The 56,244-nt window shown below is 59.0% G+C and carries 59 protein-coding genes and 2 tRNA genes (2 of these 61 only partly in view); 20 read left to right on the top strand and 41 right to left on the bottom strand.

The window, feature by feature from the left end; translation table 11 throughout:
* Window positions 1-784, bottom strand: partial view of a DUF481 domain-containing protein gene (locus tag KGB18_RS19485; protein ID WP_123719800.1) — the 5' portion only. It extends 224 nt beyond the left edge of the window; the window shows 784 of its 1,008 coding nt (coding positions 1-784); the start codon lies at window positions 782-784; the stop codon falls past the left edge of the window.
* A gap of 139 nt (window positions 785-923) precedes the next feature.
* Between KGB18_RS19485 and KGB18_RS19480 the strand changes: the two genes are divergently transcribed.
* The 4 genes from KGB18_RS19480 (at window position 924) to KGB18_RS19465 (ending at window position 5,735) form a co-directional block, all read left to right on the top strand.
* Entirely contained in the window at window positions 924-1,304 is a 381-nt protein-coding gene (locus tag KGB18_RS19480; protein ID WP_223570353.1) for an MGMT family protein, read from the top strand.
* 44 nt (window positions 1,305-1,348) lie between these two features.
* On the top strand, window positions 1,349-2,908 hold the full coding sequence (locus KGB18_RS19475) for an AmpG family muropeptide MFS transporter (protein WP_123719801.1): 1,560 nt from the start codon (window positions 1,349-1,351) through the stop codon (window positions 2,906-2,908).
* Window positions 2,909-3,048: 140 nt separating this feature from the next.
* Window positions 3,049-4,764 carry a proline--tRNA ligase gene (locus KGB18_RS19470; protein WP_123719802.1) on the top strand — a complete coding sequence of 572 codons (1,716 nt, stop codon included), beginning with the start codon at window positions 3,049-3,051 and terminating at the stop codon, window positions 4,762-4,764.
* A 17-nt stretch (window positions 4,765-4,781) separates the two neighbouring features.
* The gene (locus tag KGB18_RS19465) at window positions 4,782-5,735 is read left to right on the top strand and encodes a hypothetical protein (protein ID WP_123719803.1); all 954 of its coding nucleotides are present in this window, start codon (window positions 4,782-4,784) and stop codon (window positions 5,733-5,735) included.
* Window positions 5,736-5,835: 100 nt separating this feature from the next.
* Here the strand turns inward: KGB18_RS19465 and dinB are convergent, their stop codons facing one another.
* A complete protein-coding gene (dinB, locus tag KGB18_RS19460) occupies window positions 5,836-6,897 on the bottom strand; it encodes a DNA polymerase IV (protein ID WP_223570352.1) in 1,062 nt (353 codons plus the stop codon).
* 301 nt (window positions 6,898-7,198) lie between these two features.
* Between dinB and KGB18_RS19455 the strand changes: the two genes are divergently transcribed.
* From KGB18_RS19455 to KGB18_RS19435, 5 genes are all read left to right on the top strand, one after another.
* A tRNA-Met gene (locus KGB18_RS19455) sits at window positions 7,199-7,275 on the top strand.
* Window positions 7,276-7,495: 220 nt separating this feature from the next.
* Window positions 7,496-7,572 (top strand) — tRNA-Met (locus tag KGB18_RS19450).
* Between the two features lie 277 nt (window positions 7,573-7,849).
* Entirely contained in the window at window positions 7,850-10,492 is a 2,643-nt protein-coding gene (gene mprF, locus KGB18_RS19445) for a bifunctional lysylphosphatidylglycerol flippase/synthetase MprF (protein ID WP_123719805.1), read from the top strand.
* Entirely contained in the window at window positions 10,492-11,787 is a 1,296-nt protein-coding gene (locus KGB18_RS19440; protein WP_223570351.1) for a virulence factor family protein, read from the top strand. Before mprF ends, KGB18_RS19440 begins: the two co-directional genes overlap by 1 nt.
* A gap of 674 nt (window positions 11,788-12,461) precedes the next feature.
* Complete coding sequence (locus KGB18_RS19435) at window positions 12,462-12,788, top strand: DUF3077 domain-containing protein (RefSeq protein WP_123719807.1); 327 nt, start codon at window positions 12,462-12,464, stop codon at window positions 12,786-12,788.
* 238 nt (window positions 12,789-13,026) lie between these two features.
* On the opposite strand, the gene KGB18_RS19430 is transcribed toward KGB18_RS19435, so the two are convergent.
* Window positions 13,027-14,928: a potassium transporter Kup gene (locus KGB18_RS19430; RefSeq protein ID WP_123719808.1), complete on the bottom strand. Its 1,902-nt coding sequence runs from the start codon at window positions 14,926-14,928 to the stop codon at window positions 13,027-13,029.
* Window positions 14,929-15,218: 290 nt separating this feature from the next.
* Here KGB18_RS19430 and rimO point away from each other — a divergent pair, with 290 nt between their 5' ends.
* From rimO to tsaA, 6 genes are all read left to right on the top strand, one after another.
* A complete protein-coding gene (rimO, locus tag KGB18_RS19425) occupies window positions 15,219-16,556 on the top strand; it encodes a 30S ribosomal protein S12 methylthiotransferase RimO (RefSeq protein ID WP_048393845.1) in 1,338 nt (445 codons plus the stop codon).
* Between the two features lie 112 nt (window positions 16,557-16,668).
* Window positions 16,669-17,142 carry an acetyltransferase gene (locus tag KGB18_RS19420; protein ID WP_123719809.1) on the top strand — a complete coding sequence of 158 codons (474 nt, stop codon included), beginning with the start codon at window positions 16,669-16,671 and terminating at the stop codon, window positions 17,140-17,142.
* A 194-nt stretch (window positions 17,143-17,336) separates the two neighbouring features.
* The gene (locus KGB18_RS19415) at window positions 17,337-18,047 is read left to right on the top strand and encodes an rRNA pseudouridine synthase (protein WP_123719810.1); all 711 of its coding nucleotides are present in this window, start codon (window positions 17,337-17,339) and stop codon (window positions 18,045-18,047) included.
* A 75-nt stretch (window positions 18,048-18,122) separates the two neighbouring features.
* Complete coding sequence (locus KGB18_RS19410) at window positions 18,123-18,593, top strand: DUF1456 family protein (protein WP_123719811.1); 471 nt, start codon at window positions 18,123-18,125, stop codon at window positions 18,591-18,593.
* Between the two features lie 230 nt (window positions 18,594-18,823).
* Window positions 18,824-19,594: an SDR family oxidoreductase gene (locus KGB18_RS19405; RefSeq protein ID WP_123719812.1), complete on the top strand. Its 771-nt coding sequence runs from the start codon at window positions 18,824-18,826 to the stop codon at window positions 19,592-19,594.
* Between the two features lie 186 nt (window positions 19,595-19,780).
* Window positions 19,781-20,479: a tRNA (N6-threonylcarbamoyladenosine(37)-N6)-methyltransferase TrmO gene (gene tsaA, locus KGB18_RS19400; protein WP_123719813.1), complete on the top strand. Its 699-nt coding sequence runs from the start codon at window positions 19,781-19,783 to the stop codon at window positions 20,477-20,479.
* Between the two features lie 184 nt (window positions 20,480-20,663).
* Here the strand turns inward: tsaA and fpr are convergent, their stop codons facing one another.
* A complete protein-coding gene (gene fpr, locus KGB18_RS19395) occupies window positions 20,664-21,443 on the bottom strand; it encodes a ferredoxin-NADP reductase (protein WP_003443014.1) in 780 nt (259 codons plus the stop codon).
* A gap of 121 nt (window positions 21,444-21,564) precedes the next feature.
* Between fpr and KGB18_RS19390 the strand changes: the two genes are divergently transcribed.
* The gene (locus tag KGB18_RS19390; RefSeq protein ID WP_052966392.1) at window positions 21,565-22,491 is read left to right on the top strand and encodes a LysR family transcriptional regulator; all 927 of its coding nucleotides are present in this window, start codon (window positions 21,565-21,567) and stop codon (window positions 22,489-22,491) included.
* Here KGB18_RS19390 and KGB18_RS19385 read toward each other — a convergent pair.
* The 3 genes from KGB18_RS19385 to KGB18_RS19375 form a co-directional block, all read right to left on the bottom strand.
* Window positions 22,488-22,850 carry a diacylglycerol kinase gene (locus KGB18_RS19385; RefSeq protein ID WP_019580981.1) on the bottom strand — a complete coding sequence of 121 codons (363 nt, stop codon included), beginning with the start codon at window positions 22,848-22,850 and terminating at the stop codon, window positions 22,488-22,490. The genes KGB18_RS19390 and KGB18_RS19385 overlap by 4 nt on opposite strands.
* Before the next feature lie 75 nt (window positions 22,851-22,925).
* A complete protein-coding gene (erdR, locus tag KGB18_RS19380; protein WP_052966391.1) occupies window positions 22,926-23,576 on the bottom strand; it encodes a response regulator transcription factor ErdR in 651 nt (216 codons plus the stop codon).
* Window positions 23,577-23,818: 242 nt separating this feature from the next.
* Window positions 23,819-24,562, bottom strand: a complete 744-nt coding sequence (locus KGB18_RS19375; protein ID WP_123719815.1) for a tRNA-uridine aminocarboxypropyltransferase — start codon at window positions 24,560-24,562, stop codon at window positions 23,819-23,821.
* Between the two features lie 189 nt (window positions 24,563-24,751).
* On the opposite strand from KGB18_RS19375, the gene KGB18_RS19370 reads away from it, so the two are divergent.
* Window positions 24,752-25,177: a PA3611 family quorum-sensing-regulated virulence factor gene (locus tag KGB18_RS19370; RefSeq protein WP_123719816.1), complete on the top strand. Its 426-nt coding sequence runs from the start codon at window positions 24,752-24,754 to the stop codon at window positions 25,175-25,177.
* Here the strand turns inward: KGB18_RS19370 and KGB18_RS19365 are convergent, their stop codons facing one another.
* Window positions 25,178-25,372 (bottom strand): hypothetical protein, encoded by a 195-nt coding sequence (locus KGB18_RS19365; protein ID WP_007907277.1) that lies wholly within the window; start codon window positions 25,370-25,372, stop codon window positions 25,178-25,180. It lies immediately after the preceding gene.
* 489 nt (window positions 25,373-25,861) lie between these two features.
* Between KGB18_RS19365 and KGB18_RS19360 the strand changes: the two genes are divergently transcribed.
* Window positions 25,862-26,980, top strand: coding sequence for a TIGR00730 family Rossman fold protein (locus tag KGB18_RS19360; protein ID WP_123719818.1), 1,119 nt, complete (start codon window positions 25,862-25,864; stop codon window positions 26,978-26,980).
* Window positions 26,981-27,022: 42 nt separating this feature from the next.
* On the opposite strand, the gene recX is transcribed toward KGB18_RS19360, so the two are convergent.
* The 25 genes from recX to KGB18_RS19235 form a co-directional block, all read right to left on the bottom strand.
* Window positions 27,023-27,490, bottom strand: a complete 468-nt coding sequence (gene recX, locus KGB18_RS19355; RefSeq protein ID WP_048393833.1) for a recombination regulator RecX — start codon at window positions 27,488-27,490, stop codon at window positions 27,023-27,025.
* Window positions 27,491-27,498: 8 nt separating this feature from the next.
* Window positions 27,499-28,551 (bottom strand): recombinase RecA, encoded by a 1,053-nt coding sequence (recA, locus tag KGB18_RS19350; RefSeq protein WP_007907270.1) that lies wholly within the window; start codon window positions 28,549-28,551, stop codon window positions 27,499-27,501.
* Between the two features lie 83 nt (window positions 28,552-28,634).
* Complete coding sequence (locus KGB18_RS19345) at window positions 28,635-29,135, bottom strand: CinA family protein (RefSeq protein ID WP_007907266.1); 501 nt, start codon at window positions 29,133-29,135, stop codon at window positions 28,635-28,637.
* A gap of 80 nt (window positions 29,136-29,215) precedes the next feature.
* Window positions 29,216-29,734 (bottom strand): lysis system i-spanin subunit Rz, encoded by a 519-nt coding sequence (locus KGB18_RS19340; protein WP_123719819.1) that lies wholly within the window; start codon window positions 29,732-29,734, stop codon window positions 29,216-29,218.
* On the bottom strand, window positions 29,716-30,279 hold the full coding sequence (locus KGB18_RS19335; protein ID WP_123719820.1) for a glycoside hydrolase family 19 protein: 564 nt from the start codon (window positions 30,277-30,279) through the stop codon (window positions 29,716-29,718). The genes KGB18_RS19340 and KGB18_RS19335 overlap by 19 nt, the downstream gene beginning before the upstream one ends.
* Before the next feature lie 41 nt (window positions 30,280-30,320).
* On the bottom strand, window positions 30,321-30,767 hold the full coding sequence (locus KGB18_RS19330) for a phage tail assembly chaperone (RefSeq protein ID WP_123719821.1): 447 nt from the start codon (window positions 30,765-30,767) through the stop codon (window positions 30,321-30,323).
* Window positions 30,768-31,667 (bottom strand): gp53-like domain-containing protein, encoded by a 900-nt coding sequence (locus KGB18_RS19325; protein WP_123719822.1) that lies wholly within the window; start codon window positions 31,665-31,667, stop codon window positions 30,768-30,770.
* A 22-nt stretch (window positions 31,668-31,689) separates the two neighbouring features.
* Complete coding sequence (locus tag KGB18_RS19320; protein WP_123719823.1) at window positions 31,690-32,256, bottom strand: tail fiber assembly protein; 567 nt, start codon at window positions 32,254-32,256, stop codon at window positions 31,690-31,692.
* 7 nt (window positions 32,257-32,263) lie between these two features.
* Window positions 32,264-33,343: a phage tail protein gene (locus KGB18_RS19315; protein WP_123719824.1), complete on the bottom strand. Its 1,080-nt coding sequence runs from the start codon at window positions 33,341-33,343 to the stop codon at window positions 32,264-32,266.
* Between the two features lie 134 nt (window positions 33,344-33,477).
* Window positions 33,478-33,993 (bottom strand): phage tail protein, encoded by a 516-nt coding sequence (locus tag KGB18_RS19310; protein ID WP_123719825.1) that lies wholly within the window; start codon window positions 33,991-33,993, stop codon window positions 33,478-33,480.
* Window positions 33,990-35,138, bottom strand: a complete 1,149-nt coding sequence (locus tag KGB18_RS19305; protein ID WP_123719826.1) for a phage tail protein — start codon at window positions 35,136-35,138, stop codon at window positions 33,990-33,992. The genes KGB18_RS19310 and KGB18_RS19305 overlap by 4 nt, the downstream gene beginning before the upstream one ends.
* Before the next feature lie 11 nt (window positions 35,139-35,149).
* A complete protein-coding gene (locus KGB18_RS19300) occupies window positions 35,150-35,749 on the bottom strand; it encodes a YmfQ family protein (RefSeq protein WP_123719827.1) in 600 nt (199 codons plus the stop codon).
* Window positions 35,737-36,780 (bottom strand): baseplate J/gp47 family protein, encoded by a 1,044-nt coding sequence (locus tag KGB18_RS19295; protein ID WP_123719828.1) that lies wholly within the window; start codon window positions 36,778-36,780, stop codon window positions 35,737-35,739. The genes KGB18_RS19300 and KGB18_RS19295 overlap by 13 nt, the downstream gene beginning before the upstream one ends.
* Window positions 36,770-37,168 carry a phage GP46 family protein gene (locus KGB18_RS19290; protein ID WP_123719829.1) on the bottom strand — a complete coding sequence of 133 codons (399 nt, stop codon included), beginning with the start codon at window positions 37,166-37,168 and terminating at the stop codon, window positions 36,770-36,772. Before KGB18_RS19290 ends, KGB18_RS19295 begins: the two co-directional genes overlap by 11 nt.
* Complete coding sequence (locus KGB18_RS19285) at window positions 37,168-37,677, bottom strand: phage baseplate assembly protein V (RefSeq protein ID WP_038979176.1); 510 nt, start codon at window positions 37,675-37,677, stop codon at window positions 37,168-37,170. Before KGB18_RS19285 ends, KGB18_RS19290 begins: the two co-directional genes overlap by 1 nt.
* A 185-nt stretch (window positions 37,678-37,862) precedes the next feature.
* Window positions 37,863-38,906 carry a phage baseplate assembly protein gene (locus tag KGB18_RS19280; RefSeq protein WP_123719830.1) on the bottom strand — a complete coding sequence of 348 codons (1,044 nt, stop codon included), beginning with the start codon at window positions 38,904-38,906 and terminating at the stop codon, window positions 37,863-37,865.
* A 3-nt stretch (window positions 38,907-38,909) separates the two neighbouring features.
* Window positions 38,910-40,148: a DNA circularization protein gene (locus KGB18_RS19275; RefSeq protein ID WP_123719831.1), complete on the bottom strand. Its 1,239-nt coding sequence runs from the start codon at window positions 40,146-40,148 to the stop codon at window positions 38,910-38,912.
* A complete protein-coding gene (locus tag KGB18_RS19270; protein ID WP_223570350.1) occupies window positions 40,135-41,634 on the bottom strand; it encodes a phage tail protein in 1,500 nt (499 codons plus the stop codon). Before KGB18_RS19270 ends, KGB18_RS19275 begins: the two co-directional genes overlap by 14 nt.
* 130 nt (window positions 41,635-41,764) lie before the next feature.
* Entirely contained in the window at window positions 41,765-42,061 is a 297-nt protein-coding gene (locus KGB18_RS19265) for a phage tail assembly protein (protein ID WP_123719832.1), read from the bottom strand.
* A complete protein-coding gene (locus KGB18_RS19260) occupies window positions 42,058-42,405 on the bottom strand; it encodes a phage tail tube protein (protein WP_007907215.1) in 348 nt (115 codons plus the stop codon). The genes KGB18_RS19265 and KGB18_RS19260 overlap by 4 nt, the downstream gene beginning before the upstream one ends.
* Window positions 42,406-42,472: 67 nt before the next feature.
* A complete protein-coding gene (locus KGB18_RS19255) occupies window positions 42,473-43,969 on the bottom strand; it encodes a phage tail sheath subtilisin-like domain-containing protein (protein ID WP_123719833.1) in 1,497 nt (498 codons plus the stop codon).
* A complete protein-coding gene (locus KGB18_RS19250; protein WP_007907211.1) occupies window positions 43,969-44,151 on the bottom strand; it encodes a DUF2635 domain-containing protein in 183 nt (60 codons plus the stop codon). Before KGB18_RS19250 ends, KGB18_RS19255 begins: the two co-directional genes overlap by 1 nt.
* Window positions 44,148-44,732, bottom strand: coding sequence for a hypothetical protein (locus KGB18_RS19245; protein WP_123719834.1), 585 nt, complete (start codon window positions 44,730-44,732; stop codon window positions 44,148-44,150). Before KGB18_RS19245 ends, KGB18_RS19250 begins: the two co-directional genes overlap by 4 nt.
* 129 nt (window positions 44,733-44,861) lie before the next feature.
* A complete protein-coding gene (locus tag KGB18_RS19240; protein WP_123719835.1) occupies window positions 44,862-45,209 on the bottom strand; it encodes a phage holin family protein in 348 nt (115 codons plus the stop codon).
* Between the two features lie 489 nt (window positions 45,210-45,698).
* Complete coding sequence (locus KGB18_RS19235; protein ID WP_123719916.1) at window positions 45,699-46,433, bottom strand: XRE family transcriptional regulator; 735 nt, start codon at window positions 46,431-46,433, stop codon at window positions 45,699-45,701.
* A gap of 200 nt (window positions 46,434-46,633) precedes the next feature.
* Between KGB18_RS19235 and mutS the strand changes: the two genes are divergently transcribed.
* Window positions 46,634-49,213: a DNA mismatch repair protein MutS gene (gene mutS, locus KGB18_RS19230; protein WP_123719836.1), complete on the top strand. Its 2,580-nt coding sequence runs from the start codon at window positions 46,634-46,636 to the stop codon at window positions 49,211-49,213.
* Between the two features lie 142 nt (window positions 49,214-49,355).
* Window positions 49,356-49,679 (top strand): ferredoxin FdxA, encoded by a 324-nt coding sequence (gene fdxA, locus KGB18_RS19225; protein WP_003222178.1) that lies wholly within the window; start codon window positions 49,356-49,358, stop codon window positions 49,677-49,679.
* 486 nt (window positions 49,680-50,165) lie between these two features.
* Here the strand turns inward: fdxA and rpoS are convergent, their stop codons facing one another.
* The 8 genes from rpoS to KGB18_RS19185 all read right to left on the bottom strand — a co-directional run.
* A complete protein-coding gene (rpoS, locus tag KGB18_RS19220; protein ID WP_123719837.1) occupies window positions 50,166-51,173 on the bottom strand; it encodes an RNA polymerase sigma factor RpoS in 1,008 nt (335 codons plus the stop codon).
* Between the two features lie 106 nt (window positions 51,174-51,279).
* Window positions 51,280-52,137: a peptidoglycan DD-metalloendopeptidase family protein gene (locus KGB18_RS19215; protein ID WP_123719838.1), complete on the bottom strand. Its 858-nt coding sequence runs from the start codon at window positions 52,135-52,137 to the stop codon at window positions 51,280-51,282.
* Window positions 52,138-52,348: 211 nt separating this feature from the next.
* Entirely contained in the window at window positions 52,349-52,984 is a 636-nt protein-coding gene (locus tag KGB18_RS19210; RefSeq protein WP_173667553.1) for a protein-L-isoaspartate(D-aspartate) O-methyltransferase, read from the bottom strand.
* A gap of 41 nt (window positions 52,985-53,025) precedes the next feature.
* Window positions 53,026-53,775, bottom strand: a complete 750-nt coding sequence (gene surE / locus KGB18_RS19205) for a 5'/3'-nucleotidase SurE (RefSeq protein WP_123501180.1) — start codon at window positions 53,773-53,775, stop codon at window positions 53,026-53,028.
* Window positions 53,763-54,821 (bottom strand): tRNA pseudouridine(13) synthase TruD, encoded by a 1,059-nt coding sequence (truD, locus tag KGB18_RS19200; protein ID WP_123719839.1) that lies wholly within the window; start codon window positions 54,819-54,821, stop codon window positions 53,763-53,765. Before truD ends, surE begins: the two co-directional genes overlap by 13 nt.
* Window positions 54,818-55,291, bottom strand: coding sequence for a 2-C-methyl-D-erythritol 2,4-cyclodiphosphate synthase (gene ispF / locus KGB18_RS19195; protein ID WP_038979164.1), 474 nt, complete (start codon window positions 55,289-55,291; stop codon window positions 54,818-54,820). The genes truD and ispF overlap by 4 nt, the downstream gene beginning before the upstream one ends.
* A 43-nt stretch (window positions 55,292-55,334) precedes the next feature.
* A complete protein-coding gene (gene fghA, locus KGB18_RS19190; protein WP_123719840.1) occupies window positions 55,335-56,180 on the bottom strand; it encodes an S-formylglutathione hydrolase in 846 nt (281 codons plus the stop codon).
* An 8-nt stretch (window positions 56,181-56,188) separates the two neighbouring features.
* On the bottom strand, window positions 56,189-56,244 hold the 3' portion of the coding sequence (locus KGB18_RS19185) for an S-(hydroxymethyl)glutathione dehydrogenase/class III alcohol dehydrogenase (protein WP_007907184.1). 1,057 nt of this gene lie beyond the right edge of the window; the window shows 56 of its 1,113 coding nt (coding positions 1,058-1,113); the start codon falls outside the window, past its right edge; it ends in the stop codon at window positions 56,189-56,191.

The raw sequence follows: 56,244 nt of genomic DNA, 5'->3' as shown, positions 1-56,244 counted from the left end.
GGTTGTAGTCCCACTTCATCGCCAGGGAGTAGAAGTTTTCCTTCTTGCCGTTGGAATACTCATAGTCCGTGTTGTTCAGGAGCGAGCCCAAGGAGAAGGCGCCCAGTTCGTTATCCCAGAACTGATAACCGGGGCCGGTACCGATGGTGCGCTGACGGGCGAGCTCTTCGACCTTGTCGCGCTTATAAACCGCGCGCCCTTGCCAGAACCACTTCTCGGTGAGGAATCGGTCGAGAGAATATTCGGCACGCCAGTTATCAGTGGTGACGACGTCATCCTGAAATTCGCGGTTGTACTCACCTTCAGCCGTATGACGCCACCGACCATGACGCGCGGTGGTTTTGAAACCAACGTCATAATCATCAGTATCTTTTTCGGCCCGCTGATAATCCAGCGCCATGTCGACGTTACCTTTCCACACCAAATCCTCAACTACCGGCTTGGGCTTGAGCATCTGCTGGATACTTGCCAGCTCCACGGTCTTAGGGCCATCGCCGTTGGCCAGGGTGACCTTGCCGTCCTCTGCCGCGTGCAGCGCCTTTGCCTTCTCGCCGGTATAGGCATCCTGCTTGACCAACAGTTGCTGATCACTTTCCAGGGTTTTGACCTGTTTCCAGTCGATCGGGACCGCGCCCGCGTACTCGGTCTGAATCAGCAGTTTGCCACCATCAAAGACGGTGATTTTGCCGCTCAACTTGTCACCGTTCTTCAACCAGACGGTATCGGCAAGCAAGGGAGTGGAAGCACTGGCGACAGCGAGGCACAGCAAGGTTCTGGACAACATAAGCGAATCGAAGGCTCAACTTTGCGAAAAAAAGTCGGCATTATCCTCATGAATAAGGCCCTGACAAGGACTGACCCGACTATTTCTATTGAGTTCATTTCTCAATGAGCGATCCAGGATTTAATCTACAGACGGTCTAATGCGCACTTTTTCAGGAAGCCCGGACGTGACCGACTCAACCGCTGAAACCGAAAGCGCGGCGCAAATCCGACGCACGGCGCTCTACCTGACCCTGGCACAAGTGCCCGAGGGAAAGGTCGTGAGTTATGGCCAGCTCGCCGAGCTGGCGGGATTGGGTCGTGCTGCCCGCTGGGTCGGGCGCACACTGAGCCAATTGCCCGGCGACACCAAATTGCCCTGGCACCGTGTGCTGGGTGCCGGCGGTCGGATCAGCCTGCCCGTGGGCAGCCCTTCGGGGGATGAACAACGGGCCCGATTGCGCATGGAAGGCATCAGTATCCTGAACAATCGTGTTGATATTCAGCGCCATGGGTGGCGCCCGGTAGAGCACAGCGGTTAGAGTGCGCGCTTTGTTTCCGTAATCCTTGAGGCAGACTCCAGCCCATGCCCCGTAAAACCTGGCGCGCCGCGCTCGCCGCCTATGCCAGCCCCTCGACACTCGTGCTGTTGCTGCTTGGTTTCGCCGCCGGCCTGCCCTACATGCTGGTCTTTTCGACGCTTTCAGTCTGGCTGCGCGAGGCCGGTGTTGCCCGCGAAACCATCGGCTATGCAAGCCTGATCGGCTTGGCCTATGCCTTTAAGTGGGTCTGGTCCCCGCTGCTCGACCAATGGCGCCTGCCATTGCTCGGCAAGCTCGGCCGACGACGCTCCTGGCTGGTACTGGCCCAGGCACTGGTGATTCTCGGCCTGATCGGCATGGGCTTCTGCGACCCGCAAAAACACCTGTCCTGGCTGATCGCCATCGCCGTGGTCGTCGCCTTCGCCTCGGCGACGCAAGACATCGCCGTCGACGCTTATCGCCTGGAAATCGCCGACGAAACTCGCCAAGCCGCGTTGGCAGCCAGCTACATGGCCGGTTATCGGGTCGCGGCCCTGCTGGCGACGGCCGGCGCACTGTTCTTCGCCGAAGGCTTCGGTTCCACCGGCTTCAACTATAAGCATGCGGCGTGGACCGGCACCTACGTGCTGTTCGGCGTCTTGATGATCCCGGCACTGCTGACCACCCTGTTCATGCGCGAACCGCCGGTGCCTCTGCGTACTCAATTGCAGGCCGGACGCTATAGCTTTGTGCACCAATTGGCATCGGTGTTCGTGCTGATCGTGCTGCTGGTGTCCGTACCGGCCATGTTCACTCAGCTCTACAACACTGACTTCGCCAGCGTACTGTTCGAAGGCGCCAGCGTGCTCGACCTGCTGCTCGAAGACCGCGCGTTCCTGCGGGCGATCCTCTATATCACGCTTACCGGCCTGTGCTTGTCGGCCATGGGTCGCCGTGGCCTGGCTCCGGTGCTGACTCCGGTCAACGACTTTATCCTGCGTTACCGCTGGCAAGCCCTGCTACTGCTCGGGCTCATCGCCACCTATCGGATGTCCGATACGGTCATGGGCGTGATGGCCAACGTGTTCTACATCGACCAGGGGTTCACCAAGGATCAGATTGCCAGTGTCAGCAAGATTTTCGGCCTGATCATGACGCTGGTCGGCGCCGGCATGGGTGGCCTGCTGATCGTGCGCTTCGGCATCCTGCCTATCCTGTTCATTGGCGGCGTTGCATCGGCCGGTACCAACCTGCTGTTCCTGATGCTCACGGATATGGGTGCCGATCTGCAGATGCTGATCGCCACCATCTCACTGGATAACTTCAGCTCGGGCCTGGCGACTTCGGCATTTGTCGCTTACCTGTCAAGCCTGACCAATCTCAAGTTCTCCGCTACCCAGTACGCCCTGCTCAGCTCGATCATGCTTCTGCTGCCTCGCCTGATCGGCGGCTATTCAGGGGTCATGGTGGAGAAATTCGGTTATCACAACTTCTTCCTGATCACTGCCCTGCTGGGCGTTCCGACCCTGCTGTTGATCGCCTTGCACTGGTTCCAGGAAAACCGCCGCGCAGGTCCGACACCTTCGCAGGAACCGGCTCAGACCCAGGTCGCGGAAGAGTCGTAGGCTCTTTACGCAGGAAGCATCGCAGAGGGCGAGCAGATTCGCCCTCTGCGACACAGCCGGCCGCACTCCTGTACGCCAGCAGATCTCGCCCGTACAATGTTCCGTCATTTCTCGTCATCAGCAACCGACAACGGCCAACCATGCGCACCAGTCAATTTTTGCTCGCCACACAGAAAGAAACGCCTTCCGACGCGGTCGTCATCAGCCATCAGCTGATGCTGCGCGCCGGCATGATCCGCAAACTCGCCTCGGGCCTGTACACCTGGCTGCCCATGGGCTTGCGAGTGATGCGCAAGGTCGAAGCCATCGTGCGTGAAGAAATGAACGCCGCCGGCTCTCTCGAAGTGTTGATGCCGAGCACGCAACCGGCTGAGCTGTGGCAGGAATCCGGTCGCTGGGAAGAATACGGCCCGGAATTGCTGCGCTTCAAGGATCGCCATGGTCGCGACTTCTGTGCCGGCCCGACTCACGAAGAAGTCATCACCGACCTGATGCGCAACGAGCTGAGCAGCTACAAACAGCTGCCGATCAACCTGTATCAGATCCAGACCAAATTCCGTGACGAAATCCGCCCACGCTTCGGTTTGATGCGCGGCCGCGAATTCATCATGAAGGACGCCTATTCGTTCCACGCTGATCAGCCTTCGCTGCAGATCACCTACGACCGTATGCACCAGGCGTACTGCAACGTGTTCACTCGCTTGGGCCTGAAATTCCGTCCGGTTGAAGCCGACAACGGTTCGATCGGTGGTGCCGGCTCCCACGAGTTCCACGTACTGGCCGAATCCGGCGAAGACGATATCGTCTTCAGCAACGGTTCCGACTACGCCGCGAACATCGAAAAGGCCGAAGCCGTACCGCGCGAAACCTCTCGTGCCGCGCCTACCGAAGAGCTGCGCCTGGTCGACACGCCGAACGCCAAGACCATTGCGCAACTGGTCGAAGGCTTCAATCTGCCGATCGAAAAGACCATCAAGACCCTGGTGGTGCACGCTGAAGAGCAAGGCAAACTGATTGCTCTGATCATCCGTGGCGACCACGAGCTGAACGAAATCAAGGCCGCCAACCAGCCTGGCGTTGCCAGCCCGCTGGTCATGGCTTCCGAAGCTGAACTGCACGACGCCATTGGCGCCGGCGCCGGTTCTCTTGGCCCGTTGAACCTGCCACTGCCGATCATCATCGACCGTTCCGTCGAGCTGATGAGCGACTTCGGCATCGGTGCCAATATCGACGACAAACACTACTTCGGCGTGAACTGGGAACGTGATCTGCCGGTTCCGACCGTCGCCGACCTGCGTAATGTCGTGGCCGGTGATCCAAGCCCTGACGGCAAAGGCACCCTGGAAATCAAGCGCGGTATCGAAGTCGGGCACATCTTCCAGCTGGGCAACAAGTACAGCAAAGCGATGAAGTGCGAAGTGTTGGGCGAGAACGGCAAGCCGGTCACCCTGGAAATGGGTTGCTACGGCATTGGCGTGTCCCGCGTGGTGGCTGCCGCCATCGAACAGAACAACGACGAGAACGGGATTATCTGGAGCGACGCTCTGGCTCCGTTCCAGGTTGCTCTGGTACCGCTGCGCTACGAAACCGAACAGGTTCGCGAAGCCACCGACAAGCTCTACGCAGAACTGACTGCCGCCGGCTTCGAAGTGCTGCTGGACGACCGCGACAAGAAAACCAGCCCGGGCATCAAGTTCGCGGACATGGAGCTGATCGGCATTCCACACCGGATCGTGGTCAGTGACCGCGGCCTCGCCGACGGCAACCTGGAATACAAGAGCCGCACAGAGGCCGAGGCGCAAGCGCTGCCGGTCGCTGACGTGTTGTCTTTCCTCCAGGCCCGTATCCGCCGCTGACACCAGATAGAGACGTCATGTTCAAGCGAAACACCTTAGGCCTCGGTAGCGCCGCCTTGTGCGGCGCGCTGCTGGTCAGCGGCTGTGCCAATCAGATGTCACAACGTAGCGAGCACGAGGAACGGGTCGAGCGCAAATTGCTCGATCACAGCCTGCAGATCGATGTCGGCGAGCCCAAGGTGCTTGAGCTGCCGCAACGTCGGGTGAAAATCCACGAGCAGAAGACCTTCGAAGTCACCGAGTTCGAAGTCACGCGTCGCTACGATCGCTATACGCCTTACCAACCCTGGAGGGAGGTCTACGAGATCCCGCTGGGCGCGGTGGCCGTGGTGGCTGGTGTCGGTGCGAACGTGGTCAACGTGTTCGCCCTCGGCAATCTGCCAGACAGCGTGACGAAAGACTGGCTCGGCTATGGCTTCGCCGGGCTCAACCCGTTCATGAACGCGCAGTCTCATGGTCGGGCGCAACAGAACCTGGCGGGCATCGACGAAGTCCAGCGTGACAAGCGCACGGAATACTCGAGCCTGCCGTGGAGCGAGCGCCCGGTGCAGGTCAAGGCTGGCAAGAACACCTTCGAGCTGAGCACTGACCGTAACGGCGTGTTGCGCCTGAACCTGCTGGACAGCCCGTTCGCCGAACATGACCTCAATCATCTGGGCAAGCTGCAGATCAGTGTCGAGGACAACAAGGACGATGTGCACACCGACTCATCTTTGGCGATCAGCAACAACTTGCGCGGTAAGCTGCTCGAAGCGCATGGGCTGATTTACGACGACCTCGAAGACGACGAAGTGAGCCAGTGGGTACACCGGGTCAAACGTCTGTCGGAACTGGGTCTGGAAGAAGAAGCCAGCGAGCTGGAACAGAGCCTGATCGAACTGACGCGCAACGATCCCGAGTTGCAGACCGAATTCCTCAAGTCGCTGACCAAGGATGCCGGGCGACTGGTGGCGGATCCGGGACCCAATTAAACGCTTAAAAGCATCGCGGGCAAGCCCGCTCCCACAAGGACGATGCAGTACCTGTGGGAGCGGGCTTGCCCGCGATGACGCCATTACATTCACTGCAAAACTACCGCTCAAACAACTCCAGCTGCTCAAACCCGCCCCGCAAATCCTCCAGCCTCACCCCAATCCCCAACAACCGCACCGGTTTCCCGCCACGGTTAAAGGCCTGGGTCAGTAGCAACTGATAACTCCCCAGATCCCGCCCTGCCCCGGCCTGCTCCAAAGTAGTCTGGGTAAAATCATGGAATTTCACTTTGACGAACGGCTTGCCCGGTCGATAGCTGCTGTCGATCCGTGCCATGCGGCCATTCAGGGATTCCAGCAACTCGGGCAATTTATCCAGACAACTCACCAAATCCGGCAAATCCACGTCGTAAGTGTTTTCGACGCTGATCGACTGCCGTCGACTGTCGTTGTGCACCAACCGCTCATCGATCCCACGGGCCAGGCTCCAGAGTCGCTCGCCGAAACTGCCGAATTCGCGCACCAGTGCCAACTTGTCCCACTCACGTAAATGCAAGCAATCGACGATGCCGAGCCTGCCGAGTTTGTCGGCGGTCACTTTGCCAACCCCGTGCAGCTTGCTCACCGGCAAACCACTGACGAAGTCTTCCACCTGATCCGGCGTGATCACGAACAGGCCGTTAGGCTTCTTCCAGTCGCTGGCGATTTTGGCGAGAAACTTGTTCGGCGCCACGCCGGCCGACACGGTGATGTGCAACTGATTGGAGACCCTGCGGCGAATGTCCTGGGCGATTCGCGTGGCGCTGCCGCCGAAATGCGCGCTGTCTGACACGTCGAGGTAGGCCTCATCCAGGGAAAGCGGCTCGATCAGGTCAGTGTAATCGCGAAAGATCGTATGAATTTCCTTCGATGCTTCTCGATAGGCATCCATGCGCGGCTTGACGATGGTCAGGTCCGGACAGAGTTTCAAGGCATGTCCGGAAGACATGGCCGAGCGTACGCCATAAGCCCGCGCTTCATAGTTACAGGTGGCAATCACCCCACGCCGATCCGCCGAGCCGCCCACCGCCAATGGCTTACCGGCCAGGCGCGGGTCGTCACGCATCTCGATGGCGGCGTAAAAGCAGTCACAATCGACGTGGATGATTTTTCGCTGCGTCATATAAAAGCAGTGTTCATGGCGAAGAAATGAGGTGTTGGTGAGTCATACCGGCAGTATCTCACTGACACCTGTATATAGCACCAGTACTCTGAATGTTCTTTTTCCCTTGTAGGAAAAGCACCGGAGGAATTTATTTTCTCAATCGAAAGAGCCCTCTCGATAGAGCCACAAGCCTTGCCCTGCCTGCGTTTCAGACCGGTCAGCCGTTGCTTTTTTCACCTAAGCGCTTGAACAGGAACAGGTTTTACCGAGATTGAAGGTTGACAGCCCTGCGATCCTCTGTAGAATGCCGACACACAGACGCGGGATGGAGCAGTCTGGTAGCTCGTCGGGCTCATAACCCGAAGGTCGTCGGTTCAAATCCGGCTCCCGCAACCAAACATCAAAAAAGGCTACTCGAAAGAGTGGCCTTTTTTGTGTGCGCCTGTTTTATAAAAATCAGCGGTCCATGCCTTTCGGCACAGAAACAAGAAATCGTTCTGATTCCGAAACTTAGGTCTCCCCTGCGATCGTTCACCGTCGTTTTACACTTATTTGAGCCATACTGGGATTAACGGTTGACACTCCGGCGTTCGCCTGTAGAATGCCGCCACACAGACGCGGGATGGAGCAGTCTGGTAGCTCGTCGGGCTCATAACCCGAAGGTCGTCGGTTCAAATCCGGCTCCCGCAACCAAACATCAAAAAAGGCTACTCGAAAGAGTGGCCTTTTTTGTATCTGTTGAAAAAGTCCTTTCGCAACAAAGACCTGTCACTGTGCAGTGAGCCGTTCGGGGTCGTCAGACTGTGCGTTCAGAGCAGACTGAACCGCAGACGAAACCCTCTACGACTGATGACGCGCCATCGCCCACATCCGGTGAGAGGCGTTAATATTTGTGATTATTTTTTTCTACAGGGATTGGTAACTTGGCTCGATACCTCCATCCTGTCGCGCACAATCCAAGAGGTGATTGATGCGCGCCAACTCGTCTGATCCACAAGACACTGTCACAGCGACACAACCGATCAAAGCCGAGCGTCTGCGCTTGCTGGATCGAATCAGCAAATATCGCCAACCCATCGGTCTGGCGGTCACTTTGCTGTTGTTCGCCGTTGCGCTGATTGCCTGTCGTCACCTGCTGAGCGAACTCGATCTGTATGCGCTGCACGACTCGATTCTGGAAGTGCCGAAACCGGCCTTGCTGGGTGCGCTCGGCGCGACCGTCATCGGCTTCATCATTCTGCTGGGTTACGAATGGTCGGCCAGCCGTTATGCCGGCGTGACGCTGGCGCCGCGGATATTGGCATTGGGCGGCTTCACCGCATTTGCCATTGGCAATGCCATCGGCCTTTCGCTGCTGTCAGGCGGCTCGGTTCGCTACCGTTTATATGCACGTCATGGTGTGGGGGCTTCGGAAGTCGCGCACATGACCTTGTTTGCCAGCCTCTCGCTCGGCTGCGCCCTTCCGCCCCTGGCCGCCCTCGCTACCCTCAGCAACCTGCCCGCCGCCTCCGCAGCCCTGGGTTTCTCCGAGACGTTGCTGGGCGCGATTGCAGTGGCCGTGCTGGTGCTCTCCACCGTACTGGCCATCGGCATCTACCGCCGTCGCTTGCCGGAACAGCCTTACCCGGACAACCTGCTGGTCAAGGTCGGTCGCCGCACCTTGCGCCTGCCGGGTCGCCGCCTGACGTTCCTGCAACTGGTCATCACCGCTCTGGACGTGGCCGCCGCCGCGACCGTGCTTTATCTGTTGCTGCCGGAAGCACCGCCCTTTGGTGCGTTCCTGCTGGTCTATCTATTGGCCCTGGCCGCTGGCGTACTCAGCCATGTGCCGGGCGGTGTCGGGGTATTCGAAGCGATTTTGCTCGCGGCCTTCGCCGACAAGCTCGGTGCTGCGCCACTGGCCGCCGCGCTGCTGCTTTACCGCCTGATCTACGTGGTGTTGCCGCTGCTGGTGGCTTGCGTACTGCTGCTGATCAATGAAGGCCAGCGCCTGTTTCAATCGCGCCAGTCCTTGCGTGCTGCATCTGGCATGGCCGCGCCGATTCTGGCGGTGCTGGTGTTCCTGTCCGGCGTGGTGTTGCTGTTTTCCGGCGTGACGCCGGAGATCGATACACGCCTTGAACACATCGGTTTTCTGATCCCGCATCGATTGGTCGACGCCTCGCACTTCGGCGCCAGCCTGGTGGGCGTGCTCTGCCTGCTGCTGGCTCAAGGGCTGCGTCGCCGCCTGTCAGCCGCGTGGATGCTGACCACCATTTTGTTGTTGGTCGGCGCCCTGCTCTCGCTGCTTAAAGGGTTTGACTGGGAAGAGGCTTGCCTGATGACGCTGACGGCGAGTTTGCTGGGGGTTTTCCGGCGCTCGTTCTATCGCCCCAGTCGCCTGACCGAAGTGCCGTTTTCGCCGCTGTACCTGGTGGCCAGCCTTTGCGTACTCGGCGCATCGATCTGGTTGCTGCTGTTCGCCTATCAGGACGTTCCCTACAGTCATCAACTCTGGTGGCAGTTCACCCTCGATGCCGATGCCCCGCGTGGCCTGCGCTCGCTGCTCGGCGCCGCGGTCCTGCTGGTGGTGGTGTCCCTGACCTGGCTGCTGCGCACCGCGCGCCCGGTGATCCACCTGCCAACGCCCGATGAGCTGGAGCGCGCGGTAAAGATTCTCATGGCCTCGTCCCAACCGGATGGCGGCCTGGCCCTGACCGGTGACAAGGCGCTGTTGTTTCACCCTAACGACGAGGCGTTTCTGATGTACGCCCGCCGTGGTCGCAGCCTGGTGGCGTTGTATGACCCGATCGGCCCGACCCAGCAACGGGCAGAAATGATCTGGCAGTTCCGCGACCTCTGCGATATCCATCACGCCCGCCCCGTGTTCTATCAAGTACGCGCCGAGAATCTGCCGTACTACATGGACATCGGCCTGACCGCGATCAAGCTCGGCGAAGAAGCCCGGGTCGATCTGCACCGCTTTGATCTCGAAGCCAAGGGCAAAGAGATGAAGGACCTGCGCTACACCTGGAACCGCGGCACTCGTGACGGTCTGTCGCTGGAAATCCATGAGCCAGGGAAAGCGCCGATGGACGAGCTCAAGGCTATTTCGGACGCCTGGCTGACCGGCAAGAATGTGCGCGAGAAAGGCTTCTCGCTCGGGCGTTTCAGTGATGACTACCTCAAGCACTTCCGTGTCGCGGTGATTCGTTTCGAAGGGCGCCCGGTGGCGTTCGCCAACCTGCTCGAGACCTACGGCCATGAACTGGCCAGCCTCGACCTGATGCGCGCGCACCCCGACGCCCCCAAGCTGACCATGGAGTTCATGATGGTCGGCCTGATTCAACATTATAAAAATCATGGATACGCGCGCTTCAGCCTGGGCATGGTGCCGTTGTCGGGGTTGCAACCCCGGCGCGGCGCACCACTGACCCAGCGCTTGGGCTCGATGGTATTCCGCCGTGGTGAGCAGCTGTACAACTTCCAAGGTTTGCGCCGCTTCAAAGACAAGTTCCAGCCCGACTGGGAACCCCGTTATATGGCCGTGCCCGCCGGACTCGATCCGCTGGTTGCCCTGGCCGACACTGCCGCCCTGATTGCGGGTGGCTTGACTGGATTGGTGAAACGCTGATGATTCAACGCTCCCTGCAGTACGTACTGGCCACATTGGTAGTGCTGGCCCTGATTGTCGGTGGCGGTTACTGGTACCTGAAACGCCCGGCACCGGAACCGACCCTCGAACTGCTGACGCCGGCCGATGGCGCCGCGATGACCCGAGTCATCCCCGGCAACACGCCGCGCGCCCAGGTACTGGTGGCGGTCAATGAAGAGCAGAAGCTCAGCGACAAACAATTGCTGACCCTGAGCCGCAGCGGCTCGGCGCAGATCGTCCAGGTGATCCTGCCCAAGGACTGCATCCTGCAAGGTCGCGCCCTGCAAGCAGGCCTAAGGCAACTCAAAGGCCCGGCGACCCTGGTCAGCGGCATCGGCCCTGGCGCCGTGCTGGCATGGCGCTGGCTGGCCGAGCAGAAGGACGAAAAGCCCCAGGCCATTTCGGTTGACCTGGCCCTGGAAAAACCCGGCTGCACTCACCTGCTGCCGAAAAGCGCTGCCCACGGTCACTGGCTGGTGGCCTGGAACGACAACCCGGACGACACCAGCGCCGGCTTCGTGCGTGACCAGCCCAACGCCGAAACCAGCATCAGCGACTACGACATCAACCTGCCGCAAGTGCTGAACAACGAACTGCGCAAGATCCTCGTCGGTGGCGATAAAGCCGCTGGCGGCCTGCAGATCCCGGTGGTCGAAGTGCCGGCTGGCCAGGCCAAGGACACCGTCACCCTGTTTCTCTCCGGCGACGGCGGCTGGCGCGACCTGGACCGCGACGTAGCGGGCGAGATGGCGAAGATCGGCTACCCGGTGGTCGGCATCGACACCCTGCGCTACTACTGGCAGCACAAGAGCCCGGAACAAAGCGCTCTGGACCTGACCGAACTGATGCAGCACTACCGACAAAAATGGGGCACCAAGCGCTTCATCCTGACCGGTTACTCGTTCGGCGCGGACGTATTGCCCGCCATCTACAACCGCCTGCCTGAAGCCGAACAGCAGCGCATCGATGCAATCATCCTGCTGGCCTTCGCCCGCACCGGCAGCTTCGAAATCGAAGTCGAAGGCTGGCTCGGCAACGCCGGCAAAGAAGCCGCCACCGGCCCGGAAATGGCCAAGCTGCCGCCTGCAAAAGTGGTGTGCATTTATGGTGAAGAAGAAGTCGACGAGAGCGGCTGCACCGACAAGACCGCCGTGGGCGAAGCGATGAAACTGCCCGGCGGCCATCACTTCGACGAGAACTATCCTGCATTGGCACAGCGTTTGGTGGATGTGATCGAGAAGCGTCAAGGGAAGGAGACGGCGGCTCAGGAGTGATCTGATCCGCGCTCACAAAAAAGCCCCCGACACCTCACGGTGCGGGGGTTTTTTCATAGGTACGCAATTTAACCATGCACCGCATATCCCTGTGGGAGCGGGCTTGCCCGCGATGGCGGTATGTCTGCCACATCAATGTCGGATCTGCCGCCGTCATCGCGGGCAAGCCCGCTCCCACAGGTTTCTTCGTTGGATTGAGATGTAACCCTGTCCGCTGTCCTAGGACAAAGGACACTCGCTAACCCAGGCCAAATGGACAATCAATTCGATTTATCGCTGGGAAGACAACTTCTCAGGCACTCCTTAGATCCGTGAAATCGCTTGTTTAATTCCGGCACGGCGATTTCGGATGACTCTCACAAACCTTGTAGGCAAACTCCGAATCTCGCGTTTGGGCACTTTGCCGCCTTGTTGCGTTTTTCTTCGACGGGATACTCTCCGGACGTCGCTGACCATTCAGCGATCGGGCTTGGAAACCCGCCGAACCGAAGCGCACCAGCGCCCTATCATGACTGCAGACTTTTTTACGACTGCAATCCTGAGTTATGGCGGCTGTGCGTGGGACGCCTTTGTGCGTGCCGGTTCCTTGGTTCCCGGTTTTCCAACCTGCGTACAGCCGCCACCTATTCGCTTGGAAACGAAAGTGTCGGCTCCTTGAACCTTGGAGTAACACAATGACGAAAACAGATACGTCCGCGATTTCAGAACTAAAAACCATCGGCCTCACCCCGCTCATCTACTGCTCGGATCAGGCGTTGTTCAACGTCCGTGCCGGCGTCCCCATCGTTGATGCATTGTCACAAGCCTCCGACATACTGTTCCTCGCCAAATCATTTACCGAGGATGCAGCCTACATAAAAGACACCGACCGCCACGCCTGGGCCGCGCATTATTTGACGGCGATGTCCAAGGCAGTGATTGATGATGTGGTGAAGGTGCTGACACCTCGACCTGCCCGGACGAAGACTGAATCTGAAGAAGAGATGCCTGAAAGCCAGTAAAGGCATAGAGACGGAAAAGCCGCGTAATCACGCGTTTTTTTCATTCCAGCAGACACTCAAATACCTGTGGGAGCGGGCTTGCCCGCGATGACGGCCGCAGATCCAACATTGATGTGGCAGACATACCGCTATCGCGGGCAAGCCCGCTCCCACAGGGTTCTTCGTTGGATTGGGATCAAATGCCAGTCAATAAAAAGCCCCCGCTACCTTCATGGCAACGGGGGCTTTTTGATGGGGCTTACATCTCGACTTGCGTACCCAACTCAATCACCCGGTTCAGCGGCAGATTGAAAAACCGCAAATTACCGTTGGCATTCTTCAACATGAAGGCAAACAACGCCTCGCGCCAGCGGGCCATGCCTTCGAGTTTGGAGGCGATGACCGTCTCGCGGCTGAGGAAGTAGGTCGTGCGCATCGGGCTGAAATTCAGATCATCCAGATGGCACAGTTTCAAGGCCTCAGGCACGTCCGGCTCGTCGGTGAAACCGAAGTGCAGGATCACCCGGAAGAACCCTTCGCCATAGGAATCGACATCGAAACGCCGTTGTGGCGGGACACGCGGGATGTCTTCGTACACCACTGTCAGCAACACTACTTGCTCGTGCAGCACCTGGTTATGCAGCAGGTTGTGCAACAGCGCGTGAGGCACGGCATCCGGGCGGGCGGTAAGGAACACAGCGGTGCCCTGGACCCGATGCGGCGGTTGCACGCGGATACTGCTGATGAAGATCGGCAGCGGTAATCCGCCTTCGTCGAGACGCTCCACCAGCAGTTGCTTGCCGCGTTTCCAGGTGGTCATCAATACGAACAACGCGATACCGGCGATCACCGGGAACGCACCGCCCTGAATGATTTTCGGCACGTTGGCGGCGAAGTAAAGACCGTCCACCAACAGGAAACCCAGCAGCACTGGAACTGCGAGGATCGGTGGCCACTTCCATAACAGCAACATCACCGCCGACACCAGGATGGTAGTCATCAGCATCGTGCCAGTCACCGCCACGCCGTAGGCCGAAGCCAACGCGCCGGAGGACTCGAAGCCCAGTACCAACAGGATCACACCAACCATCAATGACCAGTTCACCGCGCCGATGTAGATCTGGCCTTGCTCGGCACTGGACGTGTGCTGAATGTGCATGCGCGGAATGTAGCCGAGCTGGATAGCCTGACGAGTCAGGGAGAACGCACCGGAGATGACCGCTTGCGAGGCAATCACCGTGGCCATCGTCGACAATCCCACCAACGGAATAAGCGCCCAGCTTGGCGCCAGCAGATAGAACGGGTTACGGGCGGCTTCCGGATCACCGAGCAGCAACGCGCCCTGCCCGAAGTAATTCAATACCAGGGCCGGCAGAACCAGAATGAACCAGGCCCGGGCGATCGGCTTGCGACCGAAGTGGCCCATGTCGGCGTACAACGCCTCGGCACCGGTCAATGCCAGCACCACAGCGCCAAGAATCGCGATCCCCATGCCCGGATGGACAATGAAGAAGCGCACGCCCCACACCGGATTCATCGCCTGCAACACTTCAGGGTGCTGACTGATGCCATAGACGCCCAGCGCGCCCAGCACCAGAAACCAGGTGACCATGATCGGCCCGAACAGAATGCCGATCCGCGCCGTACCGTGACGCTGAATCAGGAACAACGCCACCAGCACGATCAACGACAGCGGCACCACCCAATGGTCGATACCCTCGAATGCCAAGCCCAGGCCTTCAATCGCCGACAGCACGGAAATCGCCGGGGTGATCATGCTGTCGCCGTAAAACAGCGCCGCGCCGATCAGCCCGCAGACCACCAGCAAGGTACGCAACTTCGCATGCCCTGCCGCTGCCCGCCGAGCCAGTGCGGTCAAGGCCATGATCCCACCTTCGCCCTGGTTGTCGGCACGCAGTACGAACAGCATGTATTTGATTGAGACGACCCAGATCAGCGACCAGAAGATCAGCGCCAGAATGCCCAGCACGCCGTCATGGTTGACGGGCACGCCATAGCCACCGGAGAACACTTCTTTGAGGGTGTACAGCGGGCTCGTGCCGATATCGCCATAAACCACCCCGACCGCCGCGACCAGCATGCTGATCGGCTTCGCCGCCGAATGCCCGTTGGCGACCGCCTGACTACTTGCCTGCCCCATCCAAAACTCCTACTACTCAGACTCGGACTTCTTATAAGAAGCACTATGCTTTGCCGTGCAGCATGCGCTGTTTTACATCACGTTACAGACGTTTTGTTGACTGTAAAAATTCGGTAAAGCGTAACGGCGCGAAGCATAGCGCAGCACTCGTCGTAATTCCCTGCATAAAGCTGGTCAAGTGCGCCTCTCACCGCTAGAATTGCGCACTTTTTGACCAGAGGCGCAACATAGCGCCCGTCTGTCGCCTTGCCGTTCTCGGCTGGAGGCGTCCCAAAATACCGAGGTTAGACATGTCCACCACTCCTGCGCCGGCCAATCCAAAGGTTGGCTTCGTATCCCTGGGTTGCCCGAAAGCACTGGTCGACTCCGAGCGCATCCTTACCCAGCTGCGCATGGAAGGCTATGACGTTGTGTCCACCTATCAGGACGCCGACGTCGTGGTGGTCAACACCTGCGGCTTTATCGACTCGGCCAAGGCTGAGTCCCTGGAAGTGATCGGCGAAGCCATCAAGGAAAACGGCAAGGTCATCGTGACCGGCTGCATGGGCGTCGAAGAAGGCAACATCCGCAACGTGCACCCAAGCGTATTGGCCGTGACCGGTCCGCAGCAGTACGAGCAAGTGGTCAACGCCGTGCACGACGCAGTGCCGCCGCGTCAGGATCACAACCCGCTGATCGACCTGGTGCCGCCACAAGGGATCAAACTGACCCCGCGCCACTACGCCTACCTGAAGATTTCCGAAGGCTGCAACCACAGCTGCAGCTTCTGCATCATCCCGTCGATGCGCGGCAAACTGGTCAGCCGCCCGGTCGGTGACGTGCTCGACGAGGCCCAGCGCCTGGTCAAGGCCGGCGTCAAAGAGCTGTTGGTGATTTCCCAGGACACCAGCGCCTACGGCGTCGACGTGAAATACCGCACCGGCTTCTGGAACGGCGCGCCGGTGAAAACCCGCATGACCGAACTCTGCGAAGCCCTCAGCACTCTCGGTGTCTGGGTGCGTCTGCACTACGTTTATCCGTACCCGCACGTCGACGAGCTGATCCCGCTGATGGCCGCCGGGAAAATCCTGCCGTACCTGGACATCCCGTTCCAGCACGCCAGCCCGAAAGTCCTGAAAGCGATGAAACGCCCGGCCTTCGAAGACAAGACCCTGGCGCGGATCAAGAACTGGCGCGAGATCTGCCCGGACCTGATCATCCGTTCGACCTTCATCGTCGGCTTCCCTGGCGAAACCGAAGAAGACTTCCAGTACCTGCTGAACTGGCTGACCGAAGCGCAGCTGGACCGCGTTGGCTGCTTCCAGTACTCGCCGGTCGAAGGCGCACCGGCCAACCTGCTGGACGCGGCCATCGTTCCGGACGACGTCAAGCAAGACCGTTGGGACCGCTTCATGGCGCACCAACAGGCCATCAGCTCGGCGCGCCTGCAAATGCGCGTTGGCCGTGAAATCGAAGTGCTGGTCGATGAAGTCGACGAGCAAGGCGCGGTTGGCCGTTGCTTCTTCGATGCCCCGGAAATCGACGGCAACGTGTTCATCGACAACGGCAGCAACTTGAAGCCAGGCGACAAAGTCTGGTGCAAAGTGACCGACGCCGACGAATACGACCTGTGGGCTGAACAGATCTAAACGCAAAAAATACAAGAAGCCCTGCTCTCTTGACGAGATGCGGGGCTTTTTTACGTCTATCGTTTTGTGAGAGAAAGAACTCGCGTCATCCACGCAAGAGAGGCCAGCGGGCATGCGCCAACACTCGGTCATTCACACACCGAAACAGAGCGACTACGAAGAACTCACCCAAGTGTGGGAAGCCTCGGTGCGCGCCACCCATGACTTTCTGCCCGACAGCTACATCGACCTGCTAAAGAATCTGGTGCTGACCCGCTACCTCGACGCGGTGATGCTGATCTGCACCAAAGACTCGCGCCAGCGCATCACCGGGTTCGCCGGCGTCGCGGCGGGCAAAATCGAAATGCTTTTCATCGACCCGGCGCATCGCGGCAAGGGCCTGGGCAAGCAATTGCTGCGCTACGCCCTGGAACACCTGAACGCTGATGAACTGGACGTCAACGAACAGAACCCGCAGGCCTTGGGGTTTTACTTCAAACAGGGCTTCGAGGTGATCGGCCGCTCGGAAGTCGATGGCATGGGGCAGCCCTATCCGTTGCTGCACATGCGTTTGCGCCAGTCTCAACAACTGACGCGTAATGGTTAATGGCTGACCCAACATAGAACAATGTGGGAGCTGGCTTGCCTGCGATGCAGACGACGCGGTCTGTCTGTCAGGTCGCAGCGATGCTATCTCAGGCAAGCCAGCTCCCACAAAAAAGCCACACGGCGCAAATGGAGCCGGGATTAACCGGCGCCAGGCAGGTACAATGCCCACCCCTTTTTTGTTACGGCCCTGTCATGACTGACCCGATTCGTCTCTCCAAACGCCTCATCGAACTCGTCGGCTGTTCCCGTCGGGAGGCTGAGCTGTTCATCGAGGGCGGCTGGGTCACCGTGGACGGCGAAGTCATCGACGAGCCGCAGTTCAAGGTCGACACCCAAAAAGTCGAGCTCGATCCCGAAGCCAAGGCCACCGCGCCGGAGCCGGTGACCATCCTGTTCAACGTTCCAGCAGGCATGGACGCGGACACAGCCATGGCGACCATCAGCGCCGAGACCCTGAGCGAGGAACACCGCTACGGCAAACGCCCGCTCAAGGGCCACTTCCTGCGTCTGACCGCCAGCACCGATCTGCAGGCCAATGCCAGCGGTCTGCTGGTGTTCACCCAGGACTGGAAGATCCTGCGCAAACTCACCGCAGACTCCGCCAAGATCGAGCAAGAGTATGTGGTCGAAGTTGAAGGCGACATGGTGGCTCACGGCCTCAACCGCCTGAATCACGGCCTGACTTACAAGGGTAAGGAACTGCCGCCGGTCAAAGCCAGCTGGCAGAACGAAAACCGCCTGCGTTTTGCGATGAAGAACCCACAACCGGGCGTGATCGCCCTGTTTTGCCAGGCTGTAGGCCTGAAGGTCGTCGCCATCCGCCGCATCCGCATCGGCGGCGTGTCCATCGGCAAAGTGCCGCTGGGACAATGGCGCTACCTGTCCGGCAAAGAGAAGTTCTAAGACTTTTCACGCCGCCATACATTTCGGCGCCGCTGTTTATGCGGCGCCCACTGCTGAATATCAGGACTGCACACCATGATTCATAACGACGTACTGCGCAGCGTGCGCTACATGCTCGACATCAGCGACAAGAAAGTCATCGAAATCATCAAGATCGGCGGCATGGACGTGTCCCTGGAAGACCTGCTGACGTACCTCGACAAGAAAGAGGAAGACGAGGAAGGCTTCGTACGCTGCCCGGACGAGGTCATGGCGCATTTCCTCGATGGCCTGGTGATCTTCAAGCGTGGCAAGGACGAAAGCCGTCCGCCGCAGCCAATCGAAGTGCCGGTGACCAACAACATCATCCTGAAGAAGCTGCGTGTGGCCTTCGAACTGAAAGAGGACGACATGCACGCGATCCTCAAGGCTGCCGAGTTCCCGGTGTCCAAGCCTGAGCTGAGCGCGCTGTTCCGCAAGTTCGGTCACACCAACTACCGCACCTGCGGCGACCAGTTGCTGCGCAATTTCCTCAAGGGCCTGACCCTGCGCGTTCGCCCGCAGTAACGTGCGAAGCTGATCTTCTGTAGGAGCTGTCGAGTGCAACGAGGCTGCGATCTTTTGATCTTTCGCTTGGAACTCAAGTGGACAAGAAAAGATCGCAGCCTCGTGTCACTCGACAGCTCCTACACAGCTCCTACAAGGCCGTATAAGCCCTCATTCCTCGCAAAAATAGTGGCTCCGCTTCTGGCGGCTGACGACTAGGGTGTATTGACCCTCAGCTCTCAGGATTCGCCATGCATCCCTACTTTTCCCTGCAAGGCCGCACCGCTCTGGTGACCGGCGGCACCCGTGGTATCGGCAAAATGATCGCCAAGGCTTATGTCGAGGCTGGCGCCACTGTGTACGTGTGTGCCCGCGATGCCGACGCCTGCCAGCAAACTGCCAAGGAACTGAGTGCCTTCGGGGTTTGTCACGCGGTAGCTGCCAACCTGGCCCATGAAGAAGGCGTCGAGCAATTGGCTGCGCACCTGACTGAACAGATCGGTCAGCTGGATATTCTGGTGAACAACGCTGGCACCACGTGGGGCGCGCCGCTGGAGAGTTACCCGGTCAAGGGCTGGGAAAAGGTCATGCAGCTCAACGTGACCTCGGTGTTCAACTGCATTCAGCAATTTCTGCCGCTGCTGCGCAAGGCTGGTTCGGCGGCGAACCCGGCGCGGATCATCAACATTGGTTCGGTGGCCGGGATTTCGTCCTTCGGCGAACAGGCGTATGCCTACGGCCCGAGTAAAGCAGCCCTACATCAACTGTCGCGGATTCTGGCGCGGGAGCTGGTGAGCCAGCACATCAACGTCAACGTGATTGCACCGGGGCGGTTCCCGAGCAAGATGACTCAGCATATTGGGAATGATGAGCAGGCGCTGGCCGAGGACACGGCGTTGATTCCGATGAAGCGCTGGGGGCGGGAGGAAGAGATGGCTGCGCTGGCGATCAGTCTGGCGAGTACGGCCGGGGCGTATATGACTGGGAATATTATTCCTTTGGATGGTGGGTTCAGTCTCTGAGATTGGTGGTGCGGCTATCGCGGGCAAGCCACGCTCCCACAGGTTTTATGCCGTACACAACATCTGTGTTCGCTCGAGAACCCTGTGGGAGCGCGGCTTGCCCGCGATGAGGCCAGCTCTGCCACCACCAGACTTGAGGCCCGTCGGGTTATCATGCCCGCCTCAACTCCGCCTCGACCCCAAACCATGACCTACAGCGTTTCCCCCATCGGCTTCGTGCGCTCCTGCTTCAAGGAGAAGTTCGCCATTCCACGCCAGCCGCAGCTAGCCCCGGCCGCTCGAGGCGTACTGGAGCTGGTGGCGCCGTTCGATCAGGGTGATGCGGTGCAGGGACTGGAGCAGGTCAGCCATGTATGGCTGTTGTTCCTGTTCCATCAGGCCCTGGAAGAAAAGCCGCGCCTGAAAGTCCGCCCTCCGCGCCTTGGCGGTAACAAATCCATGGGCGTATTCGCCACTCGGGCGACGCATCGACCCAATGGCATCGGTCAATCAGTGGTCAAACTGGACAAGGTCGAAGCCAATCGACTGTGGATCTCCGGTATCGACCTACTCGACGGCACGCCGATTCTCGACATCAAACCTTACGTGCCCTACGCCGACATTATCGACACGGCGTCCAACAGCATCGCCAGCGCCCCGCCACAGTTGATTCCCGTGCAGTGGACAGACTCAGCGCTGCAACAGGCTCATGGCCACGCTCAGCGGCTTGATGAGCCCTTGGTCGAGCTGATCGAGCAATGCCTGGCACAAGACCCACGCCCGGCGTATCAGATTCCTGCACCGGAAAGGGAATACGGCGCGCAGTTCTGGGATGTGGATGTGCGCTGGCATTACCCCACGCCCGACCTGATCCGCGTCCTCGAAGTCATTCCCGCAAACGTCTGAACGCCAGAAACGAAAAAGCCCGCGCTACCTCTGAAGGCAACGCGGGCTTTTTTATGGTCACCACCAAACCAATGTGGGAGCGAGCCTGCTCGCGATGGCGGCGTAACATTCAACGATGACGTTGACTGACAGTCCGCTATCGCGAGCAGGCTCGCTCCCACAGGTAGAGCAGTGCAGCGGTTTCTTACTTCTCGACGAACGCACGCTCGATCAGGTAATCACCCGGCTCGCGCATCCGCGGCGAAACTTTCAGGCCGAAGCTGTTCAACACTTCGCTGGTCTCGTCGAGCATGCTCGGGCTACCGCACAGCATGGCGCGGTCGTCCTGCGGGTTGATCGGTGGCAGACCGATGTCGCTGAACAGCTTGCCGCTGCGCATCAGGTCGGTCAGGCGCCCTTCGTTCTCGAACGGCTCGCGGGTCACGGTCGGGTAGTAGATCAACTTGTCACGCAGCGCCTCGCCGAAGAACTCGTTCTGCGGCAAGTGCTCGGTGATGAACTCGCGGTAAGCGACTTCATTGACGTAACGCACGCCGTGGCACAGGATCACTTTTTCGAAACGCTCGTAGGTTTCCGGGTCCTGGATGACGCTCATGAATGGCGCCAGACCGGTACCAGTGCTGAGCAGGTACAAATGTTTGCCAGGCTTCAAGTCATCCAGCACCAGGGTGCCGGTAGGCTTTTTGCTGATGATGATCTCGTCGCCTTCCTTCAGATGCTGCAGCTGGGAAGTCAACGGGCCATCAGGCACCTTGATGCTGAAGAACTCGAGATGCTCTTCCCAGTTCGGGCTGGCAATCGAGTAAGCACGCATAAGCGGGCGGCCGTTGGGCTGTTGCAGGCCGATCATCACGAACTGACCGTTCTCGAAGCGCAGGCCCGGATCGCGGGTGCACTTGAAGCTGAACAGAGTGTCGTTCCAGTGGTGAACACTGAGGACACGCTCGTGGTTCATGTTGCTCATGTACGTGGGACTCCTGGAGATTTGCCTGCGCCGATGATGTGCGCAATTGCAGCGCATTCTAATGGCAGCGACAATATCTGTTAACTGGATTATTAAGATAAGGGTTATCGGTTATATCGATATGCGATTTACTCTCCGTCAACTTCAAGTATTCGTCGCCGTCGCCCAGCAGGAAAGCGTATCCCGTGCTGCATTGACGCTCAACCTCTCACAATCGGCGGCGAGCACCTCAATCACCGAGCTAGAGCGTCAGTGCAGCTGTCAGCTGTTCGATCGCGCCGGCAAACGGCTGAGCCTCAACGCCCTCGGCAAACAGCTGTTGCCGCAGGCGGTGGCCCTTCTCGATCAGGCCAAGGAGATCGAAGACTTGCTCAACGGCAAGTCCGGTTTCGGCTCCCTGGCGGTCGGCGCGACCCTGACCATCGGCAATTACCTCGCCACCCTGCTGATCGGCAGCTTCATGCAGCGTCATCCGGAAAGCCAGGTGAAGCTGCATGTGCAGAACACCGCCAACATCGTGCAACAGGTCGCGCACTATGAAATTGATCTGGGTCTAATCGAAGGCGACTGCAGCCATCCGGACATCGAAGTGCAGAGTTGGGTCGAGGATGAGCTGGTGGTGTTCTGTGCGCCCCAACATCCGCTGGCCAAACGCGGTATAGCTACCGTGGAGGAGCTGAGTCATGAGGCGTGGATTCTCCGCGAGCAAGGCTCGGGCACACGGCTGACGTTCGACCAGGCCATGCGACACCATCGCAGCGCGCTGAACATTCGCCTGGAGCTGGAACACACCGAAGCGATCAAGCGCGCGGTGGAATCAGGTTTGGGGATAGGCTGCATTTCGCGCCTGGCGCTGCGCGATGCGTTCCGCCGCGGCAGCCTGGTGCCAGTGGAAACACCGGATCTGGACCTGGCGCGGCAGTTCTATTTCATCTGGCACAAGCAGAAATATCAGACATCGGCGATGCGCGAATTCCTCGAACTGTGCCGCGCGTTCACCGCCGGGGTTCAGCGCAGCGACGAGATCGTCCTGCCCACCATCGCTTAAAGCAGAATCACCGCCCACACCAGCGCAATCATGCTCAATGCCACCAATTGAGCGGCGCTGCCCATGTCCTTGGCGTTCTTGGACAGGGGATGCAACTCAAGGGAAATGCGGTCGATGGCCGCTTCCACCGCCGAATTGAGCAACTCGACGATCAAGGCCAACAGGCAGACCGCAATCAGTAGCGCCTGCTCGACGCGGCTGACGTTCAGGAAGAACGACAGCGGAATCAGGATGGCGTTGAGCAATACCAATTGCCGGAAGGCCGCTTCGCCGGTGAAGGCCGCGCGCAGGCCGTCCAGGGAGTAACCAGAGGCGTTGAGGATGCGTTTGAGGCCGGTCTGGCCTTTGAAAGGTGACATAAAGTAGGCAACTGACCAAAAAGGAGTGGGAAAGCTAGATTAAGCAAAGTCAAAAAAGCGTGAACACGCAGCACCTTAGTGGCTCGAAATTGACTCAAGTTGTTGCAAGAGCAGCGCTGCCTGAGTCCGGGTTCGCACATTCAGCTTACGGAAAATTGCCGTAACGTGGGCCTTGATCGTCGCCTCGGAAACGCTCAACTCGTAAGCAATCTGCTTGTTCAGCAAACCTTCACAGACCATGGTCAACACACGGAACTGCTGAGGTGTCAGGCTGGCAAGGCCTTCGCTGGCAGCCTTGGCTTCGGCGGAAACGCTGACCGCTTCGAAGGCCTGGGGTGGCCAGAAAACGTCGCCATCGAGCACCGCGCGTACGGCTTTCTGAATGACGCTCAAATCACTGGACTTGGGAATGAAACCACTGGCGCCGAATTCACGGGATTTCACCATGATCGACGCTTCTTCCTGAGCCGACACCATCACCACCGGAATCTGCGGGTACTGCCCACGCAACAGCACCAACCCGGAAAAACCGTAAGCCCCCGGCATGTTCAGGTCCAGCAATACCAGATCCCAGTCAGCCTTTTCGTCCAGACGGGTTTCCAGCTCGGCAATGCTCGCCACTTCCACCAGACGGACATCCGGGCCCAGGCCCAGGGTCAACGCTTGATGCAGGGCGCTACGAAAAAGAGGGTGGTCATCGGCAATCAGGATTTCGTATGTGGCCATTTTTCAAATGATCCTGTTTTTTTATGGGACGCCTGATGCATTTCAGGCCTCGCCAAAACAACTCGAGGTGCAGCCACGCAGCAGCACCAACAGGGCACGTTCAACGCCAATTACGTAAAAAAAAGCAGCGTTTCAAACCTTGGCCGCGCCCTAATCGGCGCCAAGCATGCCCAGCGAAGCCGGGGTGGTCAAGTTGCGTGGCCCCCGCTAGCGAGCCTGGTACTTTGCAGTATGGGCGATGCTCAGCAGATGACGGGCGCCGCGTGCTGCACAAAGGGCATCAGCTCGGCGTGGGCCGGTGTTGCAACATTCATATCCAGCTGATGTTTAGCGTCCAGGTAATGCTGGCTGAACACATCAAAATAAGCGTCCAGTGCCGAGGCAGCGTCTGTATCACCGGCAAGATCGAGGCACAGCGCCGCTACTTCGGCCGTGCACAGGTGCTCGCTGCGAGTGGACCTGCGCAATCGGTACCGTGAAAGCTTCTCAGGAAGCAGGCTCAGAATCGGGAACGCATCAAAATAGGGGCTTTTACGGAAAATCTTCCGGGCTTCGGTCCAGGTGGCGTCCAGCAGAATGAACAGTGGGCGCTTGGTGCCATCGACCTCGACACTGTGGGTAACTCGCTCGGGCTCGACGTATTCGCCCGGAAACACCAGGTACGGTTGCCATTGTGGGTCGGCCAACAGCGCCAGCAGTTGTTCATCGACTTCCGTGCGCGACCAGATGAATGCATGGTTGTCGCGCACCACATCGGCAATCAGCCAACCGGTGTTGCTTGGTTTGAACACTTCTTTATTGGTCATGATCAGGCACACGCCGCTACGGGTGTCGACCTGCGGGCGCCAGGCGCATAGGCAGTGGCTCTCGATCACACGGCAGGCACGGCAACGGGTTGCTCGCCAGCCACGAGCCTGAATCGGCTTGATGCCCTCTTCCTCTCGCTGATCACGCAAGCGGGCTACGGCGTTGGGAGCGTGGTTCATCGTGGGCAACACCCGCAGACAGGAAAACTCGACACAAACGGCACTCGGCAAGGCAATAAAGGCCAGCAGTTTACCAGAGCGGGCGGCGCAAGCCTGTACCGTCCAGGCGCGCTCCCCTATAATTCGCCGCCACTGAACGCACAGTCACGTGACTGGTCGAACCACCAGTCACTGAACCAGGAGAGTTTCATGCTGCGCCTTATCGTTCCCACCGCTGCCGTTTTGCTGGCGTCGTGCTTCAACGCTCAGGCTGCGTCCTTGAGTGAGCAGAATCTGAACAGAGAGCTGCGAAACGTCGCCGTACAAAGCAGTGTCGGCACGCCACGGGCGATCAACGAAGACATTCAGGATCAGGGTTACACCGTCGAAGGCAATCAGCTGATCAACCACCTGAGTGTTCAGAGCAGCCACGCCGACAAGATGCGCGCCGATCCGAAAGCCGTGTACTTCCAGCTTGGCGCCTCCGTCTGCAGAAACGAGGGGTTCCGCAAGCTGATGGCCAAGGGCGCGATCATGCGTTACGACTTCACCGAAGTGAAATCCAACCGCCCGGTCGGCTCCGCAAGCTTCCAGGAATCGGATTGCCCGAAAGCCACACCGGCCAAGAAAAAGTAATCAACGGGAATTGGCGCGCCGCTGTTCATCCTCGGCGCGCAGTTCTGCCAACAGCGCCTGCAAGTAGCGCGAACGTCGCTCCCCGCCCTCCAGACGTCGGCAGCACTCCTCTTCGAGACTCAAATGATTAGTCTCGGCTGATAATTTCAGCAATCGATACAGTTGCGCATCGATTTCCAGAGTGACTCTGGGCATGGTTTACCGCCTCCCTGCACGCAGTGATCGTCGTTGATCACGCAATAAATCCCTGAATTGCTAAAACGTTGCGTCCTGCCATTGACGCAAAGTTGTCGTGTCACGCCTGTAACTTAGTAAATCAGAGCGCAGGACATACGGCTTGCGTTCAGACGAGCGGTGAAAGCACCTTGCAAATCGTCAATAAGCGGTTGCCAGGAAAGACTTTGCGGCGCAATGATCAAGCAGCAAAAATCGTTGCGAGGGTCTAAATTCAAAGTGTTCATGTTGATTTTATTCAGGGCAGAAAAGGGGCTGCCCATTGCGTGTCTTATTGTGCAAACGTTTCTTTCATTCAAGGGATAAGCAGAGCCCGTATGGATGGCTCGATTGCAACCGAGTCAAGTGGAGCGCCCAGGCAAGGGCTTGGGCAGACAGCGACACAAGGGGTGTCGCGGCGCCGACGATTGTTTTGTCGGGCCAAGGGTTCTGTGCAGAAGGAGAAGTTGAATGCCTTACCAACCGAATGACCTCCTGAGCCGTCATTTTCAAGAAAGCGGCCACGACCTCACCAGCAAGGTCGAAGAACAACTCAACCTGGTTTCACCCAACAGCCCCAACATCCCGATTTACCGCGACATGATCCTGACTGTGCTGCGCATGGCCCAGGAAGATCACAACCGCTGGAATGCCAAGATCACCCTGCAAGCCTTGCGCGAACTCGAGCATGCCTTCCGTGTGATGGAGCAGTTCAAGGGACGACGCAAAGTCACTGTTTTCGGCTCGGCCCGCACGCCGATAGAACACCCACTGTATGGTTTGGCCCGAGAACTTGGCGCCGCTCTGGCGCGCTCGGACATGATGGTCATCACCGGTGCCGGTGGCGGCATCATGGCGGCGGCCCATGAAGGTGCCGGCCTGGAACACAGCTTGGGATTCAACATCACCCTGCCCTTCGAGCAGCATGCCAATCCCACGGTCAATGGCACCGGGAATCTACTGCCCTTCCACTTTTTCTTTACCCGCAAGCTGTTCTTCGTCAAGGAAGCCGATGCGCTGGTCCTGTGCCCAGGCGGTTTCGGTACGCTGGATGAAGCGCTGGAAGTGCTGACCCTGATCCAGACCGGCAAAAGCCCATTGGTGCCCGTGGTGCTACTGGATGCGCCGGGCGGCAAGTTCTGGCAAGGCGCGCTGGACTTCATTCACCATCAACTGGAGGAAAATCGTTACATCCTGCCAACCGACATGAAGCTGTTGAGTCTGGTCTACAGCGCCGAAGAGGCCGTGGAGCAGATCAATCAGTTCTACAGCAACTTCCACTCCAGCCGCTGGCTCAAGCATCAGTTCGTGATTCGCATGAACCACAAACTCAGCGATCGGGCACTCGAACACATGCAGGAGGCATTCGCCGACCTGTGCCTGAGCGACCATTTCCATCAGCACGCCTACAGCGGTGAGGAGCACGACGAAGCACAGTTCAGCCATCTGGCGCGACTGGCCTTCACCTTCAACGCCCGTGATCATGGCCGTCTGCGGGAGCTAGTGGATTACATCAACCTGCCGGAAAACTGGGCCCAGTCCAAACCCCAGGCGCAACAACGCACACGGGAACCGTCCAAGGTAACGTGAGGCAAAAAAAACGGCCCGCTATCGAAATAGCGAGCCGTTCATTCAATCGTCCATCCCTCGGCCGCTGAACAAGCGGCTGATCATTTCCATGGAATATCCCCGATAACTCAGGAACCTGCCCTGTTTGGCACGTTCCCGGGCGTCTATCGGTAAATGCCCAGCAAACTTGCGCCGCCAGGTGTCTTCCAGTTGTTCCTGCCAGTTGATACCGCTCTCGCGCAAGGCGAGTTCGATGTCAGTACGTTGCAGGCCGCGCTGGCTCAACTCTTCGCGAATTCGCAAAGGGCCATAACCGGAACGGGCACGGTAGGAAACAAAGCTCTCGAGGTAACGGGACTCGGACAACAGGCCCTCTTCCGTCAAGCGGTCGAGTGCTGTGTCGATCATTTCAGGGAGGGCGCCGCGCTGACGCAGTTTACGCGTCAGCTCGACTCGACCGTGCTCGCGTCGCGCGAGCAGGTCCATTGCGGTTCGCCGCACCGCGACGAGTGTATCGAGTACGGCGGTCATCGGATCAATCAGATATCAGCGTCAGCCAGGTCATCAGCCGTCTCTTTGACTGGCGATGCTTTGACGTCCGGCGCTGGAGTCAACAGCTTGTCGCGCAGTTGCTTCTCAAGTTTCGCGGCGATCTCCGGGTTGTCCGCCAGGAACTTGGCCGAGTTGGCCTTGCCCTGACCGATCTTGGTGCCTTCGTAGGCATACCATGCACCGGATTTCTCGACGAAACCGTGCAGAACACCCAGGTCGATCATCTCACCGTTGAGGTAGATGCCCTTGCCGTAAAGAATCTGGAACTCGGCCTGACGGAACGGCGAAGCCACCTTGTTCTTCACGACTTTGACGCGGGTTTCGCTACCGACGACTTCATCACCTTCTTTCACCGCGCCAGTACGACGGATGTCCAGACGAACCGATGCGTAGAACTTCAGCGCGTTACCACCAGTAGTGGTTTCCGGGCTGCCGAACATCACGCCGATTTTCATACGGATCTGGTTGATGAAGATCACCAGGCAGTTGGCGTTCTTGATGTTACCGGTGATTTTACGCAGCGCCTGGGACATCAGACGGGCTTGCAGGCCCACGTGCATGTCGCCCATTTCGCCTTCGATTTCAGCCTTTGGCACCAGAGCGGCCACGGAGTCGACGATGATCACGTCTACCGCGTTGGAACGCACCAGCATGTCGGTGATTTCCAAGGCCTGTTCACCGGTATCCGGCTGGGAAACCAGCAGGTCGTCGACGTTGACGCCCAGTTTGCCGGCGTACTCAGGGTCGAGGGCGTGTTCGGCATCGACGAATGCGCAGGTCGCGCCGGCTTTTTGAGCCTGGGCGATCACCGACAGTGTCAGGGTGGTTTTACCGGAGGATTCAGGACCGTAGATCTCAACGATACGGCCTTTTGGCAGACCGCCAATGCCGAGCGCGATGTCCAGACCCAGAGAGCCAGTGGAAATAGCCGGGATCGCCTGACGGTCCTGATCGCCCATACGCATTACGGCACCCTTGCCGAATTGACGTTCGATCTGACCCAGGGCCGCAGCCAAGGCTTTCTTCTTGTTGTCGTCCATTAAAGTCCTCACGTAATCAATAAGGCCTGACGGCCAACACCTGTATAAGTAGCCAGTATTATTCCACAGCGTTTCAGGATCGCCTACCCCTGATTTGAGATTTCTCCAGCGGCATGCCGCAGCAGCCCCTCTAGCGCGGCCTTCACCGTTTGTCGGCGGACCTCGTCACGGTTACCGGGAAAGTACTGCACCTCGCTGAACACCTGCTCACCGACGCCCCAGGCCAGCCACACCGTGCCCACAGGCTTGCTCGGCGAACCGCCATCCGGCCCTGCCACACCGCTGACCGCCACGGCAAAACGCGCCCGGCTTTTTTCCTGCGCGCCGCGGACCATGGCCTCGACCACCTCGCGACTGACCGCCCCGACGGTCGGAAACAACTCGGCCGGGACATCCAGTTGCTGGGTTTTCTGGCGGTTGGAGTACGTGACATAACCGGCCTCGAACCACGCCGAACTCCCCGGAATACGGGTGATCGCCTCGGCAATCCCGCCACCGGTACAGGATTCGGCGGTGGTGACGTGGGCATTGAGAACCTGCAAGCGTCTGCCAAGTTCAGCGGCCAGCTGGGTGATATCTTTCACGGCTCTCTCCTGATCGAGCGGAATGAGGCCTACCGTACACGAGCCGATCACGCTTGCAAGGTTCAGGATCGATCAAAATGTTAGCGAACGAGGGCTCTGACATAGGCCTGACACGCCTGCAGGGCAATCAGTCCGCTATCGCCTGCGTTGGTGATGGCGATAATTCGTTGAGCATGCGCCGGGTCAAGTCGGGCTCGCGGGGCGCCATGATCCACCCCGCCGGTGCCGGAGGCGGCTGGCACTGCACCGGTTGAGGCAGCGTCATTGGTATCGAGGAGGACTGACAAGCGCACATCAGCAGTGGCAAGACGATCGCGCAGGCGACCTTGATCACGTTCGGCATCGCTAAGCGCTCGATAATGGGTTTGTTCACTGGCCGACAGCCGTTGCCCCAGGGCCTGGCGTTTGTCCTGCTCGGCCTGCTGCTGGGTGGCGGCGGCCAGAGTCAGTTGATTAAGGATCTCGGCGTGCAGCCTGGCCTGCTCCGCCAGTTGCCGGCCGTAGCGCCAATCCTGAAACTGCCAGGCCAATGCCGCCGAACAACCGGCCAGCACCAGCAGACCGATCAGTCGCCAGCCGATCAGACCGAAGGCTGGCATAGCACCGCCCTCGCCCGCGCCCAGAGTTCCAGACGATCCTGCAAGCCGTTCAACCCACCGTTGATACGGCGGGTGATGCTGTTGAACTGGTCGCGGTCGGCCAATTCATTCAAGCCGTTCTGTTCCCAGAACCATGCCGCTGATTCGGCCGCCCATTGGGGCTGCTCCAACAGTTCAGGCAGAGACAGCAGACGTTCATCGCCGAACAGGCCGAGACTGCATTGACAGTAGTTGTTGCGGCCGGTGATCTGGATCAGGCCACGGCCACGGTATTTTTGACCGTCACCGTCGGGTTCTGGAGTGTTGCCCAAACGGGTGGCCAGGATGCCGGTGTCGTATTTACTCAGGTATTGAGTGCCGCCCAGTTCACGTACGTACTGCAACTGCCCCGATTCGTGACCGACTTGCGCGAGGAAGGCGGCAATGCGTTTGGGGGTGTTGATGTTGCGGTGTGACATGGCGGTGTTCAGGGCGCAAATGAAAACGCCCGCTTGGGTGCGGGCGTTGGGCATAACGATCTGTAGTTGTTGCTGCGTAACGGTCATATAGCTCCCAAAAAGGGTCGTCCCTGTACAGGTCCTGCGTGTCAAAGATATCCAGCCAGCCAAAGTGGCGCACTGGGTCGATGCTCGCTGAAAGGAAAGAATGACCCTTGCGGCCAATCCCGAAGTGCACGGCGATAAGCCTGCAATTCGGCGTATTGCTCGGTGGTCAATGTCGTACCGCCGCCGTCCTCCAGTTCGTCCCTGTCGCGGGCGACCATGCTGTCCGTCGCCAATAGCTGGCTATCACGCCAAAGACGCTCGGCCTTCGCGACTTCCTCCGGCGCAAGAGGTGGTGTATCCGTAAGAACGGGATAGCCGTTATCGGCTCGCACCGAAATCATTTTCGGGGTTACAGCCAACTGTTGGAGTAACGAAATCCAATAAGCCTGGGGGATTTCTATGACATCGGAAGGGATATCCGACGCATTGATTCCTGGTACATAAACACCACAGGTACTTGCGCTAAACAAAACATTGAAGGCGTTCATTCAATACCCCTTGGCAAAATAGGTGACACCCCATCCGGCCCTGACAGAACCGCCCATGTCCCGAACCTTCAATCGGCAACTCTGTTTCGTGGCAGTACCGGCCAGCATGATGACCATCGCCCCGTCACCGCCAACATGAGTGGCAACGACAGAAACAAAGGCGGTTGGAAACGAAATCGGAAAGGTGACAAAAACCTCTCCGTTAGCATCCGTCGTACCGTAACCCCATTGATCAATATTGCCGCTGGAGTACTTCTGGTAACCGGGGTTGCCGTTCATGCCGGAGAACAACGAGGCATATTTCAAACTGACGGTGCCGCCCACCAACCGCCATTGATTCTCCAGTTTGAGAAACTCAGCGGTTTCCCCCACCCCGAGAACAATGGAACCGACCACACCGTTTGAAGCTTTGACGGTGTCCGGGCCCGGCGCTGCCGAGACCGTCAGGGCACCTGCCCCGGCATTGACGATGTTCATTGTGGACGCATGGGCAATACCAGCGGTGGCAGGCAGTGTCGCGGTAATCGGTGTATTGCTGGAGAAACTGCTGACACCGCCAATGTTGGACACTGTCAGTACCGCACTGTCGGCATAGGATGCGAAGCCAGAGAACTGCAGACCGCTACGGTTTACAAATGCAGTCGTTGCGACGCTATTGTCATTGTCGAATTGTGGGGCTGTGACAAACAGACCACTGCCCCGCAATGCTGCGAGAAGCTGGTTATGGAGCCCTTCCGCAGGGGTTATCCCAGCGGCCTGGATAACACTTAATAATTCTTGGGTAATTCCATTACCCCAACTTGCCGGAATCAAAGATCCAGGCGTACCCATTACAGGGTCTTCATCAACAAACTTCCCATCAACCAATCCGGTGCTGGGTACACTTTTTGGATAGTCCATTGTACTTTTCCTTGTGTAGAACTCAGGCCTTTTCCACCGAGTCAGGCACAACAGGCCAGGTGATTTCACTAGGGAAACCGGCCTGTTGTTCGATGCGATTCAACTCCACGCTGTAGAGTTTCCACTCCAGCAATTGCAGTTGCTCTTCATGGCTGGCATCGCCGATGTCTTCGGCGTATTGGAGGGGCGCAATGCGCAGTACGGCGTCACGAAGCAAGGAGTCGCGTTTTTTCAGGACTTCGGACTTGATAGCGGATAGGCGAGCCACCTCGTCAAATTTCCAAGTGTTATCGATCCAAGCGTAGCCCTCTCCGGGCCATGGTTCGGTGGTCAGGGTGTCCGTTAACTCTCCCAGTTCACTCCAGACCTGTTGCGCACCACTTTCCTTTCGGTAAACCACACCGCGACGGTCAACAACCTCACGCGGAACATTGTTCAGTACCGCCCATACACGACCATTTTCCGGCGGTGGCAATTCGAATGAAAGTTCAACAGCATTACTGGGCACTTGAACGCCAAGCCCCGGCGTTACTTGAAACTTAACGGGCCCCGACAACACACCCGAGCTATCAATCAGGTAATTAAACATGGACACCTCAGATAAATTTAATACGACCGGGATAGGCAATATTTCGAGGGCGCGTGACACCGCCGTGATTAATCAAGTCACCGTCGGAAATTTGCAAAATGGGCGGGGGAGATGTGATGTATTTGACGGTTGCACCGGCGTAATCGGTGTAATTCCCCGTATCAAGACCCAGTTGAGCCTTTTGACTATTGATATGTGACGCAAACAGAATATTGTCCGCGACACCGTTGTCCCCCTGCACTAACGAGCCTTTTTGCCACGACCCCGGTGCGCGTCCGGTATCGACCAATCCACCCTCAGCTAGTACACGAAGGAATTCACCACGCGCCTCTGGCGTTCGAAAGGTCTTTGAACCGTCTCCTGGTGTCCACGCTCCACCGCGATCAGCTTCAGTGCGCAACATGCCTGATTGCTGTGCGTGATCCCAAAGCCATGGCCATTCGGCCCGATTGAGCAGAGATCCGTTGAGCGCACCATAGCCACCCGGCAACACCGTCAAGGTGGTCTCAAAAACAGCCCGGCCTAGCGTTGTGCCGTCCAGGCGCCCTATAGGCCACCAATTACCCACTGCATCGCTGCGCAGGTGCCACCAATCGCCCGCCCCCATCAACACCAGAAACGGATAGCCGCTTGCGTTCAGATGAGTGTGGAACTTGATAAGGTCAGCACCCGAACATTGAACAACCAAACGATTGCCGCTGTTATCCACACGTCGAACGATAACGTCACGAATACCCAATCCGGCGTTTGCTGGCGGCAGGCTGATGGTGACTGCAGCGGTACTGGCATCAATCTGAACCATGCCCAGCTCCTCGGCAACCAGCGCTTTCGATGCGCTTATCGGAGTGATGATCGAACGCATTGGACTGGTCTTGCTGATAATTGCCTGGATAGCCTTTAACAGTTGGCTGTCATCCAGCTCGGATGGCGTCATTCCGCTCCCGGCAATAACACTCAAAATTTCCTGGGTGACGCTGTTGCCCCAGACAGCCGGAATCAACGATCCCGGCGTCCCGGCCACCGGGTTTTCATCGACAAACCGGCCATTGACCAGCCCGATGCTGGGGACGCTTATTGGATAATCCATACGTCTATCGTTCCTCTGAAATAACAAATGGTCCGTGTTTACGCGGTTAGCGGTGCAATCGCGCCCACGGTTCTTTTCAAGAAAAAAAGCCCACGGGTACGTGGGCCTGCACAGGGGAATTGAATGGCTTTCGCCTAGTCAGCCAGGTCGCTGGCGAGTTCTCGAATGGCCATCAAGGCCTCATCGCCGACGCTACGGGCCAGATTGATATTGCCCTTGGCGGCGTGCACGCGGATTTGCGTTTTGGCCTTGAGGCGCAATGTGCGCAGGGTCAGTAAGTTGTCGCTCAGCTGCGCGGCTTTGTTCAGGATCTGTTCGGCCGCTTGTTTGGCCGTTCGGCCTTTGACGACCCATGCGGAGACGGCCAGCGGTACGTCTTTTTTCGGGTAGCCCGCGTCCTTATAGGCTTGGGCGTCGACGGCGGCCTGGGCGTACTCCATGGCTTTGAGTGGATCACCGGCCAGAGCAGTGCGTGCTTTGTCTGCCGCGGCATCGACTTTGGCGCACAGGCGTTCGGTTTCCTGTTGTTCCAGCTGGGCGACTTTCACGGCGTCCAGCACCCATTTTTCACTGTCCCAATCATGGGCGGCAGAAGGCTGTGCGGGACGTAGTCCGTCCTCGAACTGATGCAGCTCTTGAATAACGTTCATCGAATCAACTCCCAAGAAAGACTGACATTGACTGCCGCCGAGAAGTTGACTGCGATTCCAGTGGCGTAATCAGACACGGGGTGGTTTTTGATCCCCATACTGAACAGCAATTCATCGCTGACGGCGCTGGTCGAACCGAGCATGTGTTCGGCCTGGTAGGACTGCCACAACGAGCGCAATTGCGAATGGTCGAAACTGGCGGTCAGAGTCGTGACCGTGGCGTCGTTGACAAAGTTATTGGTAAAGATCACGCACGGCATCGGGTTCGTCCAACCACCATCGTGATTGGAGCTTGTGGTCAGCGCCGGAGAGAGAAAGCAATAGTTACCGCCAACCCAACCTGTTGGCGCAAACGACACGCCGGAGATCTCAGTCGCCGAAGGCGTCGGGTTCCCCACCACCAGACGTGCCGCCCGGGCATGAGGATCCAGAGGCAGGTAAACCACACCGTTGCCGTTGACGGTTTGCGTCCACGCCAACCGGTTACGGTTGTAGATCGGCCTGATGACCGGCACGGAACCCGGCGCAGCCGTCATCACCCAGGCAATGCAGATGTCCAGCGGCGTGGACTGAAAACCGCCTCCCGCCCCGCCATTGACAGTGCCCTTCAAACCTTCGGGCGCGACGTCATAGATTGTTCCTCGTTGCATGTAGAACGTCAGCGCACCACCAATCACCTGCGCCCGCAGAAAGTAACTGGAGGTCGACAACAAATCACTGCTCCACGCTTGGGTGGTAAACGTCCGCGCCCTGCCCAACTGCCCCGCGACGACTTCCTGGCCAATGCTGACCAATACCCCAGCCGGAATCGACACCCGGCCGCCGCTGGTCGAAACTGCCGCCGGGGTCACCGACAAACGCCCGTCCGCCGTTGCCACCGTAGCCGTCGGCAGCGAGCCGATTGGCAATGCCGAATCCAGATTCCAGCCCTTGGCGGACACGCTCTGAATTGCTTGCAGCAACTGATCGTACTTCGTCTCATCCGGGGTCAGATCCCCGGCCTTGATGACGTTCACAATTTCCTGCGTCACCCCATTCCCCCAGTCCGCCGGAATCAACGATCCCGGCGTCCCGGTCAACGGGTTCTCATCCACAAACTTCCCATTCACCAACCCGGCGCTGGGCACACTTTTCGGATAATCCATCCCTCTACTCCCTAGTCATAATTGATGTGCACCTTGGTATGCGCCGGTGCGCTGCGGTGGATCAGGCATTCCAGTGCCGAGCCCGGGTTCACGCCAAACCGCTCGCCCCAGTAACTGGCGCCAAAACGTCGTCCCAGCAATAATCGCCCGCCTGTATTGAGCGTCCACATGAACTGCGCTTCCCACGTGCCCCAGTGCGCAGCACCGAAACGCGAGCGCCCCATGCGCGGGGCTTCCAGTTCGGTGATGGTGGCGTTCGGGTAGCCCTGGCTTTTGGCGATTTCGAGGTAGTAGCCGACGGCCTGGCTGCCGACCGCGAGCAAGCGACGACGTACCGCGAGGCGGCGGTCATCGAACAGTGGCGTAGCGCCGAGGCACGGGTCGGGCAGGTTCATCACCCGCTCCCAGTCCGGCACCAGTTCACTGACGCCGGCAGGGTCCATTTCGTTGAGCAGGTCGGCGGCGCGGGCGTCGAGGCGGGCCAGTTCCTGGGCGACGCCTTCGAGGACTTCTTCGAGTTCCGGCACCCGTTCAGGGTCCCAGGCCGGGCCGGTGGGCAGCAGGCTGCGCAGTTGGGCATGGTATTGCGCGGCGGTTCTTATGCCCCCCATACGCAACCTCCGAAGGTCAGCAGCTCATTGCGCTCGGTTTCGACATCAGCGACAGGCGAGGTAAGTACATGGTCGTTTTCGCCGCTGGTGCTGCTGATCGCTTCACGGATGTGACTGATCAACAACTTCTGGCCGAGGTCGGCTTCACGGTTATGCAGGTCTCGCAGCTGCGCTTCAACGGCGGCGCGTATGGCGGTGGTGTCGGGGGTCAGCGTCAGGTGATAGACCACCGGCACCTGAACCGGCCGCTGCACATGCACCTCGGCGGTGACTGGGCGCAGGGGCTCGATGTAGGCCTGGACTTCGGCCAGTTGTTCGTCGTTCGGCACCGGTTGCGGGTCGTCGTCACGCATGATGAACAGGCTGACCGTTCCCGGCCCCAACAAACCGCCACGACACCAGGCGCGGGTCACGCCGGGGCACTCCAGGGCCCAGGTTTCATAGTCTTGCGCCGAACCGCCGTGGGGGATGATGCGGTAGGAGCGGATCACCCGCGCACGCAGCGACTCCAGGCTTTCCCGCGCTACACCGCCGCTGAGCCCTGGCGTCAACACGGTAAAGCTATTGCCGACGATACCCGCAATCGGTTGCACTGGAATCAACGCCAGACCGGCCTCGGCATTACCCAGGCTGCCGGCCTCGAGCGCGGCGATGGTGGTGGTGTTGAGGCCATTGCTGGTGGTGCGTGCGGCGGTCACTTTGTAGGCGCGACCGTCGCTCGATTGCAGCAAAGTGTCGAGGTCCAGCACGGCACCGGCGCTGGCGGTAAAGCTGACGCTGCCGCTGGCCGCCTGTGCGGGTTTGCGCGGCTGGTTCAGACGCAGTGCGGCGATCCGTTCCAGGGTCGACTCATCGGCCTTGTCCGGGAGGATCTGCTCGGCGATCCAGTCCAGGTAGCCATACAAGCCATAGGCGGCGCCACCGAGGGTGCGGGCGAGCACTTGCGCATCGGACTGGCGCAGCGAATCGCTGGCCAGGTCGCTTTGGGTGCGCTTGATCAGCACCGGCAGCGAAGGGGTTTCAAACGGCATAGATCACCTGCCAACTGTTATCAGGGTTGATGTCCAGGCGCTCGCCATCGGCCAGGGTCAGGACCGTGCGCAGGTTCAGGCGCTGGGCGTCGAGGCGTTCGCTGATGATGTCGATGGCGCTGCAATGGCCGTCGTCGATCAGCCATTGCAGGGCTTCGCGGGCATAGAATTCGGCGTCCATCTGGGTTTGTCGGGTCAACTTGACCCGACGCAGCAGCCACAGTCGCGAACCGATGCGGTCGTCGGCCACCGTAGGAAAGGTGTCGCCCCACCAGCCGAAACGTTCTTCGTCATCGAGGGCATCGTCATCGGCGGCGCGGCGCCAGGTGAACAGGCTGATCAGCACTGAGCGGGTCAGTGCGGCATGCAGGTTTTGGCTGATCAACATCATTGCCCTCCTGCCGGTACGCCGGTCTGGCCATTGCCTGCTTGAACGCCGACATGCACGTGTTTGATCTGGCTGATGCCGCCGGCAATCTGATCGCCTTGGGAGACGATCTTGCCGGTCTGGGTCAGGGTCGGTGTGTCGATGTTCACGGCGCTGCTGGCGCGGATGTTCAGGGTGGCGGTTTCGATGTCGATGATCCGCCCGCGCTTGAAGTGAATTTTGTCGCCTTCGTCGGTGTAGATCGCCACTTCGCCAGCGGCCAGGGACTGGAGGCGATAGCGACGGTCGGCGACCACCAGCACGATGGCGTGGGAGCGATCACCGCCCAGAAAGGTGGCGATACCTTCGGCGCCGGCCAGCGGATTGCTGGTGAAACCGTAGGGTTCGAAGTGCTCCATGTCGTCGTTCACTTCGCCAGCGGTGAGGCGCATTTGCAGCGATTGAAGCTTGGTGGCCGAGTTGGCGAGCACGACAGTGCCGCGCGCCAGGAGGCGTGTCAGTAGGCTCATGGGTTGTTCTCAAGAGTCGGCGAAACACAGACAAACCTGTGGGAGCGGGCTTGCCCGCGATGGCGGTATGTCAGGCAAAGGAGCGTTGCAGCGAACACCGCTTTCGCGGGCAAGCCCGCTCCCACAGGGTTCGGCGTTGTTCACAGCATTGGCATTCCAGATGCCATTTAGGGTAAGTGTCGAGCTCAGGTTTTCTTCGGGGGCTCGGGATTGGCGTCAAAGGTATGCGGCGGTGCAACTTGCAGGGTGGTGACCGAACCTTGCGCCGACAGCGAGTAGGTCACCTTCGAGATCAGCATGTCGTCATCAAACCCCAGCACCGGATCCTTGACCCGCACCAGCGTGTTATGACGCCACAGATCGCCGTTGGATTGTCGCCAGCCCTGCACCTGATAGGTGGTGGCTTTGGCCTTGCCCACGCGGGTGGCGCTTTCCCAGTTGGCCCGTTGCAAGGCGAGATCGGGATTGATCTGCATGCCTTCGTTGATCACCGTGACCCGTCGACGTTTGTAGCTCAGGTCGGCGGACACCGATTCAACCTCGCTGACCGCTGCCCCGCTCTTCTTGTCCGTGCCCTTGTGCTGACCGATTACCCGGTATTCGGAGAACACCTGGCTGTAATCCATTGGCGCGTTGGCCGACAGAATGTTCTTGCCCAACTCCAGCGCATCGCTGGCCCGACCACCACTTCCGGGCCGGGCCAACACCAGCCGACCCTGGGCATCATCGGTAGAAAACACCCGGAACAAGGTCAGCAAGCGGTCGATGGATTGAAACACCGTTTCCCCCGGCACGATGGTGTGACTGCTGAGCCGGGCGGTCTCGGGAATCTCGCTGACCACAAAGACTTTGTAGGTGATCGCCAGCGCTTCGACGATGCTCAACAGCGATTGCTCATGCCATTGGTTCGGGCGGTTGGTCGCGGCGCAATCCACCAGATCCTGGGTGCAGGAACTGCCTTCGATGTTCAGGCTGATCTGCCGCCCGTCATAACTGATCGGGGCCTTGAATACATACCCGGTCAGCACCAGATCCTGGCCGATGCGCACTTCACAGGCGTCACCGGGCTGGATCCGTTTGTCCACGGTCTGCCCCGGCCATTGCCAGGTGATGTTGAGTTTAAAGGTGCGGAACTGGCGCTCCAGATCCGCAGTGATTTCCACGCTTTTCCAGCCACCGTATTCCAGGCCGCCGACCGTCAGGGTGACCCGGTTATCCATGTCGTTCATGGTTCACTCCCCGGAGACTTTTACATCGTTCGGCGGCAGGAACCCCGGATGGGCAACACCGTTGCGCTGAGTCACTTCCGTGACCCGCGTGGCATCGGCAAATTGCCGATAGGCCACGACGACGGCAGGCAGGCTCTCCTGAAAGGATTTACTGACCAGCCGCACGCCGGACGACGCCACCGCTTTGAGGTGCGCATTCAAGTTCTGCTTCAGATCGTTGATGGCTTGATAGTGCGCGGGGCTGGCCTTGTTCAGTGCCAGTTGGATCGCTTCGTTCAACTCCTTTTGCAACAACTGCAAATCGTCAGTGACCGGCACTTCCTGACGGGTGACCGGCTGCAGGGTCTGATGATCCAGCGACGGCTGCGAGGTCAGTTTCACCGGCGTCGACGCCACTGGCATTGAGGCGACCCATTGCGCCACCTTCACCAGCAGCGTGTCCTGCACCAGATCGGCCATGGCTTGCGCCGCCGCCGTGGTGTCCTTGCCGGTGGTGAGCTTCGGTGCGTCGGCTTTGCGGATGGCTTCGATCTGCTGGGAAACGTTGGCAATCACGCCACGATAGCCCTCCTTCGCGAAGTCCTTGAGCGATTTGATATCGCCAAGCAATCCCTTGAATTCCGCCGCCACTTCCTTGGGCAACTCCTTGACCGCTTTGACCAGCTCGCTGATCTGCCGGTACTCCTCGATCAACGGTTTGAGCTGTTCCTGGATCACTTCATAGACCCCGGTCAGGCTGTTGCGCAGATTGGCGATGCCGATCCGCGCCGCCTTGATCAGGGTCATGGCCTGTTCGAAACGCGCCACCGCCGAGCCCAGTAGCGTGTCCGCCGATGACAGCAGCAGCTTTTGCGTGCTGACCGTGGCCGTCGGAAATTGCAGCGGCTGATCGGGGTAGAACTTCAGGGCAAAGGTCACCAACCCGCCGTCCTGGCGGGTCTGGGTCATGTCGCATTCACCGACCTTGACTTGCATCCGCCCCAACCACGGGTGGACCAGTTCACCACTGCCCTGCTCCAACGCCTTGAGCAATTTGTCGCGCTGCTCCAGGCAATCGGCGCCGACAATGAATGCCGTCAGATCATGGATCTTCGCCTGCTGGCCAAGGCCCTCGAAAAACGGCTGGTCGCGTTGTGGATACTCGTGCAACTGGCCCTTATGGCCGACCGGGGTTTTCGCCTGATCGACCCAGAAACCGACACCGCGAAAGGATGCCGGCAACAAACGGTCACGCCAGTTCATTGGAACCTCCCAGAGACAGCGAGCGATAGCCGATGCGCGAATTGAGCGACAGCCCCGGTTGATTGGTTTGCGGTTGATCGGTGCGCAGCCCGGCCGGCGCGTTTTCGAAGCGCACGGTCAGGCCGCCTTCGAGTTGCGTGCGGTTATTGGCGGCGGTTTGCTGGATCAAGGTGCTGGAGTTTTGTGTCAGAGAACCGGGCTGCATCGGCGACTTGATCGGCAAACTGCCGGGAGCCGTCAGCGCGCTCGAGGCTGGCTCGGAAGCATCACCAAAGAACGCCGCTGCTGGCGCAAATTCACCCTTGCCTTCGGCATTGGTTTTCTTTTGCACCTCGGTGAAGCCTTCGACCTTGCCAGTAATTTTGGCGATAAAGCCACCAACGCTACCGCCCAGCATCTCCTGGATCGGCGCCAGAATGGCCCGGAGCTTTTCCGCTTTTTCACTGAAAAACTGAACCACAGATGCCCATGTTTCGCTCAGTGCGTCCAAGGGCGACCAAGTGAACAGGTCGCTGAGGTAGGAAAAGAACGCCTGCGCCCCAAGCTTGATTGACTCCCAGTAGCCCGAGAATATGGCAGGCACCTGATCCCAAGCCGCGGTAATGGCGTCCAGTGGAACCCAGTCGAACATGCTGCGCAGTTTCTCCGTCACCGGCACGGTCAGTGCCATGAGCAGATTCCAGATGGCCGAAAACAAACCGACAACGGCCCCCCAGTTGTTCAGGATCATTCCGTAGGGCGTCCAGGCAAACCACGCCTTGAGGAAATCGAATCCTGCGCTCACGACTGCTTTCACTCGATCAAAAATATCCGAGAAAACTCCGCTGATCGGCGCCCAGTAACTGACAATCTTTTGCCAAAGACCGGCGAAAAACGTCGAAATCGGCTCCCAGTTGGCAATGATCAAACCGGCCGCCAGGGCGATACCCATGGCAATCAGCATGATCGGATTGGTCTTGAGCACCATGCTCATCAGCTCGAACACTTGAGTCGCGCCGGTCACGGCGGTTTGCATCGCCGAGAACGCGATGGCACCTGCCGCCAGCCCTTCGACCAGCTTCGGGTTGTCATCGAGCAGACTGCCAAAACCAACCAGCAAAGGTTGAAGACCTGCCGTTACCGTAGCGACGGCAGGCTGCAAGGCCGTGTTGGCCGCGACCGACACCTGCTCCATCGATCGACTGAACACATTCATGTTTTGTGTAGCGCTTGCCGGCGCCTTCGGCAAATCAACGCCTTCGGCCGATTCGCTGACCTCAGTCAATTTGCCTTTGAACGCGTCGGACGCCTTGATCGCATCCATGAACGGCGTGATCACGCTACCGCCCTTGAACAAACCGCTGATATCCAGTTTGCCGAGGCCGGCCTGCTCCAGGTTTTTCTTGAAGCTCTCGACTTTTGCCCGCAGGGCGCCGAGTTTGGGTGACAGTTCGTCAATGCCCGTGAGCAGCACCGACGTCTTCTCTTTCGTTTCTGTGTCTGCCATCACTGCACCTGCTGCATCGCATTGATCCGTTGCGCGTGCTCCAGCGATTCGCGGAGCACATCCAGTGGCCTGGCCATCATCTGTTCGGGGTCAACCTTCCAGAACCAGGCCAGGTCATAGGCGACTGCGATCAGGTCGGTGATGGCTCCGACGCCGCACTCATGAAAAAACTCGCGACGGCCCAACTCAGCGCGTTGAGGTCAGCCAGATCCAGCTGGTTGACCGACGACGGCGGAATGCCGGCGCACACGGCGATGTATTTGGCCGCGACGTCCATGTCGAGGCTGACCTCTTCGCTCTTGTCGATCTTGTACGGCAGCGCCTTGATCGCCCGCACTTCCTGTACCGTCGGACGGCGCAGGTTGAGTTCGGTCAAGGGCTCGCCGTGGGCTTCGATCGCAACTTGAAGCTTCACGGCGTTGCTCATTGCCAGGTCCCCTTGATGCCTTCGAATTTCAGTTCGATGGTGGCGTCATCGCCTTTGGACACCGGTTCTTCCACCAGGTAGGCGCCGGCCAGGACGTAGACTTTGCCGTTGCTGAATTCGCAGGTGACGGTCATGTCAGTGCCTGCGATCAGTTGCTTGAGCGGGAAGTCCGCAGTGTGCAGCGCCGTCACTTTGAACGACGGCGCAATGTCGGTTTCCTTGTAGAAGCCCGGTACGACGGTTTCCCGTTTAACGGCCATCAATGGCGCTTCGCAGCCGCCGTTGATGGTCAATTGAGCGCCGTCCACTTTGACGTAGCAGGTGCCCGCAATCAGTTGACCCATGGTGTTTCTCCCTTCAAATAAAAAGCCCACGCGAGGTGGGCTGAAATCACACAGTCAAAGGCAGCGATCAGGCTGCGTCGTCGTACTGCAGACGGAATTGGTTGAGCAGCGCGAACACACGCAGACCGTTGATGTAATCCGGCGGGAACAGCACGTTGACCCGGCTCGGGTCCTGAACATCGCGCTCGACAATCAGGTGCTCGGCGAACAGCTCGGCGTTTTCCACGTGGCCTTCCAGTTCGAGCTTGGCGTACTGGGCGATCAGCTCACCGCGAATGGTGCTTGGGGTGACGATGGGCTGGCCGGCGCCGAAACGGGTGCCATCGGAGGCCAGTTTGTGGCGACCGTATTTGCTGGTAATCACATTTTGCAGACGACGCACGATGAACGCCGACTGGTGCATGGTTTCGCTGTCCAGGTAGGAGTTATCTGCCTGGCCGTAGGCGTTCTTCTGATAGGTGGTGATCGAACGCTGAATGCGCACGTAGCCGCCTTCGTAGTACGCGGTAGCGATGCCGTAGTTGAGCAACGACTGACGCTCGGTCAGAGTGAAACGCTCGCTTGCCGGTGCCGGGTCGAGACCTGGCAGGCTGCCGCTTTGGGTCGGACGACTGGCATCGGCAGAGATGAACACCGAGGTGCGTGCAGCCAGTGCAGCGGCCTGTACCCAGAACGGTTGCGGTACGCCCGGTTCCAGCGCCTGGATAGTCATATGCTGGTCGTTACGCGCCTGACCGGCCGCCACCAGAGTACCGATGGTGCCGCGCTTGGCGCTGTAGACGTGACCGAACAATTGCTTGGCCCAGGACCAACGACCGGTGCTGTCATCCATGACGGCTTGCCAGGTGTTGAGGGTCGACAGATCCGACCACGGCATGCAGATGAACTCGAACGGTTCATCGCCCAGCGCCGCCACGGCGGCCACTTGATCCGGCACACCGGCGCCGCCGGTCATGGCAGTGATTGCCAAGGTCAGGCCTGCCGGCGTTTCTTCGCCGTTGCTCTTGCCCAGGCGATTGAATTGCAGGCTGATGTCGTTGCCGCTGTCGCCAGTCCATTTGGCGCTCAGGGTGACCACTCCTTCGACCGCTGCAGCGCTGACCGGCAGATCGGCGGAGGCATTGATTTTCAGCGCCAGGGCCGTGGCCGCTTGCGCCGCAGTGGCACCGTTGACGATGGCCGCCTGAACACGAACGCCGCCGACGTACAGGTTGAGCACACCGCTCTGAGTCGCCGCACCGGTCAGGGTCAGCACACCTTTGGCAATGCTGCCTTCAGTGTTGTGCAGCGGCAGGCACCAGATCTCGCCGATCGGGTCGGTCTTGCGCCAGGTTTCGTACATCGAGGCGAGCATCGAGCCTTGGCCGCCAATGCTTTTGGCCAGCGCCACGCTGGACACCAGCACCAGTTTGCCGACGTCGGCCGGCGCGATGTTGTCGTTGACCTGAGCAACGATCAGGCGGCGCATGGCCGACGACGCGCTATTGGCGGCCGAGTTGTCCATTTCGGCATAGAACAGCGGAACACGAATGTCCGCGGGGATGTTGCTGAATCCGATCGCCATTATTTGGCTCCCTGTGGTTTCGCCGCTTTCACGGCTTTGGTAGTGATATCGCCATCGGCCAGACGTCGACGCCACCAGGCGTTGTCCGGCACTTCACGGCCCTCGAGGGGCAACAGATCGCCCGCTTCCGGGTCCGGCACGACACGGCCCGGGGCCGGCAGCACGGTGATGCGTTTGCTCATGGGGTTACGTCTCCAGAGAAAGTCAGTTCCAGGCGCCCGTCGGGGCCTGGGCGTTTCAGATTGGGGTCCGCCGGATCGATCGCATCGACCCGCACGGTGACCCCGGTAAAGGACGACAAGCCGTCCAGTTCACGCTCGTGCCAGCTCTCCGCCGGCTGACCCGGCAGATTGCGGCCGAGCTGGAATTCGGCAAAAAAGCGCAGGCGATACAGCACTCGGCTGCTGTTGATGGAAACCAGTTCGCCGCCGTCGTACTCGATGGCGTCGTAGTCGCTGCCGGGCTTGAAACCCACCAGTGCGCGCCAGAGTTCGGCGCGTAGGTCATGCAACAGATCCAGCGCTTTTGTAGCGTCCGTGGTGTCGAGTACCAGCGTCACTTCGAAGCGGTCGCGGATCGGTTGCAGCATCAGGTTTTGCGCGAGGCTCTTGCTTGCCAGATCGGCGATTGGCACCACATAGGCGCAGGGGGTCTGCAGCGGGGTGTTGGCTTGCAGCGTGGCGAGGTCGATGCCGGCGGCCACTCGATTGGCCAAGGTTGGGCATTGATCACGCAGCTGTGTGATCAGGGTTGTGATCTTCATAGTTCTTAACCGGGCAATAAAAAAACCCGCCGCGGCGGGTTTGAGTGAACGGTACTGGCCGTGGGAAACCCGCGTCCTTGCGGGTCAGTGCGCTATGCACTGTGGATGACGCTCCTTCAGGTTGGGGTCTCAATGATCCTGAGGCGAATCACGCGGCGGCACTTCGCAAACGCCAATCCGCTTGGCCGCCCAGCGTTCATAAAGCCCGATGGCCACGTCCGCACCGGCCATCGCCGTCAGGCAGCCAAACGCACCTGCGGCCCAGATCGACACGCCGGCGGCGTACAGCAGCATGATTGCCGAGACCCCGCAGATCATGCAGGCCCCGGACCGCAGCGCCAGACGCCGCAGCAGCGACCAGCCACGAGCGCCCTCCTTGTCGGCGCGCCACATTTCGCCAGACACCCCGCCCACCAGGGCGAGAACGATGACCAGCCAGATCGGCATGTCCAGCAACGCTTGTTGCTCGTTTGTCATGTCACGCCTCCTGGGGGTGATTGATGAGTGATGTGTGTTGAGTTCAAACGATGTCTCTTGAGGTAGGCATTCCAAAAAGCCCGGCATTGGCCGGGCTTTTCAGTAATGCGGTCCTGCTGACTTTTCGGCGCTACTGGCGCGGTACGAGTCCATTCAAATTGTTTTTCCGACCGCGGTCCCTACCCGTCGGATAACTGCTTCTGGTGCTTTACGCTGCACACCCGGGTCAGTTGCCAACCCTCTGAACCGTTGAGGCCGGTTCATCGCTGCCTTTGTGGTGGAACTAAAGAGCTTCGTTTCGAGCCGCTTTGTTGAGTGGCTTGAGACAAAGAATATGCATGGATGCATATACAGTCAATGCATAAATGCATTTATTTATGCATTGCAAATGCGCTGATGCATGAGAGCCCCGCAGACAAAGGCGTTGGCGGTTTTTGGCAGGCGAAAAAAAACCCGCCGGGCAGCGGGTTTTATCTGACAGCGGTGAGGTTAACGGGCGTACATGCCCCACCAGAAGACGTGACCGAGGATGACAATTTGCTCTTCCTGGATTTCCTGGAAGGTGTAGTCCTCGTCAGGATGCTCATCGCGATTGAAGCTGCGCAGGCGAATCCCTGTTGGCAGGCGATAAAGCTGTTTCACCCGTAACTGGCCGTTGTGGTTGATGGCGTAAAGGTCGCCATCGACGATGTCGCCAATCCCGCATTTGCCAGCATTCACGCCAACGGTGGCGCCATCGCGCAGCACCGGCAACATGCTATTGCCGCGCACAGTCACGCATTTGGCCTGGTCGAACTGCACGCCGTTGTGGCGCAGACTGCGCTTGCCGAAGCGCAGGCTAGAGCGCTCGCTTTCTTCGATGACGAATCTTCCTGATCCAGCAGCCAATTCAACCTCGCGAAGAAAGGGAACCGACACCTCGTCATCATCGACTGGCGTATCGTCGTCCCACAGGCTTATGTCCTTGAGTTCCGAATGCGACTCATCGCGCCCAGCGCTGGCGGCGTGCGCGACATCTGCGCGGCCACGCAACTGATCGGTGCTCACGGCGAAGTATTCGGCAATCTTCGAAATATGTTTATCCGAAGGATCGACGATCTTCCCGCTGAGGATCCGCGAGAGAGTGGATTGAGGCACGCCGGTGCGACGGTGAAGCTCCGTGGGGGAGATCCCGTTCTGATCGAGCAGCGCTCTTAAGACGGTAGAAACATTGCGTTTTTGCATAACGTGCATAGTGCTTGATCTTTTTTCGGAAGACAAATGCTGATTTGCATAGATCGTGCATAGCCAGCAGAAATGTGCCTTGGAGCTTTCATGCCTGCGTAGGTCGGACCGCCCATGTTAACCTTGCGCCCATCGCGGAAAAGCCGGGCCGATGCCCCTCCTTTGCCCTACACCTTTCAACGAGTTTTCCTGAATTTCCGATGAATAAAGCCCTCTCCGATCTGTCCTCCCACACGCCAATGATGCAGCAGTACTGGCGCCTGAAGAACCAGCACCCTGATCAGCTGATGTTCTACCGCATGGGCGACTTCTACGAGATCTTCTATGAAGACGCGAAGAAGGCCGCCAAGTTGCTGGACATCACCCTGACGGCTCGTGGGCAATCGGCGGGTCAGGCGATTCCGATGTGTGGGATTCCTTACCACGCCGCGGAAGGTTACCTGGCGAAACTGGTTAAGCTCGGCGAATCTGTGGTGATTTGTGAGCAGGTCGGCGACCCGGCCACCAGCAAAGGGCCGGTGGATCGTCAGGTGGTGCGGATCATCACCCCCGGCACAGTCAGCGATGAAGCGCTGCTGGATGAGCGTCGGGACAACCTGATTGCGGCGGTGCTGGGTGACGAACGTCTGTTCGGTCTGGCGGTGCTGGACATCACCAGCGGCAACTTCACTGTGCTGGAGATCAAAGGCTGGGAAAACCTGCTGGCGGAACTGGAGCGGGTCAATCCGGTAGAACTGATGATCCCGGACGACTGGCCGAAAGACCTGCCGGCGGAGAAACGTCGTGGGGTTCGTCGCCGTGCGCCGTGGGATTTCGAGCGCGACTCGGCGCTGAAAAGTCTTTGCCAGCAGTTTTCCACCCAGGACCTGAAAGGTTTCGGCTGCGAGAACTTGACCCTCGCGATCGGCGCTGCTGGCTGCCTGCTCAGCTACGCCAAAGAAACCCAGCGCACCGCCCTGCCCCACTTGCGCAGCCTGCGTCATGAACGCCTGGACGACACCGTGGTGCTGGACGGCGCGAGCCGTCGCAACCTGGAACTGGACACCAACCTGGCCGGCGGTCGCGACAACACCTTGCAATCGGTGGTCGATCGCTGCCAGACCGCCATGGGCAGCCGACTGCTGACCCGCTGGCTGAACCGTCCGCTGCGGGATTTGACCGTATTGCTCGCGCGTCAGAGCTCGATCACTTGCCTGCTCGACGGTTACCGCTTCGAAAAACTGCAACCGCAGCTCAAGGAAATCGGTGACATCGAACGGATTCTGGCGCGCATCGGCCTGCGCAATGCCCGTCCTCGTGACTTGGCGCGTCTGCGCGATGCCCTCGGTGCCCTGCCGGAATTGCAGATAGCGATGGCCGAGCTTGAAGCCCCGCACATCATTCAATTGGCGACGACTACCAGCACCTATCCGGAACTGGCGGCGCTGCTGGAAAAAGCCATTATCGACAACCCGCCCGCCGTCATCCGTGACGGCGGAGTGTTGAAAACCGGTTACGACAGCGAACTCGACGAACTGCAATCGCTCAGCGAAAACGCCGGACAGTTCCTGATCGATCTCGAAGCGCGTGAGAAGGCCCGCACCGGCCTGTCGCACTTGAAGGTCGGCTACAACCGGATTCACGGTTACTTCATCGAGTTGCCGAGCAAGCAGGCCGAATCGGCGCCTGCGGACTATATTCGCCGTCAGACCCTCAAAGGTGCCGAGCGCTTCATCACGCCGGAACTGAAGGCGTTCGAAGACAAAGCGCTGTCAGCCAAAAGCCGCGCCCTGGCTCGCGAGAAGATGCTCTACGAAGCGCTGCTCGAAGACCTGATCGCGCAGTTGCCGCCCTTGCAAGACACCGCCGCGGCACTGGCCGAGCTGGACGTGCTGAGCAACCTCGCCGAGCGCGCACTGAATCTGGACCTGAACTGCCCGCGCTTCGTCAGCGAGCCGTGCATGCGCATCACCCAGGGTCGTCACCCGGTGGTCGAGCAAGTACTCACCACGCCGTTTGTGGCCAACGACCTGAGCCTTGACGACAACACCCGCATGCTGGTGATCACCGGTCCGAACATGGGCGGTAAATCCACCTACATGCGTCAGACCGCATTGATCGTATTGCTGGCGCATATCGGCAGTTTCGTGCCGGCGGCCAGTTGTGAATTGTCCTTGGTAGACCGGATCTTCACCCGGATCGGTTCCAGCGATGACTTGGCGGGCGGTCGTTCGACCTTCATGGTTGAAATGAGCGAAACCGCGAACATCCTGCACAACGCCACCGAACGCAGCCTGGTGCTGATGGACGAAGTCGGTCGCGGCACCAGCACATTCGACGGCCTGTCCCTGGCCTGGGCCGCGGCTGAGCGTTTGGCGCACCTGCGGGCCTACACCCTGTTCGCTACCCACTATTTCGAGCTGACAGTGCTGCCGGAAGCCCAGCCACTGGTGGCCAACGTGCACCTCAACGCCACTGAGCACAACGAACGCATCGTGTTCCTGCACCACGTGTTGCCTGGGCCTGCAAGCCAGAGCTATGGCTTGGCGGTTGCGCAGTTGGCCGGTGTGCCGAGCGAAGTGATCGTGCGTGCTCGCGAACATCTGAGCCGACTGGAATCCACAGCGCTGCCTCATGAAGTTCCGAAGCCGGCGAAAGGCAAACCGGCTACGCCGCAGCAGAGCGACATGTTCGCCAGCCTGCCGCATCCGGTACTGGATGAGCTGGCCAAACTTGATCTGGACGACATGACACCGCGTCGTGCGCTCGAAATGCTCTATACATTAAAGACACGGATCTAACGCACTTGCCTGCAAGCTGTTAGAATCTCGCGCGGTTTGGGATGCTGCAGGCTAATAGCCTGGCCTGCAGACTATCGCTCCCGAACCTGGCGACCCCGTCCTGAAGGGGCTCCGCTGCCGCCGCCTGAGGAGAGAATTAGAAATGACCTTCGTCGTCACCGACAACTGCATCAAGTGCAAGTACACCGACTGCGTAGAAGTCTGTCCGGTGGACTGCTTTTACGAAGGCCCGAACTTCCTGGTGATTCACCCGGATGAGTGCATCGACTGCGCACTGTGCGAACCAGAATGCCCTGCCGTGGCCATCTTCTCCGAAGATGAAGTTCCGGAAGATATGCAGGAGTTCATTCAGCTGAACGTTGAGCTGGCGGAAATCTGGCCCAACATTACCGAGAAGAAAGAATCGTTGCCCGATGCCGAAGAGTGGGATGGCGTCAAAGGCAAGATCAAAGACCTCGAACGCTGATTACCCCGTGTTCTCGAAAAGGCCCCTTGTGGGCCTTTTTGCTTTTCTGCAGGCAAAAAAAAGGGGCGGTATGACCCGCCCACATTTTTTCCCTATTCCTTGTGTTCCTTTTCATCGTCCTGATGAACCGCTTCCTGCGATGTCCGTTCCCCTCTTCCTTGAAGGGCGTGTCTATCCGTCGACACAGTTCAGATACTAGAGAATTCCCCACTAAGAGCAATCGGCCTCAGTCGCTAAAATCGCCTGTCACACGTTGTTAATCTAAAAAAAATAACCATATATATCAATAAGATAAACGAGCACTGCAAGTTAGATAGACAACTGCCAGGGTGTAAAAATAACGAACACTTACGAAAGAGTAAGCAAAGACTTACAACACGAGACTACAAATTTGAGGTGATGTCGGCGACAACTCACTTCCCATATTCCAGGCAACAAAAAGCCCCATACCAGTTGGGGCTATTTGTTACCGGTTGAGCGAATTGCTTATTGGAACAGCGACTCACTCGACAGGCCGTTTTTCTCGAGAATCTCCCGAAGACGCTTGAGACCTTCAACCTGGATTTGCCTGACCCGCTCCCGGGTCAGGCCGATTTCCAGACCTACATCTTCAAGCGTGCTGCTCTCGTGACCTCGCAAGCCGAAGCGGCGAATGACCACCTCGCGTTGCTTGTCGGTCAGTTCCGAGAGCCACTGATCGATGCTCTGTGACAGGTCGTCGTCCTGCAACAGTTCGCATGGATCGGTCGGGCGGTCGTCGGTAAGGGTGTCCAGCAGGGTTTTATCCGAATCCGGACCCAGCGAGACGTCGACCGAAGAAACCCGCTCGTTCAGGCCGAGCATGCGCTTGACCTCGCCTACCGGTTTCTCCAGCAGGTTGGCGATTTCTTCGGGTGAGGGTTCGTGATCGAGTTTTTGAGTCAGCTCCCGTGCGGCTCGCAAGTACACGTTGAGCTCTTTGACCACATGGATCGGCAACCGGATGGTCCGGGTCTGATTCATGATCGCACGCTCGATGGTCTGACGAATCCACCAGGTGGCGTAGGTCGAAAAGCGGAATCCACGTTCGGGATCGAACTTTTCTACTGCCCGGATCAGGCCGAGGTTGCCCTCTTCGATCAGGTCCAGCAGCGACAGCCCACGATTGACGTAACGTCGGGCGATTTTCACCACCAGCCGCAGGTTGCTTTCAATCATGCGCTTGCGCCCGGCCGGATCGCCACTTTGCGACAAGCGCGCAAAATGAACTTCTTCTTCCGGGGAGAGCAATGGGGAAAAGCCGATTTCGTTGAGGTACAGCTGCGTGGCATCGAGTGCCCGTGTGTAGTCGATGTACTTGTGTTGCTTAAGCGAAGCGGAGTGTTTGGATTTGGCACGAACGGAAGGTGGTGTATCCCCTTCATCATTCGACATCGAATCCGTGGCGATGCCGGTCTCCATCAGGAGAACCTCATCGTCGATGTCAAACTCCGGCACTTCTTTACTGAGAGCCATTGTTATAGTCCTTTGGTGAGTTCGACCTCAAGCTCAAGCGGCGCCTTTATCCTTGGCAACGCTGGAGCCTGTTCCCTCTACGTGACGGAACAGGCTGGCTAACAAATCAACGACGTGGCAGGAATTGCAGCGGATCTACAGGTTTACCTTGTCGGCGAATCTCAAAATGCAGTTTCACCCGGTCTGTACCCGTTGACCCCATTTCGGCAATTGTCTGTCCGACTTTGACCTGCTGCCCCTCCCGAACCAACAGCCTGCGGTTATGTCCGTAGGCACTGACGTAGGTATCGCTGTGTTTGATGATGACTAATTCGCCGTAGCCCCTTAAGCCACTCCCGGCGTATACCACCGTCCCATCAGACGCAGCTAAAACAGGCTGTCCCAAATCTCCGGCGATATCAATTCCTTTATTCAAACTACCGTTTGAAGAGAATTTACCAATCAGAATGCCATTAGAAGGCCACCCCCAGCCTGCCGGGGCCGGACCGGCAGGAGGCAATGGAGCGGGTGTCGGCTTATTGGCGACGGACGGTACAGGCACTGTTGTACTGGTTGTCGCGCCATTTGCCTGGCGCCGAATGACTGTGGTTTTACTCGACGACGAAGGCGAGGAACTGGACGAACTCACTACCGCCGTCGGTGTTGAACCGTTGCGACCATCGAAGCGAATCGTCTGACCCGGATGGATCGTGTAAGGCGTAGGAATGTTGTTCCGTGCCGCGAGGGCTTTGTAGTCCCAACCGTAGCGAAAAGCGATGGAGAACAAAGTGTCCTTGGGGCGGACAACGTACTGCCCGGTGGTCACGGCCGGACGCTGAGCGGCCGCGTTGTTGCGATCGACGACGCTCGCACTACCTGATTTGGTGCTGGAACATCCGACCAGCAAGGTACTCAAGACAAGGCCAGTCACCAGACGCTGAAAGCTCGTTATACCCATTCGCTGCGCAATGACTGTGAGACTCACCCGCCGCTCCCTTTGTGGTGGCTGAAAATATGGATTGCCGTGCTCCGGCACAAAATGTCGCAAGTATAACGGGCCGAACAAGCTTTAACTTTAATGAAGCGGATTCGCTTCGCGCACACGTTTGCTGTCTGACGATGAATTCCGTTTAACCAATCGATGCCGCTGTAAGACCCGGGCAATCGAAGAGAATTCAGCGTGCTTAAACAAATGCTCAGGCCAACGGCCCGTTGAGCAATGGCACAAAGCGCACAGCCCCCAGAACACGCCTGGAAAAGCCCTGTTCTTCACGGATGATCAACATCAATTGTTGAACTTCACCAGAGCCGACCGGAATCACCAGTCGCCCGCCCGGTGCCAACTGATCGAGCAGTGCCTGAGGCACGTCGGTGGCCACGGCGGTGACGATGATGCCGTTGTAAGGCGCCAGCGCCGGCCAGCCTTCCCAGCCATCGCCCCAGCGAAATACCACATTGCGCAGGTTCAGCTCCACCAGGCGCTCCTTGGCCCGGTCTTGCAGCACCTTGATGCGCTCCACGGAAAAAACCCGCTCGACCAGTTGCGACAGCACCGCCGTCTGGTAACCCGAACCGGTGCCGATTTCCATCACCTTGTCCAACGGACCGGCTTCCAGCAGCAGCTCGCTCATGCGAGCCACCATATAAGGCTGGGAAATGGTCTGGTTATGCCCGATCGGCAGCGCCGTATCTTCATAGGCGCGATGAGACAGCGCCTCATCGACGAACAGATGACGCGGGGTGCGGCGGATGACTTCCAGCACCTTGGCGTTGGATATTCCCTCTTCATAGAGCCGCTGAATCAGACGCTCACGGGTCCGTTGAGAGGTCATCCCGATACCGCGATGCAGAATATGGTCTTGTTCACGAGCCATTAACGCAGACCCTCCAGCCAGCCATCGAGACTTCTGAAGGCATCATTAAAGGTGCGATCCAGTTGCAGTGGCGTGATTGAAACATAGCCTTGCATCACCGCATGGAAATCGGTACCCGGGCCGCCATCTTCAGCGTCCCCCGCCGCGGCGATCCAGTAACCGGATTTACCGCGCGGGTCGACCACTTTCATCGGCGCCGCGGCGCGGGCGCGATGGCCGAGGCGGGTCAGCTGAATACCGCGGATGTGCTCCAGCGGCAAGTTGGGAATGTTCACGTTCAATACCGTGCGCGGCGGCAGATCGAGGTCCGCGTGAGCCTCTACCAGTTTGCGCGCAAAATAAGCGGCTGTGGGAAGGTTCTCTACTTGCCGTGAGACGAACGAAAAGGCAAACGAAGGACGCCCAAGGAAACGTCCTTCAAGGGCCGCCGCCACAGTGCCGGAATACAGCACGTCATCCCCCAGGTTGGCCCCCAGGTTGATGCCGGAAACCACCATGTCCGGCTCGAGCTCCAGCAAGCCGTTAAGGCCCAGGTGCACGCAGTCGGTGGGTGTGCCGTTGAGGCTGATAAAGCCGTTGGCCAAGGTTTGCGGGTGCAACGGACGGTCGAGCGTCAGCGAGCTGCTGGCGCCGCTTTTGTCCTGGTCCGGGGCGATAACCACGCATTCGGTGTAATCCGCCAGCGCAGCATAAAGCGCGGCAAGACCGGGTGCGGTTACCCCATCGTCGTTAGAAATCAGAATACGCATGGGCTGTCCGTCTGCCCCACCGGCACCAGATCGACGAGTTCACGCACCAATACGGTGGCGAAGCATCCGGCCGGCAGGACGAATTCCAGTTGCAGAATGTCAGGCTCGGGATAATGCCACGTCAACCCACCAATGGGCAGCCGCAGGATGCGACGTTCGTGGCTCATTCCGGCGTTAATCAACCAATCGCGCAGATCCGCTTCGCGCGCGGCGATTGCCTGCTCCAATTCATGGACAGCGCCTGACGTCGGCGAGTCACCTTCGCCCCACTGCGGGCCGGTCGGGTGCAGGTCGAGAATCGCCAAGCGCGGGTCGTTGCATTCGGCAACACCTGCCGGGAAAAAACTGCGGCTGTCGGTGAACGCCAGCAGATCGCCCACTTGAGCGCGCTGCCAGGTGCCATCGGCGACACGCGCCGCCAACACTTGATTGAACAGAAAACTGCGCGCAGTGGAAAGCAGCCGCGAACGCACGTTGCGTTGTTCTGGCAGGGCCTTGCGCGCCGCCCAGGCACGAGCGTCGACGACGTTGCCGCCATCAAAGCCGAAACGCTGGGCGCCGAAATAATTGGGAATACCTTGCTTGGCGATCAGCTGCAGACGCTCTTCGATCGCAGCCTTGTCACCGGCGAACTGGGTCAAGCGCAAGGTGAAGCCGTTGGCCGAGTGGGCACCGCGTTGCAGTTTGCGTTTATGCCGACCGGTCTTGAGGATTTTCAGCGTGTCGTTTTCCGCCGCCGACAGATCAGGATCGGCCTTGCCCGGCAGTTGCACGCTGAACCACTGGCGAGTCAACGCCTGACGGTCCTTGAGGCCGGCATAGCTGACGGTGCGCAATGGCACACCCGCCGCCTTGGCGATGCGCCGTGCCGCTTCTTCGGTATTCAGACCGCGCTTTTCCACCCAGATCCACAGGTGTTCGCCGTCGCCGCTCAGGGGAATATCAAGGACTTCGTCGACCTGGAAATCTTCCGCCGTGGCTTTCAGTACAGCGGTACCGAGAGACTCACCATAGGCCCGAGGGCCGAGCAATTGCAGTTCGTTCATGCGCGCAGCAACAGAGCAACGGAGTGCACGGCAATGCCTTCTTCGCGACCGACAAAGCCGAGCTTTTCGGTGGTGGTAGCTTTCACGTTCACTTGATCCAACTCAACTTGAAGATCCGCGGCAATCAGCGCGCGCATCGATTCGATATGCGGGGCCATTTTCGGGGCCTGGGCAACAATGGTGTTATCGACGTTGCCGACTTTCCAGCCTTTGGCATGGATCAGTGCGACGACGTGACGCAACAGCACACGACTGTCGGCGCCCTTGAATTGCGGGTCGGTGTCCGGGAAGTGCTTGCCGATATCACCCAGCGCGGCAGCACCGAGCAAGGCATCGCTCAAGGCGTGCAGCAGGACATCACCGTCGGAATGGGCGAGCAGCCCGAAGCTGTGTGCAATCCGCACGCCGCCCAGTGTGATGAAATCGCCTTCAGCGAAACGGTGCACATCGTAGCCGTGGCCAATACGCATAAAAAAACGCCCCGATTTTTGTCAGGGCGTGATTCTACCTGCATTAAGCGCCTAGAGCGCGCGCGTGATGCTGCAAGTGGTCGTCGATGAAGCTGGCGATGAAGAAATAGCTGTGGTCGTAGCCGGGTTGCAAGCGCAACGTCAGCGGATGACCTGCCAGTTTGGCGGCCTGCTGCAAGGTTTCAGGCTTGAGCTGGGTGGCCAGGAAATCATCGCGATCACCCTGGTCGACCAGCAGCGGCAGCTTCTCGTCAGCCTCGGCGATCAACGCACAGGCATCCCATTCCCGCCACTTCGAACGGTCCTCTCCCAAGTAACGGGAAAAGGCTTTCTGGCCCCAAGGGCAATCCATCGGATTGTTGATCGGCGAGAACGCCGACACCGACAGATAACGCCCCGGATTGCGCAACGCACAGACCAACGCGCCGTGGCCACCCATGGAGTGACCGCTGATGCCACGCTTGTCCGATGTCGGGAAATGCGCTTCGACCAATGCCGGCAATTCGTGCACGACATAGTCATGCATCCGATAGTGCCGGGACCAAGGTTCCTGCGTGGCATTCAGATAAAACCCGGCACCGAGACCGAAGTCCCAGGCGCCGTCCGGATCACCCGGCACATCAGGACCGCGCGGGCTGGTGTCCGGTGCGACGATGATCAGCCCCAGCTCGGCGGCCATGCGCATGGCGCCGGCCTTTTGCATGAAGTTCTCATCGGTGCAGGTCAGGCCGGACAACCAGTACAACACCGGCAATTTACCGCCCTGCTCCGCTTGCGGTGGCAGGTATACGGCAAACACCATGTCGCAACCGAGCACGTCGGAGCGGTGCCGATAGCGCTTATGCCAGCCGCCGAAGCTTTTCTGGCAGGAGATATTTTCCAGGCTCATGACCGACCTCAGAAATGGATGACGCTACGGATGCTTTTGCCTTCATGCATCAGGTCAAACGCCT

The organism is Pseudomonas sp. BF-R-26 (assembly GCF_019947395.1).
Classification (GTDB): Bacteria; Pseudomonadota; Gammaproteobacteria; order Pseudomonadales; family Pseudomonadaceae; genus Aquipseudomonas; species Aquipseudomonas farris.
The sequence above is the reverse complement of the archived record's forward strand: the minus strand, read 5'-3'. Positions and strand labels throughout refer to the sequence as shown.

Coding starts and splice junctions, on each gene's coding strand:
- KGB18_RS19480 (WP_223570353.1), top strand. CDS start 924: ATGCGCACTTTTTCAGGAAGCCCGGACGTGACCGACTCAACCGCTGAA.
- KGB18_RS19475 (WP_123719801.1), top strand. CDS start 1,349: ATGCCCCGTAAAACCTGGCGCGCCGCGCTCGCCGCCTATGCCAGCCCC.
- KGB18_RS19470 (WP_123719802.1), top strand. CDS start 3,049: ATGCGCACCAGTCAATTTTTGCTCGCCACACAGAAAGAAACGCCTTCC.
- KGB18_RS19465 (WP_123719803.1), top strand. CDS start 4,782: ATGTTCAAGCGAAACACCTTAGGCCTCGGTAGCGCCGCCTTGTGCGGC.
- dinB (WP_223570352.1), bottom strand. CDS start 6,897: ATGACGCAGCGAAAAATCATCCACGTCGATTGTGACTGCTTTTACGCC.
- mprF (WP_123719805.1), top strand. CDS start 7,850: ATGCGCGCCAACTCGTCTGATCCACAAGACACTGTCACAGCGACACAA.
- KGB18_RS19440 (WP_223570351.1), top strand. CDS start 10,492: ATGATTCAACGCTCCCTGCAGTACGTACTGGCCACATTGGTAGTGCTG.
- KGB18_RS19435 (WP_123719807.1), top strand. CDS start 12,462: ATGACGAAAACAGATACGTCCGCGATTTCAGAACTAAAAACCATCGGC.
- KGB18_RS19430 (WP_123719808.1), bottom strand. CDS start 14,928: ATGGGGCAGGCAAGTAGTCAGGCGGTCGCCAACGGGCATTCGGCGGCG.
- rimO (WP_048393845.1), top strand. CDS start 15,219: ATGTCCACCACTCCTGCGCCGGCCAATCCAAAGGTTGGCTTCGTATCC.
- KGB18_RS19420 (WP_123719809.1), top strand. CDS start 16,669: ATGCGCCAACACTCGGTCATTCACACACCGAAACAGAGCGACTACGAA.
- KGB18_RS19415 (WP_123719810.1), top strand. CDS start 17,337: ATGACTGACCCGATTCGTCTCTCCAAACGCCTCATCGAACTCGTCGGC.
- KGB18_RS19410 (WP_123719811.1), top strand. CDS start 18,123: ATGATTCATAACGACGTACTGCGCAGCGTGCGCTACATGCTCGACATC.
- KGB18_RS19405 (WP_123719812.1), top strand. CDS start 18,824: ATGCATCCCTACTTTTCCCTGCAAGGCCGCACCGCTCTGGTGACCGGC.
- tsaA (WP_123719813.1), top strand. CDS start 19,781: ATGACCTACAGCGTTTCCCCCATCGGCTTCGTGCGCTCCTGCTTCAAG.
- fpr (WP_003443014.1), bottom strand. CDS start 21,443: ATGAGCAACATGAACCACGAGCGTGTCCTCAGTGTTCACCACTGGAAC.
- KGB18_RS19390 (WP_052966392.1), top strand. CDS start 21,565: ATGCGATTTACTCTCCGTCAACTTCAAGTATTCGTCGCCGTCGCCCAG.
- KGB18_RS19385 (WP_019580981.1), bottom strand. CDS start 22,850: ATGTCACCTTTCAAAGGCCAGACCGGCCTCAAACGCATCCTCAACGCC.
- erdR (WP_052966391.1), bottom strand. CDS start 23,576: ATGGCCACATACGAAATCCTGATTGCCGATGACCACCCTCTTTTTCGT.
- KGB18_RS19375 (WP_123719815.1), bottom strand. CDS start 24,562: ATGAACCACGCTCCCAACGCCGTAGCCCGCTTGCGTGATCAGCGAGAG.
- KGB18_RS19370 (WP_123719816.1), top strand. CDS start 24,752: ATGCTGCGCCTTATCGTTCCCACCGCTGCCGTTTTGCTGGCGTCGTGC.
- KGB18_RS19365 (WP_007907277.1), bottom strand. CDS start 25,372: ATGCCCAGAGTCACTCTGGAAATCGATGCGCAACTGTATCGATTGCTG.
- KGB18_RS19360 (WP_123719818.1), top strand. CDS start 25,862: ATGCCTTACCAACCGAATGACCTCCTGAGCCGTCATTTTCAAGAAAGC.
- recX (WP_048393833.1), bottom strand. CDS start 27,490: ATGACCGCCGTACTCGATACACTCGTCGCGGTGCGGCGAACCGCAATG.
- recA (WP_007907270.1), bottom strand. CDS start 28,551: ATGGACGACAACAAGAAGAAAGCCTTGGCTGCGGCCCTGGGTCAGATC.
- KGB18_RS19340 (WP_123719819.1), bottom strand. CDS start 29,734: ATGCCAGCCTTCGGTCTGATCGGCTGGCGACTGATCGGTCTGCTGGTG.
- KGB18_RS19335 (WP_123719820.1), bottom strand. CDS start 30,279: ATGACCGTTACGCAGCAACAACTACAGATCGTTATGCCCAACGCCCGC.
- KGB18_RS19330 (WP_123719821.1), bottom strand. CDS start 30,767: ATGAACGCCTTCAATGTTTTGTTTAGCGCAAGTACCTGTGGTGTTTAT.
- KGB18_RS19325 (WP_123719822.1), bottom strand. CDS start 31,667: ATGGACTATCCAAAAAGTGTACCCAGCACCGGATTGGTTGATGGGAAG.
- KGB18_RS19320 (WP_123719823.1), bottom strand. CDS start 32,256: ATGTTTAATTACCTGATTGATAGCTCGGGTGTGTTGTCGGGGCCCGTT.
- KGB18_RS19315 (WP_123719824.1), bottom strand. CDS start 33,343: ATGGATTATCCAATAAGCGTCCCCAGCATCGGGCTGGTCAATGGCCGG.
- KGB18_RS19310 (WP_123719825.1), bottom strand. CDS start 33,993: ATGAACGTTATTCAAGAGCTGCATCAGTTCGAGGACGGACTACGTCCC.
- KGB18_RS19305 (WP_123719826.1), bottom strand. CDS start 35,138: ATGGATTATCCGAAAAGTGTGCCCAGCGCCGGGTTGGTGAATGGGAAG.
- KGB18_RS19300 (WP_123719827.1), bottom strand. CDS start 35,749: ATGGGGGGCATAAGAACCGCCGCGCAATACCATGCCCAACTGCGCAGC.
- KGB18_RS19295 (WP_123719828.1), bottom strand. CDS start 36,780: ATGCCGTTTGAAACCCCTTCGCTGCCGGTGCTGATCAAGCGCACCCAA.
- KGB18_RS19290 (WP_123719829.1), bottom strand. CDS start 37,168: ATGTTGATCAGCCAAAACCTGCATGCCGCACTGACCCGCTCAGTGCTG.
- KGB18_RS19285 (WP_038979176.1), bottom strand. CDS start 37,677: ATGAGCCTACTGACACGCCTCCTGGCGCGCGGCACTGTCGTGCTCGCC.
- KGB18_RS19280 (WP_123719830.1), bottom strand. CDS start 38,906: ATGAACGACATGGATAACCGGGTCACCCTGACGGTCGGCGGCCTGGAA.
- KGB18_RS19275 (WP_123719831.1), bottom strand. CDS start 40,148: ATGAACTGGCGTGACCGTTTGTTGCCGGCATCCTTTCGCGGTGTCGGT.
- KGB18_RS19270 (WP_223570350.1), bottom strand. CDS start 41,634: ATGGCAGACACAGAAACGAAAGAGAAGACGTCGGTGCTGCTCACGGGC.
- KGB18_RS19265 (WP_123719832.1), bottom strand. CDS start 42,061: ATGAGCAACGCCGTGAAGCTTCAAGTTGCGATCGAAGCCCACGGCGAG.
- KGB18_RS19260 (WP_007907215.1), bottom strand. CDS start 42,405: ATGGGTCAACTGATTGCGGGCACCTGCTACGTCAAAGTGGACGGCGCT.
- KGB18_RS19255 (WP_123719833.1), bottom strand. CDS start 43,969: ATGGCGATCGGATTCAGCAACATCCCCGCGGACATTCGTGTTCCGCTG.
- KGB18_RS19250 (WP_007907211.1), bottom strand. CDS start 44,151: ATGAGCAAACGCATCACCGTGCTGCCGGCCCCGGGCCGTGTCGTGCCG.
- KGB18_RS19245 (WP_123719834.1), bottom strand. CDS start 44,732: ATGAAGATCACAACCCTGATCACACAGCTGCGTGATCAATGCCCAACC.
- KGB18_RS19240 (WP_123719835.1), bottom strand. CDS start 45,209: ATGACAAACGAGCAACAAGCGTTGCTGGACATGCCGATCTGGCTGGTC.
- KGB18_RS19235 (WP_123719916.1), bottom strand. CDS start 46,433: ATGCAAAAACGCAATGTTTCTACCGTCTTAAGAGCGCTGCTCGATCAG.
- mutS (WP_123719836.1), top strand. CDS start 46,634: ATGAATAAAGCCCTCTCCGATCTGTCCTCCCACACGCCAATGATGCAG.
- fdxA (WP_003222178.1), top strand. CDS start 49,356: ATGACCTTCGTCGTCACCGACAACTGCATCAAGTGCAAGTACACCGAC.
- rpoS (WP_123719837.1), bottom strand. CDS start 51,173: ATGGCTCTCAGTAAAGAAGTGCCGGAGTTTGACATCGACGATGAGGTT.
- KGB18_RS19210 (WP_173667553.1), bottom strand. CDS start 52,984: ATGACCTCTCAACGGACCCGTGAGCGTCTGATTCAGCGGCTCTATGAA.
- surE (WP_123501180.1), bottom strand. CDS start 53,775: ATGCGTATTCTGATTTCTAACGACGATGGGGTAACCGCACCCGGTCTT.
- truD (WP_123719839.1), bottom strand. CDS start 54,821: ATGAACGAACTGCAATTGCTCGGCCCTCGGGCCTATGGTGAGTCTCTC.
- ispF (WP_038979164.1), bottom strand. CDS start 55,291: ATGCGTATTGGCCACGGCTACGATGTGCACCGTTTCGCTGAAGGCGAT.
- fghA (WP_123719840.1), bottom strand. CDS start 56,180: ATGAGCCTGGAAAATATCTCCTGCCAGAAAAGCTTCGGCGGCTGGCAT.